This is a genomic window from Flavobacterium sp. ASV13 (assembly GCF_000745775.1).
Lineage (GTDB): Bacteria > Bacteroidota > Bacteroidia > Flavobacteriales > Flavobacteriaceae > Flavobacterium.
This window is the reverse complement of the sequence record NZ_JQJY01000003.1, coordinates 692,058-749,728: the sequence shown is the minus strand read 5'-3', so window position 1 is coordinate 749,728 and position 57,671 is coordinate 692,058. Positions and strand designations below refer to the sequence as shown.

The 57,671-nt window shown below is 33.5% G+C and carries 56 protein-coding genes and 1 tRNA gene (2 of these 57 cut by a window edge); 27 read left to right on the top strand and 30 right to left on the bottom strand.

The genetic code is table 11. The features are described 5' to 3' along the window. The 3 genes from GQ47_RS10550 to GQ47_RS10540 form a co-directional block, all read left to right on the top strand. Positions 1-348, top strand: partial view of a GNAT family N-acetyltransferase gene (locus tag GQ47_RS10550; protein WP_035648032.1) — the 3' portion only. The gene continues 186 nt to the left of window position 1, outside the view; 348 of the gene's 534 nt are visible here — the last part of the coding sequence; its start codon lies beyond the left edge, outside the window; it ends in the stop codon at positions 346-348. A gap of 10 nt (positions 349-358) precedes the next feature. After that, the gene (mltG, locus tag GQ47_RS10545) at positions 359-1,399 is read left to right on the top strand and encodes an endolytic transglycosylase MltG (RefSeq protein WP_035648031.1); all 1,041 of its coding nucleotides are present in this window, start codon (positions 359-361) and stop codon (positions 1,397-1,399) included. A 533-nt stretch (positions 1,400-1,932) separates the two neighbouring features. Further along, complete coding sequence (locus GQ47_RS10540) at positions 1,933-2,574, top strand: hypothetical protein (RefSeq protein ID WP_035648030.1); 642 nt, start codon at positions 1,933-1,935, stop codon at positions 2,572-2,574. A gap of 53 nt (positions 2,575-2,627) precedes the next feature. On the opposite strand, the gene scpA is transcribed toward GQ47_RS10540, so the two are convergent. The 10 genes from scpA to dnaA all read right to left on the bottom strand — a co-directional run bounded on the left by scpA (position 2,628) and on the right by dnaA (position 12,880). Continuing rightward, on the bottom strand, positions 2,628-4,763 hold the full coding sequence (gene scpA, locus GQ47_RS10535; RefSeq protein ID WP_035648028.1) for a methylmalonyl-CoA mutase: 2,136 nt from the start codon (positions 4,761-4,763) through the stop codon (positions 2,628-2,630). A 46-nt stretch (positions 4,764-4,809) separates the two neighbouring features. Then, positions 4,810-6,171: a methylmalonyl-CoA mutase subunit beta gene (locus GQ47_RS10530; RefSeq protein WP_035648025.1), complete on the bottom strand. Its 1,362-nt coding sequence runs from the start codon at positions 6,169-6,171 to the stop codon at positions 4,810-4,812. 12 nt (positions 6,172-6,183) lie between these two features. Next, positions 6,184-6,516: an FtsB family cell division protein gene (locus GQ47_RS10525; protein ID WP_035648023.1), complete on the bottom strand. Its 333-nt coding sequence runs from the start codon at positions 6,514-6,516 to the stop codon at positions 6,184-6,186. Positions 6,517-6,659: 143 nt separating this feature from the next. Continuing rightward, complete coding sequence (gene udk / locus GQ47_RS10520; RefSeq protein ID WP_008467967.1) at positions 6,660-7,268, bottom strand: uridine kinase; 609 nt, start codon at positions 7,266-7,268, stop codon at positions 6,660-6,662. 274 nt (positions 7,269-7,542) lie between these two features. Next, the gene (locus tag GQ47_RS10515) at positions 7,543-8,424 is read right to left on the bottom strand and encodes an SDR family oxidoreductase (protein ID WP_035648022.1); all 882 of its coding nucleotides are present in this window, start codon (positions 8,422-8,424) and stop codon (positions 7,543-7,545) included. Between the two features lie 74 nt (positions 8,425-8,498). Beyond that, positions 8,499-9,626, bottom strand: coding sequence for a methionine aminotransferase (locus tag GQ47_RS10510; RefSeq protein ID WP_035648019.1), 1,128 nt, complete (start codon positions 9,624-9,626; stop codon positions 8,499-8,501). A gap of 45 nt (positions 9,627-9,671) precedes the next feature. Continuing rightward, the gene (locus GQ47_RS10505) at positions 9,672-10,175 is read right to left on the bottom strand and encodes an energy transducer TonB (protein ID WP_051951477.1); all 504 of its coding nucleotides are present in this window, start codon (positions 10,173-10,175) and stop codon (positions 9,672-9,674) included. A 20-nt stretch (positions 10,176-10,195) separates the two neighbouring features. Next, on the bottom strand, positions 10,196-10,909 hold the full coding sequence (locus GQ47_RS10500) for an SAM-dependent methyltransferase (protein WP_035648017.1): 714 nt from the start codon (positions 10,907-10,909) through the stop codon (positions 10,196-10,198). Between the two features lie 67 nt (positions 10,910-10,976). Next, positions 10,977-11,444 (bottom strand): low molecular weight protein-tyrosine-phosphatase, encoded by a 468-nt coding sequence (locus GQ47_RS10495; RefSeq protein WP_035648015.1) that lies wholly within the window; start codon positions 11,442-11,444, stop codon positions 10,977-10,979. Between the two features lie 8 nt (positions 11,445-11,452). Continuing rightward, positions 11,453-12,880: a chromosomal replication initiator protein DnaA gene (gene dnaA / locus GQ47_RS10490; protein ID WP_035648012.1), complete on the bottom strand. Its 1,428-nt coding sequence runs from the start codon at positions 12,878-12,880 to the stop codon at positions 11,453-11,455. 186 nt (positions 12,881-13,066) lie between these two features. Between dnaA and GQ47_RS10485 the strand changes: the two genes are divergently transcribed. Beyond that, positions 13,067-13,471, top strand: coding sequence for an acyl-CoA thioesterase (locus tag GQ47_RS10485; protein ID WP_026727949.1), 405 nt, complete (start codon positions 13,067-13,069; stop codon positions 13,469-13,471). 31 nt (positions 13,472-13,502) lie between these two features. On the opposite strand, the gene GQ47_RS10480 is transcribed toward GQ47_RS10485, so the two are convergent. From GQ47_RS10480 to ribD, 3 genes are read right to left on the bottom strand one after another with little or no spacing between them, the layout of a single operon-like run. Further along, positions 13,503-14,135, bottom strand: coding sequence for an IMPACT family protein (locus tag GQ47_RS10480; RefSeq protein ID WP_035648010.1), 633 nt, complete (start codon positions 14,133-14,135; stop codon positions 13,503-13,505). Between the two features lie 11 nt (positions 14,136-14,146). After that, entirely contained in the window at positions 14,147-14,749 is a 603-nt protein-coding gene (locus tag GQ47_RS10475) for an HAD-IA family hydrolase (protein WP_035648007.1), read from the bottom strand. After that, positions 14,742-15,791, bottom strand: a complete 1,050-nt coding sequence (gene ribD, locus GQ47_RS10470) for a bifunctional diaminohydroxyphosphoribosylaminopyrimidine deaminase/5-amino-6-(5-phosphoribosylamino)uracil reductase RibD (RefSeq protein ID WP_035648006.1) — start codon at positions 15,789-15,791, stop codon at positions 14,742-14,744. The genes GQ47_RS10475 and ribD overlap by 8 nt, the downstream gene beginning before the upstream one ends. A gap of 109 nt (positions 15,792-15,900) precedes the next feature. Here ribD and GQ47_RS10465 point away from each other — a divergent pair, with 109 nt between their 5' ends. Next, positions 15,901-16,386 carry a GNAT family N-acetyltransferase gene (locus GQ47_RS10465; RefSeq protein WP_035648004.1) on the top strand — a complete coding sequence of 162 codons (486 nt, stop codon included), beginning with the start codon at positions 15,901-15,903 and terminating at the stop codon, positions 16,384-16,386. Positions 16,387-16,470: 84 nt separating this feature from the next. Then, a complete protein-coding gene (gene prmC / locus GQ47_RS10460) occupies positions 16,471-17,319 on the top strand; it encodes a peptide chain release factor N(5)-glutamine methyltransferase (RefSeq protein ID WP_035648002.1) in 849 nt (282 codons plus the stop codon). A 54-nt stretch (positions 17,320-17,373) separates the two neighbouring features. Here the strand turns inward: prmC and GQ47_RS10455 are convergent, their stop codons facing one another. Continuing rightward, positions 17,374-18,618, bottom strand: coding sequence for an ABC transporter permease (locus tag GQ47_RS10455; RefSeq protein WP_035648001.1), 1,245 nt, complete (start codon positions 18,616-18,618; stop codon positions 17,374-17,376). Between the two features lie 200 nt (positions 18,619-18,818). Here GQ47_RS10455 and hisS point away from each other — a divergent pair, with 200 nt between their 5' ends. The 12 genes from hisS to GQ47_RS10395 all read left to right on the top strand — a co-directional run bounded on the left by hisS (position 18,819) and on the right by GQ47_RS10395 (position 29,472). Continuing rightward, positions 18,819-20,246: a histidine--tRNA ligase gene (gene hisS, locus GQ47_RS10450; RefSeq protein WP_035647999.1), complete on the top strand. Its 1,428-nt coding sequence runs from the start codon at positions 18,819-18,821 to the stop codon at positions 20,244-20,246. Between the two features lie 120 nt (positions 20,247-20,366). After that, positions 20,367-20,437 (top strand) — tRNA-Trp (locus GQ47_RS10445). Between the two features lie 308 nt (positions 20,438-20,745). Next, the gene (locus tag GQ47_RS10440) at positions 20,746-21,324 is read left to right on the top strand and encodes a nucleotide exchange factor GrpE (RefSeq protein ID WP_035647996.1); all 579 of its coding nucleotides are present in this window, start codon (positions 20,746-20,748) and stop codon (positions 21,322-21,324) included. A gap of 69 nt (positions 21,325-21,393) precedes the next feature. Then, a complete protein-coding gene (gene dnaJ, locus GQ47_RS10435; RefSeq protein ID WP_035647994.1) occupies positions 21,394-22,503 on the top strand; it encodes a molecular chaperone DnaJ in 1,110 nt (369 codons plus the stop codon). A 162-nt stretch (positions 22,504-22,665) separates the two neighbouring features. After that, a complete protein-coding gene (locus GQ47_RS10430; RefSeq protein WP_035647992.1) occupies positions 22,666-23,595 on the top strand; it encodes an ABC transporter ATP-binding protein in 930 nt (309 codons plus the stop codon). A gap of 77 nt (positions 23,596-23,672) precedes the next feature. Continuing rightward, on the top strand, positions 23,673-24,989 hold the full coding sequence (locus GQ47_RS10425; RefSeq protein WP_035647990.1) for an ABC transporter permease: 1,317 nt from the start codon (positions 23,673-23,675) through the stop codon (positions 24,987-24,989). Positions 24,990-25,094: 105 nt separating this feature from the next. Further along, entirely contained in the window at positions 25,095-26,258 is a 1,164-nt protein-coding gene (locus GQ47_RS10420) for a sigma-54-dependent transcriptional regulator (protein ID WP_035647988.1), read from the top strand. A 50-nt stretch (positions 26,259-26,308) separates the two neighbouring features. After that, positions 26,309-26,974 carry a DEAD/DEAH box helicase gene (locus tag GQ47_RS10415; protein WP_035647986.1) on the top strand — a complete coding sequence of 222 codons (666 nt, stop codon included), beginning with the start codon at positions 26,309-26,311 and terminating at the stop codon, positions 26,972-26,974. Between the two features lie 22 nt (positions 26,975-26,996). Then, the gene (locus tag GQ47_RS10410) at positions 26,997-27,806 is read left to right on the top strand and encodes an alpha/beta hydrolase (protein WP_035647985.1); all 810 of its coding nucleotides are present in this window, start codon (positions 26,997-26,999) and stop codon (positions 27,804-27,806) included. A gap of 14 nt (positions 27,807-27,820) precedes the next feature. After that, positions 27,821-28,039, top strand: a complete 219-nt coding sequence (locus GQ47_RS10405) for a putative signal transducing protein (protein WP_035647983.1) — start codon at positions 27,821-27,823, stop codon at positions 28,037-28,039. 94 nt (positions 28,040-28,133) lie between these two features. Next, on the top strand, positions 28,134-28,937 hold the full coding sequence (locus GQ47_RS10400; protein ID WP_035647981.1) for a Cof-type HAD-IIB family hydrolase: 804 nt from the start codon (positions 28,134-28,136) through the stop codon (positions 28,935-28,937). Positions 28,938-28,944: 7 nt separating this feature from the next. Then, positions 28,945-29,472 (top strand): GNAT family N-acetyltransferase, encoded by a 528-nt coding sequence (locus GQ47_RS10395; protein WP_035647979.1) that lies wholly within the window; start codon positions 28,945-28,947, stop codon positions 29,470-29,472. A 75-nt stretch (positions 29,473-29,547) separates the two neighbouring features. Here GQ47_RS10395 and GQ47_RS10390 read toward each other — a convergent pair whose 3' ends face one another. Continuing rightward, entirely contained in the window at positions 29,548-30,072 is a 525-nt protein-coding gene (locus GQ47_RS10390) for a hypothetical protein (protein WP_035648200.1), read from the bottom strand. A 485-nt stretch (positions 30,073-30,557) separates the two neighbouring features. On the opposite strand from GQ47_RS10390, the gene mtaB reads away from it, so the two are divergent. Next, positions 30,558-31,892, top strand: coding sequence for a tRNA (N(6)-L-threonylcarbamoyladenosine(37)-C(2))-methylthiotransferase MtaB (mtaB, locus tag GQ47_RS10385; RefSeq protein WP_035647977.1), 1,335 nt, complete (start codon positions 30,558-30,560; stop codon positions 31,890-31,892). Between the two features lie 91 nt (positions 31,893-31,983). Here mtaB and GQ47_RS10380 read toward each other — a convergent pair whose 3' ends face one another. From GQ47_RS10380 to GQ47_RS10345, 8 genes are all read right to left on the bottom strand, one after another. Further along, on the bottom strand, positions 31,984-32,493 hold the full coding sequence (locus tag GQ47_RS10380; RefSeq protein WP_035648198.1) for a hypothetical protein: 510 nt from the start codon (positions 32,491-32,493) through the stop codon (positions 31,984-31,986). Between the two features lie 107 nt (positions 32,494-32,600). Next, positions 32,601-33,317 (bottom strand): 3-ketoacyl-ACP reductase, encoded by a 717-nt coding sequence (locus tag GQ47_RS10375; RefSeq protein WP_035647975.1) that lies wholly within the window; start codon positions 33,315-33,317, stop codon positions 32,601-32,603. Between the two features lie 111 nt (positions 33,318-33,428). Beyond that, a complete protein-coding gene (locus GQ47_RS10370; protein ID WP_035647972.1) occupies positions 33,429-34,016 on the bottom strand; it encodes an LURP-one-related/scramblase family protein in 588 nt (195 codons plus the stop codon). 51 nt (positions 34,017-34,067) lie between these two features. Then, the gene (locus tag GQ47_RS10365; RefSeq protein ID WP_035647969.1) at positions 34,068-36,239 is read right to left on the bottom strand and encodes a VWA domain-containing protein; all 2,172 of its coding nucleotides are present in this window, start codon (positions 36,237-36,239) and stop codon (positions 34,068-34,070) included. A 71-nt stretch (positions 36,240-36,310) separates the two neighbouring features. Next, entirely contained in the window at positions 36,311-37,273 is a 963-nt protein-coding gene (locus GQ47_RS10360; RefSeq protein WP_035647967.1) for a hypothetical protein, read from the bottom strand. A 2-nt stretch (positions 37,274-37,275) separates the two neighbouring features. Beyond that, entirely contained in the window at positions 37,276-37,776 is a 501-nt protein-coding gene (locus GQ47_RS10355; protein ID WP_035647964.1) for an RNA polymerase sigma factor, read from the bottom strand. Between the two features lie 167 nt (positions 37,777-37,943). Then, positions 37,944-38,621: a CPBP family intramembrane glutamic endopeptidase gene (locus tag GQ47_RS22865; RefSeq protein WP_081909340.1), complete on the bottom strand. Its 678-nt coding sequence runs from the start codon at positions 38,619-38,621 to the stop codon at positions 37,944-37,946. Positions 38,622-38,803: 182 nt separating this feature from the next. Then, positions 38,804-39,640, bottom strand: coding sequence for a DUF6929 family protein (locus GQ47_RS10345; protein WP_035647962.1), 837 nt, complete (start codon positions 39,638-39,640; stop codon positions 38,804-38,806). A 216-nt stretch (positions 39,641-39,856) separates the two neighbouring features. Between GQ47_RS10345 and GQ47_RS10340 the strand changes: the two genes are divergently transcribed. From GQ47_RS10340 to GQ47_RS10330, 3 genes are all read left to right on the top strand, one after another. Beyond that, entirely contained in the window at positions 39,857-40,738 is an 882-nt protein-coding gene (locus GQ47_RS10340) for a PPK2 family polyphosphate kinase (protein WP_035647960.1), read from the top strand. Between the two features lie 191 nt (positions 40,739-40,929). Continuing rightward, positions 40,930-42,381: a PhoX family protein gene (locus GQ47_RS10335; protein WP_051951472.1), complete on the top strand. Its 1,452-nt coding sequence runs from the start codon at positions 40,930-40,932 to the stop codon at positions 42,379-42,381. A gap of 98 nt (positions 42,382-42,479) precedes the next feature. Continuing rightward, entirely contained in the window at positions 42,480-44,255 is a 1,776-nt protein-coding gene (locus tag GQ47_RS10330; protein ID WP_035647958.1) for a cytochrome-c peroxidase, read from the top strand. Positions 44,256-44,446: 191 nt separating this feature from the next. Here the strand turns inward: GQ47_RS10330 and GQ47_RS10325 are convergent, their stop codons facing one another. Beyond that, the gene (locus GQ47_RS10325; RefSeq protein WP_035647955.1) at positions 44,447-44,965 is read right to left on the bottom strand and encodes a hypothetical protein; all 519 of its coding nucleotides are present in this window, start codon (positions 44,963-44,965) and stop codon (positions 44,447-44,449) included. Positions 44,966-45,154: 189 nt separating this feature from the next. Here GQ47_RS10325 and GQ47_RS10320 point away from each other — a divergent pair, with 189 nt between their 5' ends. The 3 genes from GQ47_RS10320 (at position 45,155) to GQ47_RS10310 (ending at position 48,838) form a co-directional block, all read left to right on the top strand. After that, a complete protein-coding gene (locus GQ47_RS10320; RefSeq protein WP_035648195.1) occupies positions 45,155-46,540 on the top strand; it encodes an MATE family efflux transporter in 1,386 nt (461 codons plus the stop codon). Between the two features lie 81 nt (positions 46,541-46,621). Further along, entirely contained in the window at positions 46,622-46,849 is a 228-nt protein-coding gene (locus GQ47_RS10315) for a hypothetical protein (RefSeq protein ID WP_026984926.1), read from the top strand. Positions 46,850-46,906: 57 nt separating this feature from the next. Next, complete coding sequence (locus tag GQ47_RS10310) at positions 46,907-48,838, top strand: LTA synthase family protein (protein ID WP_035647952.1); 1,932 nt, start codon at positions 46,907-46,909, stop codon at positions 48,836-48,838. A 148-nt stretch (positions 48,839-48,986) separates the two neighbouring features. Here GQ47_RS10310 and meaB read toward each other — a convergent pair whose 3' ends face one another. The 3 genes from meaB to GQ47_RS10295 all read right to left on the bottom strand — a co-directional run bounded on the left by meaB (position 48,987) and on the right by GQ47_RS10295 (position 51,433). Continuing rightward, positions 48,987-50,081 (bottom strand): methylmalonyl Co-A mutase-associated GTPase MeaB, encoded by a 1,095-nt coding sequence (gene meaB / locus GQ47_RS10305; protein ID WP_035647949.1) that lies wholly within the window; start codon positions 50,079-50,081, stop codon positions 48,987-48,989. 245 nt (positions 50,082-50,326) lie between these two features. After that, on the bottom strand, positions 50,327-50,968 hold the full coding sequence (locus tag GQ47_RS10300) for an NAD(P)-dependent oxidoreductase (protein ID WP_035647946.1): 642 nt from the start codon (positions 50,966-50,968) through the stop codon (positions 50,327-50,329). Positions 50,969-51,025: 57 nt separating this feature from the next. After that, positions 51,026-51,433, bottom strand: a complete 408-nt coding sequence (locus GQ47_RS10295; protein ID WP_035647943.1) for an RrF2 family transcriptional regulator — start codon at positions 51,431-51,433, stop codon at positions 51,026-51,028. A 276-nt stretch (positions 51,434-51,709) separates the two neighbouring features. On the opposite strand from GQ47_RS10295, the gene GQ47_RS10290 reads away from it, so the two are divergent. Further along, a complete protein-coding gene (locus tag GQ47_RS10290; RefSeq protein ID WP_035647940.1) occupies positions 51,710-52,621 on the top strand; it encodes an AEC family transporter in 912 nt (303 codons plus the stop codon). Between the two features lie 112 nt (positions 52,622-52,733). Further along, positions 52,734-53,372: a peroxiredoxin gene (locus GQ47_RS10285; protein ID WP_035647937.1), complete on the top strand. Its 639-nt coding sequence runs from the start codon at positions 52,734-52,736 to the stop codon at positions 53,370-53,372. A 96-nt stretch (positions 53,373-53,468) separates the two neighbouring features. Here GQ47_RS10285 and GQ47_RS10280 read toward each other — a convergent pair whose 3' ends face one another. The 3 genes from GQ47_RS10280 to GQ47_RS10270 form a co-directional block, all read right to left on the bottom strand. Then, the gene (locus tag GQ47_RS10280; protein WP_035647934.1) at positions 53,469-55,721 is read right to left on the bottom strand and encodes a cation:proton antiporter domain-containing protein; all 2,253 of its coding nucleotides are present in this window, start codon (positions 55,719-55,721) and stop codon (positions 53,469-53,471) included. A 186-nt stretch (positions 55,722-55,907) separates the two neighbouring features. After that, the gene (gene purB, locus GQ47_RS10275) at positions 55,908-57,254 is read right to left on the bottom strand and encodes an adenylosuccinate lyase (protein WP_035647932.1); all 1,347 of its coding nucleotides are present in this window, start codon (positions 57,252-57,254) and stop codon (positions 55,908-55,910) included. A 79-nt stretch (positions 57,255-57,333) separates the two neighbouring features. Next, positions 57,334-57,671: the final stretch of an SIR2 family NAD-dependent protein deacylase gene (locus GQ47_RS10270; RefSeq protein WP_035647931.1), read on the bottom strand. Its footprint extends 352 nt past the window's final position; the window shows 338 of its 690 coding nt (coding positions 353-690); the start codon falls outside the window, past its right edge; the stop codon is at positions 57,334-57,336.

Here is a 57,671-nt window from a genome sequence, read left to right as displayed (position 1 = left end):
TTGCGTCTGGCAATTTGCCAAGACCAACATTTCCCAGCTATTGGATTAATCGATTTATTTGAGTTTGATCCAAAAAATAATAGAGCGGGGATTGGAATTGTGATTAAGAGTATAGAGAATAGAAATCAAAATATTGGTTCTGAGGCATTAGAGTTGCTGATTAAATATTCTTTTCATAATTTAAATTTGCATCAGCTTTATGCAAATATTAATGTAGGAAATGTAGCTAGTATAGCACTTTTTACTAAATTTGGTTTTGAGAAAATAGGAATTAAAAAAGATTGGATTTTGCTCGATAACCACTATCAAGACGAAGCAATTTTTCAATTAATTAACAAACAAATTTAAAATTTAAACTTTGAGCTTAAAAAAAATTATCACGATAGTAGCTGTAGCCGTAATTTCAGTTTTAATGATTTACGGATTTATTTTAATTAATAAAATTTTCAGCTCGAATACCAAATTTGAAAAAGAAGAACTTTACGTTTATGTGCCAACTGGTGCAAATTATACAGACGTAAAAAAAATATTAGAACCATATGTCAAAAACTTTGACAATTTTGAAATGGTTGCTAATAAAAGAAGTTATCCTGAAAATGTAAAATCAGGACGTTTTCTACTTAAAAAAGGAATGAATAACATTGATTTAGTTCGTGCAATGCGTTCTAATGTTCCGGTTAAATTGGCATTTAATAATCAAGAACGTCTGGAGAATTTTGCAGGAAGGGTAGGTTCTGAAATTGAAGCCGATAGTTTGTCTTTATTAAAAGCGATTAAAGATTCTACTTTCATGGCGCAGAATGGCTTCAATGAAGATAATGTTTTTGCAATGTTTATTCCTAATACATATGAAATTTACTGGAATACTTCGGCAGAGAAATTTCGTGATAAAATGATCAAGGAATATCATAATTTCTGGACTGATGAAAGAATAGCTAAAGCAAAAAAACAAGGACTTACACCAGTTCAAGCGACCATTTTGGCTTCAATTGTACATAAAGAGTCGGTAAAGAAAGATGAGAGACCTCGTATTGCAGGAGTTTATTTAAACCGTTTGCGTTTAGATATGCCACTTCAAGCTGATCCAACAGTTATCTATGCTTTGAAATTAAGAGATAATAATTTTGATCAGGTTATTAAAAGGGTTTTTTATAACGATTTGGTTATGAGATCTCCATATAATACTTATGTAAATACAGGGCTTCCTCCTGGACCAATCGCAATGCCTGATATTACAGCGCTTGATGCAGTTTTAAATCCTGAGAAAAACGATTATATTTATTTCTGTGCAAGTGTTGATCGCTTTGGTTATCATGAATTTGCTTCTACTTTAGCAGAACATAATGTAAATGCAAAAAAATATTCAGACTGGATTGCCAGCCAAGGTGTTACGAGATAAATACTGTTTTTGAAACATATAGAATGAACCGAAGTAAATTTTTACTTCGGTTTTTTTATTATTAAAATTTACTTAGTTATTTGAGAAATACACTTTTTTTATTTTAAAAGGAGCTTTAAAAAAGTTAACTCAAATTTGATGTTATAGAGATTTTGGAAACTATTTTTTAAAGTAAAAACCCCAAAAAGCACATTTTTTAAGTTTTTTACTACAAATTTATTTTAAATATTTTTCGTTTGAAATTATAGTTAGTCAAAAAAAGCGATATTTTTTGTAAGCTTTATCTTTGTTTTTTAACATATTTGATAAAAAAATGATAAAAATGACATTTTTTGAGATTTAATTTTTCCTGTTTTTGAGCACAATTCAACTTCAGCGAAAATGCTCTTAAACTGCATGATCAAAGGGCTTAAACAGGATTTTTAATTTTTTAAAATAACGTAAATTACTGATTTACAGTATTGTTTTGTATTTCTTATCTTTGCACTGTAGAAATTTCAAGAGGGTGACAGCGTCTTGAAGAAAAACAATTTATGATAAAGAAATGGTATTTTTATGCGAGTTTAGTCGTTATTATTACATTTTTAAGTTTGGGTTTTAAACCCTTCAATCTGGAAACCAAACGTTGGTTTCTCACCGAAAAATCAGATGGAGCAGAATACATTTTTCCATCACAAGAAAAGGATGATTATCCTAATTTAAACTTCCCATACACCGGAAATCATTTTATAGGTTTTAAAGAAGCAGTAGCTTTCAAAGAATCTCAAGGAAAATACCGCTTGGTTAATTCACTTGGTTACATGGGAAAATACCAGTTTGGTTCTGAAGCACTAAGAGCTATTGGTATTAAAAACAACAAAGCCTTTTTAAAGGATCCTGCATTACAAGAAAAAGCATTTATTGCTTTATTGTCCAAAAACAAATGGATTTTGCGTTATGAAATTCAAAAGTATGAGGGAAAAGTAATTAATGGTATTGAAATTACCGAATCTGGAATTTTAGCAGCAGCGCACCTTGGTGGAGCTGGCTCAGTGAAAAACTTCTTTAAAAACAAAGGAGCTAGGCATTTTAGAGATGCTTACGGAACTTCATTAAAAAGCTATATGAAAGACTTTGGAGGTTATGATCTCTCTTATATTGAAGCAGATAGCAATGCGACAATAAACAAGATCTAAAAAAAGCATAAAAAATCCCGAATCAATCAATTCGGGATTTTTTTATATTTAAATTAGTCAATTAAGATTTCTAGAATTTGAATTGCTGCTTCACTTATTTTGGTTCCTGGACCAAAAATGGCAGCTGCACCAGCATCAAATAAATATTGATAGTCCTGCGCCGGAATTACACCGCCAACAATTACCATAATATCTTCACGGCCATGTTTTTTTAATTCTTCAATTACTTGCGGAACTAATGTTTTATGACCAGCAGCAAGTGATGAAACGCCTAAAATATGAACATCATTTTCGACAGCTTGTTTTGCTGCTTCAGCCGGAGTCTGAAACAACGGACCTATATCTACATCAAAACCAACATCAGCATAACCGGTTGCTACCACTTTTGCGCCTCGATCGTGACCATCTTGTCCCATTTTGGCAATCATAATTCTTGGGCGTCTTCCTTCTTGTTTTGCAAAAGCATCAGCTAGTTGTTTTGCCTTTTCAAAATTCTCGTCGTTTTTTATTGCTGCACTATACACACCGCTAAAGGATTTAATTTGTGCTTTGAATCGTCCAAAAACACTTTCTAGAGCATCGCTTATTTCGCCTAAAGTTGCTCTTTCACGCGCAGCTTCGGTCGCAATTTCTAATAAGTTTCCTTGTCCAGTTTTAGCACAATGAATTAATTTTTCCAGTGATTGATTTACTTTTTCAGTATTTCTTTTTGCTTTAATATCTTCTAATCGCTCTATTTGCTGTTTACGAACCATTTGGTTGTCAACATCTAAAATATGAAGTGGATCTTCTTTTTCTAATCTAAATTTATTGACACCAACTATAATATCCTGCCCGCTGTCAATTCTTGCTTGTTTTCTCGCTGCAGCTTCTTCAATTCGAAGTTTCGGGATTCCGGCTTCGATTGCTTTTGTCATTCCGCCTAATTCTTCAACTTCTTCAATTAATTTCCAGGTACTTTCTAAAATCTCATTTGTCAATGATTCAACATAATAGCTGCCTCCCCAAGGATCGACAGTTTTGGTGATTTTAGTTTCTTCTTGCAAATAAATCTGTGTATTACGTGCAATTCTTGCTGAAAAGTCAGTTGGAAGCGCAATTGCTTCATCTAAAGCATTAGTATGAAGAGATTGTGTTCCTCCAAAAGCTGCAGCAGTAGCTTCAATGCAAGTTCTTGCCACATTATTAAATGGATCTTGCTCTGTTAAACTCCATCCGCTAGTTTGGCAATGCGTTCTAAGTGCCAGCGATTTGTCACTTTTCGGATTAAATTGCTGTAATAATTTTGCCCAAATCATTCGGCCAGCTCTCATTTTAGCAATTTCCATAAAATGATTCATTCCAATAGCCCAAAAGAAAGATAGACGAGGAGCAAACTCATCAATTGTCATACCGGTGGATAATCCTGTTCGAATATATTCTAAACCATCAGCTAAAGTATAAGCCAATTCAATATCAGCCGTTGCTCCGGCTTCCTGCATATGATATCCAGAAATAGAAATAGAATTGAATTTTGGCATTTTTTTGCTTGTAAATTCAAAAATATCAGCAATAATCTTCATTGAAGGGGTTGGTGGATAAATATAAGTATTACGCACCATAAATTCTTTCAAAATATCATTTTGGATAGTTCCCGAAAGTTTTTTGAGTTCAACTCCTTGTTCTTCAGCGGCCACAATGTAAAAAGCCATTATAGGTAAAACGGCGCCGTTCATGGTCATTGAAACTGACATTTCGTCTAGCGGAATTTGGTCAAACAATACTTTCATGTCTTCTACAGAATCGATGGCAACACCTGCTTTTCCAACATCACCAACAACACGTTCATGATCAGAATCGTAACCGCGATGCGTAGGCAAATCAAAAGCGATTGAAAGTCCTTTTTGACCCGCAGCAAGATTTCGTCTGTAAAAGGCGTTACTTTCTTCTGCTGTTGAAAATCCGGCATATTGACGAATTGTCCAAGGACGTCTGACATACATTGTTGCATACGGCCCGCGTAAATTAGGCGTAAAACCAGCTCCGAAATCAAGAAATTCAAAATTCTCTATATCTTTTTCAGTATAGTTTTTTTTGATTTGGATTCCTTCGGCTGTAGTAAAGTTATTAGTCAAATCTTCAGACTTTTGAATTTCGACTTTTGACTTTTGACTTTGAAGATTAATATGTTTAAGGTCTTTTCTTATCATGGAGACACTTTTCTTTGGTGTGAATATTAATTACGTTTAAAAAGAATTACTCAAGTTCTAGCCTTTCCTGTTCCAGTTTCTCGGCTAATCTTTTTTCTATAATAGGTGTAATTAATGTTTTTCTAGGTTTGATTTTTACAAAAGGAAACAATTCTAAATCATGTTTCATTTTGTCTTCCTTGTTAGGATATTTATTGGTCCCTAATAAAACTTCTTTTTTAGAATCAAATAATTCCTGTTCTTTAGTAGCGCTTTCCTGAATTTTCTTTTTGATTGTTCCGTCGTTCAAAAGTTTTAAGAAACCTCCATCAGCTTCGATTTCTTTGAATAATTTAAGGCTTTTCTCTGCTAATTGCATCGTTAAACTTTCAATGTAGTAACTCCCATCTGCCGGATTATTTACTTGGTCAAAATAACTTTCATGTTTTAAGACTAATAACTGATTTCGGGCAATTCGATCTCCAAATTCGTTGTCTTTATGATATAAAGCATCATAAGGTAAATTAGCAACCGCATCGGCTCCGCCTAAAATTGCCGACATGCATTCGGTTGTAGTTCGAAGCATATTGACATTATAATCGTAAATAGTTTTATTTCGTTTGGTTGGTGTAACTAGAAAATGACAATCTAAATCAGGATTGTATTCAGTTGCAATTAATTTGAAAAGCATTCGTAAAGCACGAAGTTTTGCAATTTCAAAAAAGTAATTTGTTCCAACTGATATTTGAAAAACAATTGTTTTACTTGAATTTGGTAAACGATTTAAATATTCATTTGCATGTGCTAAACTATATGCAATCTGTTGTGTGATATTTGCTCCAGCATTTTGATACAAACCTAAATCTACACTTAAAAAGGAGAGATTGGTTTGATTTGAAATATTTTCAAGCGTTTCAAAATTACTTTTATCTGATGTTGTAAACCAGTTTCCGTCTCGCGCTAATTGTCCAATCGGATCTAAATTGCAGTAAAAAATTGCCTTTTTTTGAACAGAAATCTCATCCAGTTTTTTTACGAAATCGATTGAGAGAAAAGTCAAATTAAAGTAAACGATTTTGTTCTCTAAAGGAAGATTTTCCAATAAAGAAACAATATCAGTATTTTCGTTTTGAATAGTAAAACGCAAACTTTCTGCACCTCTTTCAAGCGTGTTGTTTGCTCTTTTGATTGATTTTTCTACATCGTGAACAAAAATATTCTGGCAGATTTTAAAATCAGAAGCATATGTCTCAACCGCAGCCGATTTGGTAAATTCATCGTTGTGATAAAAAGGTTTCACCTGAATATCTTCCGGAGAATTCCAAATTACAGTTTCGTTATAATCTGCTCCATCTAATTCAAACTGGATTTTTTGTTTCCATTGTTTGGATGAAATCGGATTAAAATCGTCGAATAGGTTAGTAGCCATTAGTTTTTGTGATTATTCTTGTTCTTGAATTGTGTCTCCTTCAAAGTGAATGATGTAAATATCTTCGCTGTCTTTTTTCATAAAGTACTTTTCGCGAGCATATTTTTCTATTTGTTCAGGATTTTTAAGTTGTTTGATCTGTTCTTGATCTTTTTTTATTTCGTCCTGATAGTATTTTTTATTGTCCTGAAGTTCATTAATTTGTCCGTCCAGAAAACGATGGTCAAAATAGGAGTAATTGTCTAAAAATAACATCCAGACAATAAAAAACAGCAATACCCAAACATATTTGTTACCTAAATATTTGAACCATTTTTTGTCTTTGTATGGATTTTTAAATTTCATATAAGATTGTTTCTTTTGAATACGAGTGGTCTTTTTAGCCCCGATAGTAGTGAAAATCCTTTTGTGCCGGGGTTCGGCACAAAAGATTGTAACGGATAGCGGGAATAGCTCCTAATTATTATGGTTTAAAATTACAATAAAAATTATGAAATTCTCTGATTAATTACGGCACGAACTACATCAATTGCTACAGTGTTGTATTTGTCATTTGGGATAATAATATCTGCAAAAGCCTTTGACGGTTCTATAAATTGTTCATGCATAGGCTTTAAAGTAGTTTGATAACGATTTAAAACCTCGTCAATATCGCGTCCGCGTTCTGAAATATCTCTTTTTAAACGACGGATTAATCTTTCGTCAGAATCAGCATGAACAAAGATTTTAATGTCAAACATATCCCGAAGCTCAGGATTTGTTAAAATTAAAATTCCTTCAACAATCATTACTTTTCTTGGATGTGTTGAAACCGTATCATCAGTTCTGTTGTGCTGAATGAAAGAATATACAGGCTGATCGATTGTTTCGCCAGCTTTTAATGCCTTTAAATGTTTAACCAATAATTCAAAATCGATGGCGCGCGGATGATCAAAGTTGATTAATGCTCTTTCGTCAAAAGATAAATTATCGGTTTGTTTGTAATACGAATCCTGAGAAATTACGCCAACTTCAGTGTCTGGTAATTCGTTCATGATTTGGTGTACTACCGTTGTTTTTCCACTTCCTGTTCCTCCTGCAAGTCCAATAATGAGCATAAAATTTTTGTTTGATATTTGTTTGGCAAAATTAATAATTTACCTGAATTGTTAAACATTTAAAATCATTTAACCATTTAAGTAATATAAATAAATTTAAGATGCAATATATTTAAGCAGAATCTTACTTAACTGAACTTATATTACTTAAATGGTTAAATGATTATCATTTATATGGTGAAAAGCATAAAAAAAATCCCGAAAGTAAACCTTCGGGATTTAGTGCAATCAGTATAGTTTTTAAAAATATTCTGAATTTAGTAAGCACTTGTAATTATTTATCCTTTTTTGCTTTAATCATCATTTCAAGCTGATCCCAAAGTTCTTCCGGAATTGCTTCTAATAAGTTGAATTGTCCAGCACCTTTTAGCCATTCGCCTCCGTCGATTGTAATTACATCTCCGTTCACGTAAGCTGAAAAGTCAGATACTAAATAAGCAGCTAAATTCGCTAATTCCTGATGATCTCCAACACGTTTCAATGGTACTTTTTTAGCCATATCGAATTTTTCGGCAAGATCTCCCGGTAATAATCTGTCCCAAGCACCTTTTGTTGGGAATGGTCCCGGCGCAATTGCATTAGAACGAATTCCGTATTTCGCCCATTCTACAGCAAGACTTCTTGTCATGGCTAAAACTCCTGCTTTTGCAGTTGCACTTGGCACAACATATGCTGAACCTGTCCAAGCATAAGTTGTTACAATATTTAAAATTGTTGCCGATGTTTGTTTAGTATCAATCCAATGTTTTCCAAAAGCCAGCGTACAGTTTTTAGATCCTTTAAGTACAATATCGATAACAGTATCAAATGCATTTGCTGATAAACGTTCAGTTGGTGAAATGAAATTTCCTGCTGCATTGTTTAAAAGAACATCCACTTTTCCGAAAACTTTTAAAGTTTCCTGAAGCATATTTTCTACTTCTTCATAATGGCGTACGTCGCACTGAAGCGGTAAACACTTTCCGCCAGTTTCGCTTTCCAATTCTGAAGCTGTTGTTTTTAATTTTTCTAAATCTCTTGAAGTAATCGCTACCTGAGCGCCTAATTCTAAGAAATATTTTGTCATTGCTTTTCCTAAACCGCTTCCGCCTCCAGTAACTACAATGACTTTGCCTTTTAAGGCATCATCGCGCAACATTTTATCTGTATAGCTCATACTTTTCTTTTTTTACAATATTAATTAAAAAAATAGGATGCGCGCATAATATTGTTATAAAATTTTGATAAACTTTATATTTGACAAAGTTTTTTTGCGGCAGATTCAAGAGTAAAATTATCCTTTGCGAAACAGAAACGAATCAATTTCTGATCTTTATGATCGGAATAAAAAGTAGAAATTGGAATTGCTGCAACGCCATGATTGATGATTAAATTTTTGCAGAAAGTAACATCGTCTTCATCTGAAATATTGGCGTAAGAGGCAACTTGAAAATAGGTTCCTTCACAAGGTTTTAATTCAAAACGGCTGTTTTGAAGCAGTTTTTGGAAATAATCTCTTTTTTCCTGATAGAATTTTCCAAGCAAATTAACATCAACAACATCCAAATATTCGCTAATGGCAAATTGTGAAATACTGTTGACACTAAAAACCAAAAACTGATGCACTTTTTTGATTTCTTTCATTAAATATTCAGGTGCAATGGTGTAGCCAATTTTCCAGCCTGTAATATGAAATGATTTTCCGAAAGAGGAAACCATTATGCATCGATCGATAAGGAAGCTTTTTGTGTGTGCCGAAATATGTTTTTCTTCAAAAGTGATGTATTCATAAACTTCGTCAGATAAAACAATAATGTCAGGATATTTCTCAAGTAGATTTTTTAATTGGGTAAAATCATTTTCATTTAAAATTTTTCCTGTCGGATTATGTGGATTGTTTATAATAATCATCTTGCTTTTTGAAGAACAGACTTTTTCGATTGTTTGCCAATTTGGTGTATAATCATCGTTTAAAGCCACTCGAACAGGTTTTGCTTTGCAAAGTAAAACCGGAGATTCATAAGAATCATAACTCGGATCGAGAATAATTACTTCATCATTTTCTTTTACCAAAGCCAAAATTGTAGTAAAAATTCCTTGAGTTGCTCCAGCCGTAACTAAAAGTTCTGTGTCTGGATTGATTGTTCTGTTATAAGAACTCTGAGTTAATTCCGCAATTTTATTCATCAACGGTGGATAACCTGCCATTGGTGTGTATTGATGCACATTTTCCTTTGATAATTGTGCAACAATATCCGTTAACCTTTCGTCGACAGGAAAATTTGGAAATCCCTGCGAAAGATTTATTGCATTGTATTCGGTTGCCATTTTGGACATTACCGTAAAAATGCTTGTCGTTATGTTTGGAAGTTTACTCATGATAAAGTTTGATTTGGGGAAAACTTGTGAGTGAATTCAATAAGCTTAATTTATTATCATTGGAATCGAGTACAAAACTCTAACAATTTTATCGTTTTGTTTTCCTGGACTCCATTTTGGAAATAGTTTTAAAACTCTTATAGCTTCCGCACTTGTTTCGTGCCCAAGGTCTCTTAAAATTTTAATATCGCTTAATGATCCGTCTTTTTCAATAATAAATGTAGCATAAATTTTTCCTTTTAAATCTTCTTCTGGACTTTTAAAATTTTGTTTTATAAAGGCGTTCATAGCTTCGTAACCTCCAGGGAATTCAGGTTTAACTTCTATTCCAGCGGTGTTGTAAACTGCATTATCGTCTTTTTGAGTAATATAAGTAGGTTTGTCATCTACCGTTAAATCTGCATCAGAGTAATTACGAGTATTAACTTTAATAATAGGCGTTTCTGTGCTTTTTGCTGTAGATGTTTTTGTCTTAGATTGCTGTTTTGTGTTTTGAGAAAATGCATTTTGTACAAAACAAATCAAAACAAGGAGAATAAATTTTTTCATAAGGTGGTTTTAGAGTTAGTTTACATTTTATGAATAATAAAAATCGTAGGACGTTTATCAATATCAATTTTTAATTTTTTCCAATCCGAAACTTTCAAGGTTTTGATGAATTCTGTTGGCAAAGTGATATCTGTCGCGATACATAAATGTGTCGACGGATTTAAAATTTGCAAAAGATCTTCAATCAATTTATTGTTTCTGTATGGCGTTTCAATAAAAATCTGCGATTGATTCTTGTCTTGAGATAATCTTTCAAAATGTCTCAATGCCGATTTTTTTTCGTCTTTATCAATTGGTAAATAACCATTAAAAGTAAAACTTTGGCCGTTCATTCCAGAAGCCATCATCGCTAATAAAATAGAAGAAGGACCAACCAACGGAACAACCTGAATTCCTTTTTCGTGCGCCAGTTTTACAATTACAGCACCTGGATCAGCAACGCCTGGACAACCAGCTTCGCTCATTAACCCCATATTTTTTCCTTCCAATAAAGGCTTTATGAAATCTAAATGTTCGCTTGATTCGGTACGTTTGTTCAAAGTAAAAAGAACTAATTCGGATTGTTTTTTCTCGGGATAAACTGCTTTAATTGATTTTCTGGCAGTTTTATCATTTTCAACAATATAATGATCTATAAGTTCGATACTTCTTTTTACTGTCTGAGGTAAAACATCCATTGGATCGCTTTCGCCCATTGTAGTTGGAATTAAATATAGTTTTCCTAGAAGTTTCATTTTGTGATATTTTAAATTAAAAAAGAAAATGTACCTCAATTACCTTGAAAATAATTGAAATACAAATTTATGAGTGCTTTTCGATAAGTTTTTTAGCGATTATGTCTGCGGCTTCATCCAGCATTTGGTAAACATTGTCAAAACCATTTACTGCTCCATAATATGGGTCTGGAACATCGACATTTTCATCTGGAAATAATTCGTTCAGAATTAGATTGACTTTGTTTCTGTGTTCAGGAGTTTTGGCAAGATGAATGACATCGCGGTAATTCGAATTATCCATTACGTAGATATAATCGAATTCATCAAAATCTGAAGATTTGAATTGTCTTCCTTTTTGATTGTCAATACTAAGTCCGTTTTTTTGAGCAACAGCAATCGAGCGTTTGTCGGGCGCATGGCCTACATGCCAGGATCCAGTTCCAGCTGAATCAACTATAAAATTGTCTTTGGGTAATTTTGATGCCAGAATACCTTCGGCTAAAGGAGATCTGCAAATATTTCCCAAACAAACCATTAAAACTTTTACTGGCATGATTCGCGTTATAGCGTTAGTTTTTTGTTGATGTCTTCGACAAATTTTTTGAATTGTTTGTCTGTAGAAACTAAATTGTCAACAGTTTTACAAGCGTGTAAAACGGTAGCGTGGTCGCGATCTCCAATTTGTGAACCAATATTTGCCAAAGAAGCTTTAGTGAATTTCTTTGCAAAAAACATAGCTAATTGTCTCGCTTGCACAACATGCCTTTTTCTGGTTTTTGATTGAAGCGTTTCAATATCCAATTGGAAATAATCAGATACAATTTTTTGAATATAATCGATAGAGATTTCTCTCTTTACGTTTTTAACAAATTTCTCTACAACGCTTTTTGCCAATTCGATCGTAACTTCTTTTTTGTTGAAAGAAGATTGAGCGATCAACGAAATAATTGCACCTTCAAGCTCACGAACATTGGTTTTGATATTTCGGGCAACATATTCTAAAATGTCTTCTGGCATATCAACACCATCGCGGTATAAAATGTTTTTTAAGATCGAAATACGAGTTTCGTAATCTGGTTGATGTAATTCAGCAGATAATCCCCATTTAAAACGAGATAACAAACGTTGTTCGATATCCTGCATGTCAACAGGAGCTTTATCTGAAGTTAAAATTACCTGTTTTCCGTTTTGGTGCAAGTAATTAAAAATGTGGAAGAAAACGTCCTGAGTTCCAGATTTTCCTGATAAGAACTGAACGTCATCAATAATCAAAACGTCGATTAACTGATAAAAATGAATGAAATCATTACGATTATTCTTTTTAACAGAATCAATATATTGTTGTGTGAAAATTTCGGCAGAAATATATAAAACCGTTTTTTCAGGATATTTATCTTTTACTTCAACACCAATAGCGTGTGCTAAGTGTGTTTTTCCTAAACCAACTCCACCAAAAATCAATAACGGATTAAATGAAGTTCCTCCAGGTTTATTGGCCACAGCCATACCTGCAGAACGCGCCAAACGGTTTGAGTCTCCTTCAAGGAAATTATCAAAACTATAATTTGGATTTAACTGAGATTCAATTTTTAAGTTTCTGATTCCCGGAATTACAAAAGGATTTTTAAGTTCTGGATTTAAGTTTTTAAACGGAGCATCAACCTCTTGCGGTTTCATTGGTACTCTGCTGGAACTTGGCAGCTGCTCGGTAAACGGCTGTTTGTTTCCATAAGTGTTTTCCATTTTAATTTTATAGAGTAACTTTGCGTTTTTTCCTAGTTCTTTGGTAAGCGCAACTTTCAATAATTTAACGTAGTGTTCCTCTAGCCATTCGTAGAAGAATTTACTTGGTACCTGAATATATAATGCGTTGTCGGTTAGCTCAACTGATTTGATTGGTTCGAACCAAGTTTTGTAAGCTTGATCTTGAATATTGTCTTTTATAAAGGACAAACAGTTTTCCCATACCGATTGAGCAGTTTTAGTCATAGATTCAGATAAGTTTTTTATTATTGATAAAGATTCTCCTAATAAAAATGGAGCAAAATTTTTCCGTATTTCGGGATAACAAATATGTGAACAAATTTCTGTAAAAAAAAATATTTTGGGTCTAATTTTATAAAAAAAAAGTTGTAAGTGAACTTTAGGAATTTAATTTTTTTTAATCTATAAATAATGAAAAATCATCAAACGCAAGTGCGTGTTCGTTACTCAGAAACTGACCAAATGGGAGTTGTTTATCACGGAAATTATGTGCCCTATTTTGAGATTGGACGCGTGGAATGGCTTAGAAATAAAGGGATTTCGTATGCTAGCATGGAAGAAAGCGGTATTGGGCTTCCGATTGTTTCGATGCAAATTAATTATAAAAAATCAGCGCGATATGATGAACTTCTTACAATTCATACAACCTTCAAAAGTCAGTCATCTGTTAAGATTGAATTTGACTGCGCCATCTATAATGAGGCAAATGAGTTATTAACAACTGCAGTATTTATTTTAGTATTTATTTCGTTAAAAACGGGTCGTCCAACAGCACCTCCGGATTATATTTTAGAATTGTTTAAAACGTTGGAATAATTGTTAAAATGAGGTGTGTTTTAATATTAATTTACACAATTTTAATATCAATTTCAAACATTAAATCAAAAATGTCGAATACTGATTCGGCATTTTTTTTGCGTGTTTTTGTGATTATTTTCCCAATTGGGAGTCCGGAATCTTCATCGACTTCCATTTCCTGAGAGGTAATTTCAAGTTTCTTTTCTTTGATAACCCGCATTACTTTATTCATATTTTTATAATCAAAAGAGATTAAAAAATGGACGTCAATTGTTTTTTCGACAATTTCACAAACTTCAAGCGTCATTTGTGCTGTAGTTCGATAAGCCGAAATCAAACCTCCGACACCTAATTTTACTCCGCCAAAAATACGAACTACAACGACAAGAATATTTGTCAGCCCAAAAGACTGAATTTGTCCATAGATAGGAGCGCCCGCGGTATTGCTGGGTTCACCGTCGTCATTTGCCCGGTAAGATATTTTTGGAGCGATTCCTAATTGATATGCATAGCAAAAATGAACAGCGTGTGGATGAAGTTTTTTTAAGTCTTCAATAATAGGTTTTACTTCGTCTTCGCTTTCAATAGGGAATGCGTAGCCAAAGAATTTGCTTCCTTTTTCTTTAAAAAGCACTTCTTCAGATTCAAATGCAATAGTTTGATAAGTATCGTTGTATTCCAAAAGTAATTTTTCTAAAGTAAATTTTTATCCAATAATTGAATCACATCTTCCTGTCCAACTTGCAAATTCCAAACTTTAAGTCCTAAAGCAGCGGCAGCGTCTGTGTTTTCTTTTTTGTCGTCAACAAATAACGTTTGCTCTGGAATTAAATTATGTTCGTCAATTAAGTGCTGATAAGAATTTGCATTGGGTTTACGTTTTCTAATTTCAAACGAAAAATGAACTTTTTCAAAACAATTGTAGAAATCAGTATAAAAAGGTTTGCCTACAGTTTTTTCAAAAGTGGCAATGTGAATGGCATCAGTATTGCTCAAAAGAAACAAACGGTATTTTTTTGAAAGCTCTTTTAAAAACTCTAATCGATAAACTGGGAAATCGGCTAAAACAGCATTCCAGGCTTCCAGAATTTCTTCAATAGAAGCATTTGGAAGTTCTTTCTGAAATCCGCCTACAAAATCATCGTACGAAACATCTCCGGTTTCAAACAATAAATTCAAACTATCCATTTCTGAACTCCATTCGGTCATTCCTAATTTTTTCAATCCAGAAATAGTTCCTTGCTTGTTTAAATTGATGAAAATATCGCCAAAGTCAAAAATTATGGTATCAATCATGGTTTCTAATGTATAGTAATTCGTCGTTTTGAATAGTTGTTTTTAAAATATTGCTTTTCTGAATTATTGGTGCTTTTACACCTTTTTCAAAAATAGTTGTTCCAATAAAAATGCGAGCTTCATCCCATAAATCTGAATCTACAAATGATTGTAAAGTTTGTCTTCCGCCTTCAATAATAACAGATTGAATTTGATGCTGATATAAAACGTCCAAAATCTGAGAAATTGCATTTTCATTAAAATCAATTTTCTCAAAAATGGTGTTTTCGGTAGAAATATTGTTTTCTGATTTAGAAAATACAATCGTTTTTACACTGTCATCAAAAACAAAACTGTCTTTTGAAATTCGGTCATTCTGATCTAAAACCACTCGTATGGGATTATTTCCTGACCAATCTCGCGTGTTTAATTTCGGATTATCATCAATAACCGTTTGCGTTCCTACTAAAATCGCCTGTTCTTCGCTTCGCCATTTATGAACTAATTGCCTCGAATATTGATTCGTAATCCAAATTGGTTTGCGCTCTTGGTCGATTTCTTTTTCGGGTGCTAAAAATCCGTCTTGACTTTCGGCCCATTTCAATATTATATAAGGTCTCTTTTTTTGATGAAAAGTAAAAAAGCGTTTATTGAGTTCGTTACATCCTTCTTCTAAAACACCAACCGTAACATTTACGCCGTTTTCAATTAATCTCTTAATTCCTCTTCCTGCCACTTTTTCATTTGGATCGACGGTTCCAACAACGACATTCGGGATTTTATTTGCAATAATTAAATTACAACAAGGAGGTGTTTTTCCAAAGTGGCTGCAAGGCTCGAGGCTTACATAAATAGTAGCTTTTTTTAACAGCGATTTGTCTTTTACAGATTGTACGGCATTAACTTCGGCATGCGGTTCGCCCGCTTTTTTGTGCCAACCTTCGCCAATTATTTTGCCTTCATGAACAATTACGCTTCCCACCATCGGATTTGGATAAGTGGTTCCAAAACCGTTTTGAGCAAGTTCAATGCAGCGTTTTATGTATTTTTCATGTGTATTCACGGTGCAAAAATAATCATTTTTGACTTTAATCCCGATAGTTAACAGTATAGTTGAGAAACTATCGGAAAAGTATTTTTACTTTTGTAGATATATTACCGAATAACGAAACATGAAAGATTACATAATCCGAGCAATTAAAAAAGAAGATAACAAGGCAGTAGCGCAATTAATACGTTCTGTTTTTGATGAAATGGAAATCCCAAAAGTAGGGACAGCTTACGCAGATCCATATCTTGATTTGATGTTTGAAGAATACAATAAACCGAAATCTGTTTATTTTGTAGTTGAAAGTGAAGAAGAAATAGTAGGTTGTTGCGGGATTGCGCCTTTAGAAAATGGTGCTTCAGAAATTTGCGAACTGCAAAAAATGTATTTTTCGCCTAAAACACGAGGTTTAGGGATTGGTAGTGAAATGATGGAGAAATGTCTACTGGAAGCGAGAAATTTTGGATTTGAAAAATGTTATATTGAAACGATGCCTTTTATGCATGCAGCTCAAAAATTATATAAAAAATCAGGTTTTGAATATTTAGATGCTCCGTTAGGATGTACTGGGCACAGTTCTTGCCCGGTTTGGATGTTGAAAGTTTTGTAAAATCTTGTAACAAATTAGATTTTCCAATACTTATTTGAAAGAAAAATCGGCTTTTGCTGAATAAAAATTACTCAGAGATCAGAAATGAAAATTAAACAATACCGCACTCAGTTTATAAAAGAATTATCGCCTTTATATGATGCATACGAAGCGGAGAGTTTTTTCTATTTAATTCTAGAAGACAAACATAAATTGCGCCAGATTGATTTGGCTTTAAATCATGAACTGAATTTTTCTGAAAAGGATTTTGTGGTTTGGGACTCACTATTGGATGACTTAAAAAACGAAGTTCCGATTCAGTATTTGCTGGGAAAAACCAGTTTTTATGGTTTGGATTTTGAAGTGAATGAAAATGTCCTGATTCCGAGACCAGAAACCGAAGAATTAGTAGAATGGATTATTAATGAGAACAAAGGTAATTCCAAAGAAATTAAAATTTTAGATATCGGGACGGGAAGCGGTTGCATTGCAATTTCGCTGGCTAAAAATATTCCAAATGCAAAAGTTTACGCAATTGACGTTTCTAAAAAAGCGTTAGAAACAGCAAAAAGAAATGCCATAAACAATAATGTCGAGGTAACTTTTATGCTCAAGAATGTTTTAGAATTAGAGATATTGAAATCAGATTATGATATCATTGTGTCAAATCCGCCTTATGTTCGGAATTTAGAAAAGGTTGAAATCAAAAAGAATGTTTTGGATTTTGAACCACATCTGGCTCTGTTTGTTGATGATAACGATGCATTGATTTTTTACAGAAAGATTGCTGAATTAGCTAAAAAAAATCTTTTAGAAAAAGGACAATTGTATTTTGAAATCAATCAGTATTTAGGAAAAGAAATGAATGATTTATTGGAAAAAATGAATTTCAAAAATATCGAACTCAGAAAAGATATTTATGATAATGACCGAATGATTAAAGGGAATATTTGAGTTTTCAGTCTCAGTTTTTAGGAAGTAACAACTGCGACTGAAAACTATGACTAATTATTCGTAACGCAGCGCTTCAATTGGATCTAATTTAGAAGCTTTAATTGCAGGATATAAACCAGAAACTATTGCAACAGTAAAACTAGTTGCAAAGGCTGCAAAAATAGCGCCCCACGGAATAACAAATGCAAAATTCATTGCCGTTGCAATGGCAAAGCCAAGCAAAATCCCAATTATAATTCCGACCAATCCGCCAATTTGTCCAATCAATAATGTTTCGATAAAAAACTGAGTAGAAATAGTTGTTTTTGTTGCGCCCAAAGCTTTACGAACACCAATTTCGCGAGTACGTTCTGTAACAGAAACAATCATAATATTCATTAAAGCGATTGATGAACCTAGAATTGTTATAATCGAAATAATCCAAGATGCCCAGCCTAAATATTGTGTAATTCCAAGAATTCTATTTATCAAATCATCACTTCGGCCCATTCCAAAATTGTTATCGCGAACAGGATTTAATTTGCGAACTCGTCGCATAACACTCGTTGCATTGTCAATTGCAGGATCTAAAAGTTCTTTTTTAGAAACCATGACGCTAATGGTGTAATTGATATTTGGTGCTGTAAATAAAGAACGCGCAACTTGAATTGGAATCAAAACACGCAAATCCTGACTATTTCCAAAAGTTGATCCTTTTTCTTTTAAAACACCAATTACTTTAAAACGTGCGCCTCTTATCGAAATGATTTTGTCAATTGGATTAACATCTTTCAATAATCCTTTTTCAAAATCAGAACCTACAATGCAGGAATAAGTATTGTTATCAATATCAAATTGATTGAAAGAACGGCCTAATGTAGTTTCAAGACCAGAATTGGAAATAAAATGTTCATCAACTCCGAGGATTTTTATTTCCGGATCTGTTTTTTCGCCTAAAAATTTAACTTCAGCTTTTGATGTTGCAGTAAAAGAAAGAGAAGTTTCAGTAAACGGATATTTGTATTTATTTTTAAAAGCAACGGCTTCAGGATATGAAATAATCGGATTTATGATTTCGCGCTCTTTTCCGCCGCGGTTCTTAAGGTTGTTTTCGTATTGATTGATGTTGAATGTATTGGCACCCATTGAAGCAAAATTGGTCGAAACGGTGTGTTCGAGCGCTGTTACAACGGTCAAAATCCCAACCAAAGCGGTAATTCCGATAGCAATAATTAATACGGTAAGAATGGTTCGAAGAATTTGTGTTTTGATGGAACCAAAAGCAATTCGGATATTTTCTTTAAATAATTTTAGCATCATGACCAATTTGTCACGAAAATACGGTTTTTGTTACAAGTTTGTTTTCGAAGTGTTATTATTTATTTTAAAAAGTAAGATATTTGCAAACGATTTGTGATTTTGAACAAAACCCGAATCAATAAGAAATTAATGTCAAGAGTTTTTCAGATAAAAATTAGAAATAATCTAAATCAGGAAACCTAAAATCTAAAATTAAAAAAATGGCTTCAAAACCAAGCATTCCGCAAGGAACCAGAGATTTTTCACCTGCAGAGGTGTCAAAACGTCAATATATTATTCAGACGATAAAAGCTAATTTTGAGAAATTTGGTTTTCAGCCAATCGAAACGCCTTCGTTTGAAAATTCAGATACTTTGATGGGGAAATATGGAGAAGAAGGTGATCGTTTGATTTTTAAAATTCTGAATTCAGGAAATTTTTTCTTCAATAAAAATAAAATCGAATTACCAGAATCTTTAGAGGAGCTTCAAACTAATTCTGCTGAAACAATAAGTTTAGATCAAAGAATTGAATTGAATAAATTTACCGGAAGAATTTCAGAAAAAGCGTTGCGTTATGATTTGACAGTTCCATTTGCGAGATATGTTGTACAGCACCAAAACGAAATTGAATTTCCATTTAAAAGATACCAAATCCAACCGGTTTGGAGAGCAGATCGCCCGCAAAAAGGACGTTACAGAGAATTTTTTCAATGTGATGCCGATGTTGTTGGTTCAAAATCATTATGGCAGGAAGTGGAATTGGTTCAATTATACGATACCGTTTTTACGTCTTTAGGTTTAGAAGGCGTAACTATTAAAATTAATAACAGAAAAATATTATCAGGAATTGCTGAAGTTATAGGTGCTTCAGATAAATTAATCGATTTTACTGTTGCTCTTGATAAATTAGATAAAATCGGAGAAGACGGCGTTAAAAAAGAAATGATTGAAAAAGGAATTTCTGAAGAAGCGTTGGTAAAAGTTCAGCCACTTTTCAGTTTCAGTGGAACTTTTGCAGATAAAATTAATCAACTCTCTGAATTATTATCTTCATCTGAAGAAGGTATGAAAGGTGTTGAGGAATTGAAGTTTATTTGTGACAATGTTGCTGATTTAGGACTTTCGACTGCAATTTTGGATTTAGATGTGACTTTGGCTCGTGGTTTAAATTATTACACTGGAGCAATTTTTGAAGTTGCAGCTCCAAAAACAGTTTCAATAGGATCTATCGGCGGTGGCGGAAGATACGACGATTTGACGGGAATTTTTGGATTGAAAAATATGAGCGGTGTCGGAATTTCATTTGGATTAGATAGAATTTATTTGGTTTTAGAAGAATTGCAATTGTTTCCTGAAACTGTTGCAGCGACTTCAAAAGCAATCTTTATCAATTATGGTGATAAAGAAGCTTTATATGCTTCAAAAGCAATTCAGAAATTAAGACAAGAAAATATAAAAGTGGAATTGTATCCTGACAATGTAAAAGTTGGAAAACAATTTCAGTATGCAGATAAACGTTTGATTCCGTTTGCAGTAATTGCGGGAGATCAGGAAATTGCGTCAAATACTTATGCACTTAAAAATTTAGTGTCAGGCGAGCAGGTTTCTGTAGATTTCGAAGGATTGAAAAATGCTTTGTTGGGTTAACTGTCTGTAGGAAAGGTTTTTGCTTTGGAATGCGCAGATTTAAAGGATTTTCTTTTAAAATCTCTGCCTGAAATAGTTGCCAGAGAAGAAAAAAAACTTTTAATTTGCCGACCTTAAGTTACGGGCGTAGTTCAAGGGTAGAATAGCGGTCTCCAAAACCGTTGATGGGGGTTCGAATCCCTCCGCCCGTGCAAAAAAATCAAATTAAAGCATAAAAAAAAGCTTCGTCTCTATAAGGCGAAGCTTTTTTTAATATAAGGTAAATTTGAATTAATAATTATTTTTGAGGCCTAAGCCAACCCTTAAATTCAATTTTGGTGTAATAATTTACGTTTTAACGACCTCAAAGATAAAACAAACTATAACGTAATAGTCTTAAAATTATAATAAAATTTTTATGTACTGCTTTCCTATTTTAAGCAGCTCATTTTTAATAAAGTGACAATTTGACATTTTAAAATATTTGGCAGTACTTTTGCAATCACAAAAAAGAATAAAAATGAAGTTTAAGAATATTTTTAAAAATAAAAGTAATATGACTACGGAAAATACAGAATTCGATCAGGAATTAGATGATGTAACGTTAGAGAACAATGCCAACGGAGAGCAGTTAATTGTTGAAGAATTAAGTGTTGAGGAGCAATTAGCTAAAGACTTGGCTCACGAAAAAGATAAGTTTTTGAGATTATTTGCTGAATTTGAAAATTACAAAAAAAGAACTTCAAAAGAGCGTCTTGAATTGTTTAAAACAGCAAACCAAGAGGTTTTATTGGCGATGCTTCCAGTTTTAGACGATTTTGACAGAGCTGCAGTAGAAATCAACAAATCTGAAGACGAAAACCTTAAAAAAGGTGTTGAGTTGATTCACGAAAAATTCAAAAATACTTTAGTTTCTAAAGGTTTAGAGCAAGTTGAAATTCAGGCAGGAGATGCTTTCAATGCTGATGTTGCAGAGGCAATTACTCAAATTCCGGCTCCATCTGACAAATTGAAAGGTAAAATTGTTGATGTTATTGAAAAAGGATACAAATTAGGAGACAAAATTATTCGTTTCCCTAAAGTTGTAGTTGGAAACTAAAAAGCAAATAAAAATTTTAAGTCCATTTTTGGATTTTGGAATTTTAGAATTTGGAATTTAAACCTAATTATGAAAAAAGATTTTTACGAAATACTTGGCATTTCAAAAAATGCTGATGCTGCCGAAATAAAAAAAGCATATAGAAAAAGTGCGCTTAAATATCACCCTGATAAAAATCCAGGCGACAAAGAGGCAGAAGAAAACTTCAAATTGGCAGCTGAAGCTTATGAAGTTTTGAGTGATCCGCAGAAAAAAGCGAAATACGATCAATATGGTCATCAGGCATTTGATGGCGCTGGCGGATTTGGCGGCGGCCATGGTGGTATGAATATGGATGACATTTTCAGCCAGTTTGGTGATATTTTTGGTGGCGGATTTGGCGGTTTCGGAGGCGGAGGCGGAGGTCCTCGCCGTGCTAAAGGAAGTAATCTTCGAATTAAAGTTAAATTGACTTTAGAGGAAATTGCAAATGGAGTTGAGAAAAAAGTAAAAGTAAAACGTAAAGTTCAGGCTAAAGGTGTAACGTATAAAACTTGTACGACTTGTAACGGTCAGGGGCAAGTAATGCGTGTAACCAATACTATTTTAGGAAGAATGCAATCTGCGTCAACTTGTCCTACTTGTGGTGGTTCTGGCCAGATTTTAGATAAAAAACCTGCTGAGGCCGATGCTCAAGGTATGGTTCAGGAAGATGAAACAGTGTCAATCAAAATTCCTGCGGGAGTTGTTGATGGAATGCAGTTGAAAGTTTCTAACAAAGGTAACGATGCGCCAGGAAACAGTATTCCGGGTGATTTAATTGTTGCTATTGAAGAAGTTGAACACGAATTCCTGAAACGTGAAGGCGAAAACGTTCACTTCGATTTATACATCAGTTTCCCTGAAGCAGTTTTGGGGGCTTCAAAAGATATTGAAGCAATCAACGGAAAAGTTCGTATTAAGTTGGAAGAAGGAATCCAATCTGGAAAAATCTTAAGATTAAAAGGAAAAGGAATCCCAAGTTTAAATGGTTACGGAAGTGGAGATTTACTTGTTCACGTAAACGTTTGGACCCCAAAAACTTTAAATAAAGAACAAAAACAATTCTTTGAAAATGCTTTAAACGACGAGCATTTTGCTCCAAGCCCAGAAAAATCAGAGAAATCATTCTTTGAAAAAGTAAAAGATATGTTCTCATAATCAGGACTTTTTCAAATTGTTTAAATAAATAGAAAAACCCATTCTAACATAATTTTAGGATGGGTTTTTTATGTAATAGTAGTAAGATTCGCTTCTAATTATTTACTTTTACAGTCGCTTAGTCATAATGGCATAAGCAACGCAGAAAATCTCAAAAACAGCATGAGCAACTTACTCGAAGTATATAAGGTCGTAAAACAATATGGCGATTATGTAGCGCTTAACGAAGTTTCATTAAATGTGCCAAAAGGCAGTATATATGGGCTTTTAGGTCCGAATGGAGCTGGAAAAACTTCTCTTATCAGAATCATAAATCAAATCACATTGCCTGATAGCGGTGAGGTAATTTTGGATGGAGAAAAACTTCAGCCGAAACATGTTCAGACAATTGGATATCTTCCGGAAGAAAGAGGATTGTACAGTTCTATGAAAGTAGGTGAGCAATGTTTGTATTTGGCACAAATGAAAGGACTTTCTAAAGCCGAAGCTAAAAAACAATTGGATTATTGGTTTGATCGTTTGGGAATTCAGGGTTGGTGGAACAAGAAAATCCAAGAGCTTTCTAAAGGAATGGCACAAAAAATTCAATTTGTTGTTTGTGTTCTGCATAAACCGAAATTGTTGATTCTAGATGAACCTTTTTCAGGATTTGATCCTGTAAATGCCAATGTTATTAAAGATGAAATTTTGGCATTAAAAGAACAAGGTTCAACTATTATTTTCTCGACGCACAGAATGGAAAGCGTTGAAGAACTTTGCGAAAACATTGCTTTAATTCACAAATCAAATAAACTGATAGAAGGAAAAGTGGTCGATGTTAAACGCCAGTTTAGAACGAACAGTTTTGAAGTTGGAATCCTGACGAGCAATGTTGAAGGCTTGATGTATGATATTACGCAAAAATTTACCGTTTCGCCGGCTAATTTCAAATCATTAAATGATGATTTAAAATTAAATATTCAAATAGGAAATGCTTCACCAAATGAGCTTTTGAATATACTTACGCAACGCGGACAAGTGACACATTTTGTAGAAAAAATTCCAAGTATAAACGATATTTTTATTCAGACTGTAACAGAAAACAAAGTTTAGATTTCGGGTTTTAGATTTCAGAATTAAACCTGAAATTTAAAAATCTAAAGTCAACAATCTAAAATCTAAAATTATTTATGAGCATCATCTCACTGATTATAAAAAGAGAATTTATTGCCAAAGTCCGCAATAAATCTTTTGTTGTCATGACTTTTTTGAGTCCGCTTTTATTTGTTGCGATAGCCATTTTTATTGGTTATCTGAGTTCAATGAAAGCCGAAACAAAAAGAATTGCTATTCATGATGAAACCGGACTTTTTGCCAATGATTTTGTAAAACAAAACAAAAAAAACGGAGAATATAAATATCTGAATTTGTCTGAAATTGATGTAAAGGCTTTAAAAGATAGCATTACAAAAGAAAATTTCAGCGGATTAATTGTCATTCCAAAAACAAATAAAACAAAAGATTTAGAACGTAAAATTGAATTTATTTCGAATAATAGTCCAAGTATTTCTTTTATAGAAAGTATGCAGAAAATCATCGGAACAAAAATTACAAAGCTAAATCTTGAAGAAGCAAAATTAGATACACTGGCAATTCAAAAAGCACAGTCAGAAGTTAATATTCATTTGGTAAAAGCTTCAGGAGAAGAGAGTTTAAAAGGTTTAAATGAAATCAAAATAGCAATTGGTGGCGCATTTGGTTATTTGATTATGATGTTCATTATCATCTACGGAAATATGGTAATGCGAAGCGTAATCGAAGAAAAAACAAACCGAATTATCGAAATCATTATTTCATCAGTAAAACCATTTCAGTTAATGATTGGTAAAATTGTCGGAACTTCATTGGCAGGAATTCTGCAATTTATGATTTGGGCGATAATTGGTTTAGGATTGATGTTTGCTGCATCGGCATTTTTTGGTGTAAATGTTGGTCCAACAGCCAGAATTTCTCCAGAAATGATGCAATCTGCACAACATCAATTATCAGGTTCTGCACAAATGTATATTGCTGAATTATGGAATCTGCCAATTGCGAGTATCATTATTGGATTCGTAATTTATTTTATTGGAGGATATTTTCTTTATAGCTCATTTTACGCGGCAATTGGAGCAGCAGTTGATAATCAAACTGATTCTCAGCAATTTCTGCTTCCAATTCTAATGCCTCTGATTTTGAGTGTTTATATCGGATTTTTTACAGTTGTAAACGATCCGCACGGAACCGTGGCAGTTGTATTTTCAATGATTCCACTTACGTCACCAATTGTCATGTTAATGCGTATTCCGTTTGGCGTGCCGTGGTGGCAAATCGCAATTTCGGTATCATTATTGTTTGCTACATTTTTCCTTGTTGTTTGGTTCGCTGCAAAAATTTACCGTGTAGGTATTTTAATGTACGGCAAAAAACCAACATGGAAGGAATTGTATAAGTGGCTTAAATATTAATTTTTAAAGTTGCTAAGGCACTAAGGTTCTAAGATGCTAAGATTTTAGCTTCTTGCAGAAAAACCTTAGTACCTTAGCAACTCAGAACCTTAGAACCTCAAAAAAATGAGTAAAATACTAATTGTAGAAGACGAAGCAGCGATCAGAAGAGTTTTGGTAAAAATATTATCAGAAGAAAATGATTCCTATCAGGTTGATGAAGCTGAAGATGGCGTTGCGGGACTTGAAAAAATAAAAAACAACGATTACGATTTGGTTTTGTGCGATATCAAAATGCCAAAAATGGACGGTGTTGAGGTTTTAGAAGAAGTAAAAAAGATAAAACCGGAAATTCCGATGGTCATGATTTCGGGTCACGGAGATATGGAAACGGCAATTCACACGATGCGTTTGGGGGCTTTTGATTATATTTCAAAACCGCCAGATTTGAATCGTTTATTGAATACGGTTCGTAATGCTTTGGACAAAAAACAATTAGTAGTTGAGAATAAAATCTTAAAGAAAAAAGTCAGCAAGAATTACGAGATGATTGGCGACAGCGAATCTATTAATCATATTAAAGTGATGATTGATAAAGTGGCGCCAACGGAAGCCAGAGTTCTAATTACGGGACCAAATGGAACTGGAAAAGAATTAGTAGCACATCAATTACATGAAAAAAGCGAACGTGCTAATTTTCCTTTAATTGAGGTAAACTGCGCTGCGATTCCGAGCGAATTGATTGAAAGTGAATTGTTTGGGCACGTAAAAGGTGCTTTTACATCGGCAGTGAAAGATCGTGCAGGAAAGTTTGAAGCGGCAGATAAAGGAACTATTTTCTTAGATGAAATTGGTGATATGAGTCTTTCGGCGCAAGCCAAAGTTTTAAGAGCGCTTCAGGAAAGTATGATTACCAGAGTTGGTGCTGATAAAGATATTAAAGTAGATGTTCGCGTAGTTGCGGCAACAAATAAAGATTTAAAAACAGAAATTGCCGAAGGTCGTTTCCGTGAGGATTTATACCATCGTCTTGCGGTTATTTTAATTAAAGTTCCGCCATTGAATGAAAGACGTGATGATATTCCTGCTTTGATTTCGCATTTTGCCGAAAAAATTGCTTCGGAACAAGGAAATGCTGTTAAAGGATTTTCGGCGCAAGCCATAAAATTATTGCAGGAATATGATTGGACAGGAAATATCCGTGAACTTCGAAATGTAATTGAAAGATTAATCATTTTGGGAGGAAGTGAAATTTCTGAAGGTGATGTTAAAATGTTCGCAAGCAAATAATGATTTAGTTTTCAATCTGAAATCTAATATCATAAATCTAAAATTTAGAAATGAAACTAAAAAAAATAAACGAGAAATTACAGGACGGACTTATTGAAAACGGTTTAACAGAAGCAAATGTTTTGCAAATGGAAACTTTTTCGACAATCAAAAGTGGGGCTGATGCCATTATTGTTTCTCCAGACGGAAGTGGAAAAACAACGACAATTGTTTTGAATGTAATTCAGCAATTGGCAGGAAAAACAGAAGAATCTCCACGTGCTTTGATTATTGTTGAAGATAAAGCAAAGGTTTTGGAAATGGTTGAGCTTTTTGAGAAATATGGAAAATACACCAATTTAGAAGTTTACGGTGTAAATGAAAAAGGCGATATGGATTATGATAAAAACTATATTTCTACCGGAATCGATGTTTTGATCGGAACTCCAACCAAATTAAATGATATGTTTAGTACGGCAGGTTATAATGTGAATCGTCTAAAAATGTTTATTTTGGATGATGCAGACCCAATTTTGAAATTACGCCACGAACCTAAAATTATGCGTATTTCGAATAGTATTACTAAAACACAGCGTTTAATTTTTACTGAAAACCTAACAGAACGTGTTGAAATTCTAGCCGATAAAATGCTTGTTGAGCCTTATTTGTTCGATATGGATGAAGAAGGCGAAGAAGAATTGGATGAAGAGGAAGACGACGTAGAAGAAGAGGAGTAAAAATCTTAGAATATTTCTGGAAATGATACATACACTTAAATTTTTGACAATTGCGCTATTGGCGTTTTTTGTTGTTATTTATGTAATTGTTGTTTCATACGTATATTTTAATCAAGTTGGAATGGTGTTTCAAAATGCTGCACTTCCAAAAGATTATAAATTTGATTATCAAAGCAATTTTGAAGAACTGAATATTAAATCATTTGATGGTGTAAACTTAAATGGTTTGTTGTTTAAGGCTGAAAATTCAAAAGGACTTGTGTTTTATCTTCATGGAAATGCTGGAACATTAGAGACCTGGGGAAAAATTGCGAAAATGTATACTAATTTAGGATATGATATTTTTATTCTGGATTACCGCAGTTTTGGAAAAAGTGAAGGTGAGATTGAGAATGAGGAGCAATTAAATAATGATGTTGCAGTTGTCTATAAAAAATTACGTCAAAAATATTCTGAAAATAAAATTATCGTTGCGGGTTATTCAATTGGTTCCGGATTAGCAGCAATTTTAGCTTCAGAAAATAATCCAAAAGCGTTAATACTGCAATCTCCTTATTTTAGTTTCACAGAATTGTCAGGAACCAAAGTTCGTTTTTTTCCTGATTTTATGAAGAAGTTTCATTTAGAAACGTATCAATTTTTACCAAAAGTTAAAGCGCCGATTTATATTTTTCATGGTTTGGATGATCAGCTAATTCCGGTTGAAAATTCAATTCGCTTAAATAAAATTTTAGGTAATAAAGGGCATTTTTATCCTTTAAAAGGACAAGAGCATATCGGAATGAATGAAAATGAAAGTTTTCAGGAAGAATTAAAAATAATTTTACAATAAAAAAATAGAATGTTATGGGATTAATGAAGGTGTTTTCAGGAAGTGAAGTATTAGCAATTGCTTTACAGGAAAGATTAGAAGAAGCGGGAGTAGAAACAGTAAAAAAAGATAATATCCAGTCGGCTCGTTTAGGAGGTTTTGGCGGAACAGATTTGGCAGTTGAGGTTTTTATTCAGGAAACCGATTTTGCAAAAGCAAATCCCGTTATCGAAGATTTTAGAATGAGTCTATAAAAGTTTTCAGTATTCAGTCGCAGTATTCAGTTTTCCGTTCTAAACTGTGACTGCAAACTGCGACTGAATACTCAAAACTGAAAACTAAAAAAAAATGCAATACAAAATGCTAGTGCTCGACATGGATGATACCTTGTTGACAGACGATCATAGAATTTCAGATTTAAATAAAAAAGTATTATTAGAAGCTCAGGCAAAAGGAGTTTATGTGGTTTTAGCCTCTGGCCGCCCAACTTCTGCAATGACGACTTATGCAAAAGAATTGGAATTAGATATTAATGATTCTTATATGATTTCGTTTAATGGAGCAATTATCAGTCGTGTAAAAGATGATCTTGTTTTATTTGAACAGAAATTAACTGTTGAACAAATTCACGATTTGTATGATTACAGCGTGAAAATGAATACACATATCATTACGTATTTAGATGACGAAATTATAAGCGAAACCGATTCTGAATTTATAGAAATCGAAAAAGAAATTACAGGCATGCCTCATCTTTTGGTTTCTAGTTTTAAGGATTATGTAGATAGACCTGCTGTAAAATGTATTCTGTTGAAAGAACCGTCTGAATTGAAAGAACTAGAAGAAGATTTGAAAGCTAAAATGCCACATTTAAGTGTTTCAATGTCAAAACCTTTCTTTCTGGAAGCAGCACAGCAAGGAATTGATAAAGCGGCAAGTTTGCGATTTTTGGCAGAGAAATTAAGAATTCTTCAAGAAGAAATTATTGCTGTAGGAAATGCAGGAAATGATTTGACAATGATAGAATATGCCGGTCTTGGTGTTTGGGTTGATAATGTAACGCCTGAATTACGTGACAGAGCAGATTTGATCGTAGCTTCAAATAATGATGATGGAGTTGCTGAGGTGGTTCAAAAGTATATTTTAAACTAAATTAAAAATGAAAAATCCAATCGAAACAGAACGTTTGCTATTAAGAGAATTACTTCTTTCTGACGCTGACGGAATGTTTGAATTGGATTCAAATCCAAAAGTTCATCTCTTTTTAGGAAATAATCCAGTAAAAAAGCTCGAAGAGAGTATTGAATATATTCATTTTGCTCAAAAACAATACAAAGATTTTGGGATTGGACGCTGGGCGGTAATTCTTAAGGAAACCAATGAGTTTTTGGGTTGGTCTGGAATAAAATTCATCACAGATGAAATTAACGGGCATAAAAACTTTTATGAAATTGGTTATCGTTTCATAGAAAAATATTGGGGAAAAGGTTATGCGACCGAAGCAGGAAAAGCTTTTGTAGATTATGCTTTTAATGAAATGAAAGTAGATGCGCTGTATGCATATGCAGACGCAGGGAATGAAAACTCAAGAAAAATTCTCGAAAAATTAGGCTTACAGTATGTAAACTCTTTTGAATATGAAGGAGAAACTGAAGTCTGGTATGAAATGAAAAATCCAAACCTATAATTAAGAAATGCGTTCCAAATCTTTGTAAATTTATAAGGTTTGCAAAGATTTGGAAAACGTCGTTTCTTGATTTATTTATTTTTTAGCTACAGAAACAAAATATTTATTTCCGTCACCCATTGTTAATTTTACACGTTCGTCGCAAAGATCGATTGCATAAGCAGCACTTTCGTAACAGCTGCAAGTAGTGTTTTTGTCTTTAGACATTTCAGTTTTGCAATTGTTGTTTTTGAAAGTTGCTAATTGTGGTGTGTACAAACTTACTAAGTCTGTAGAAGCCGTAACAAGGGAAATAATGCTTGCAGAATTATTATTTGTGATTCTGTAAACAATTCTGTCTGTGTAATTTACTTCATTTACGGTTACTTTACGAATATAAGTGTAGGCAGTAGATTCTGCACCAGGTTCTTTTACTTCAAATTTAAAACCAACGGCACGAATGGCAACATCAAATTGTTGCTGAGAGTTTAAACTTGCCCAAGTCGTTAAAGTACTGATAGATGGAAATGGATTTGTTGCTGGAGCAGCAGCATTAGTTTGCGCTTGGGAACTAAAAATGGCTAAGAACATCAAGCAGATTGTGGGTAAAAATGCTTTCATAAAGTGTGGTATTTGTAAATTTATTTTGCCTACTCTCTTTGGTTTTCGGCTTTCCCATTTCATTTTGTAACACAAAACAACAACATAACGATTGAAATTCAAAATTGTTATGTCCGATTTATTATTAAATTAATCAATACTTTTTATCATTTCCAAATCTTGCTAAATTTCGATTGAAGATTTAGCTCTAGTAAATGTAAGATTTTTTCAATTTAAATCGAAAAAAAATGTATTTAATCGATGAAATTTGCACTTAATCGATGTTTTTGTCATTTAATTCTTATTGAATTGTATAACGTAAAGTTCGAAAAAAATATTGTTTTACAAAATTTTTGCAATCATTAAGTGTATTTTATTTTTAATAAAACCCTAATTTACGCAAATTGTTGAAACGAAGTCGATTATTGAATTTTCTTTTACAAATATTGTTTGTAAATTTGCACCCTTAAATTTTTTGACAACGATTTCATTAATTTAAGAAAATTATGGAAAATAGAAAGAAAGTTGCCTTTTATACGCTGGGTTGTAAACTGAATTTTTCAGAGACTTCTACAATCGCCAGAAATTTTAATGGCGAAGGTTTTGACCGCGTCGATTTTGAAGAAGTTGCCGATATTTATGTAATAAATACCTGTTCGGTAACTGAAAATGCTGATAAACAGTTTAAGCAGGTTGTCAAGAAAGCAATGAAACTTAATGAAAAAGCATTTGTTGCTGCTGTTGGTTGTTATGCACAATTAAAACCTGAAGAATTAGCCGCTGTTGATGGAGTTGATTTGGTTTTGGGTGCGACCGAGAAATTTAAAATCACCGATTATATTCATGATTTAAGCAAAAACGATATGGGTGAAGTTCACTCGTGCGAAATTGCTGAAGCCGATTTTTATGTTGGAAGTTATTCCATTGGAGATCGTACACGTGCTTTCTTAAAAGTTCAGGATGGTTGCGATTATAAATGTACGTATTGTACAATTCCGTTAGCACGAGGAATTTCTAGAAGTGATGCTTTAGAAAATGTCTTAAAAAATGCCAAAGAAATCTCGTCTCAAAATATTCGCGAAATTGTTTTAACGGGTGTAAACATTGGAGATTATGGTAAAGGAGAATTCGGGAATAAAAAACATGAACATACTTTTCTGGATTTAGTTCAGGCTTTAGATAAAGTGGAAGGAATCGAGCGTTTAAGAATTTCGTCAATTGAACCGAATTTATTGAAAAACGAAACAATTGAATTCGTTTCTAAAAGCCGCACTTTTGTGCCGCATTTTCATATTCCGCTTCAATCAGGAAGTAATGATATTTTGAAATTGATGAAACGCCGTTATTTACGTGAAGTTTATATTGATCGTGTGAGCAAAATTCGTGAGGTAATGCCTCATGCCTGCATTGGTGTTGATGTTATCGTTGGTTTTCCTGGAGAAACAGATGAACATTTTTTAGAAACGTATCATTTCTTAAATGAATTAGATATTTCATATTTACACGTATTTACCTATTCAGAAAGAGATAATACTGAAGCTGCAGAAATGGATGGCGTTGTACCTGCAAATGTTCGTGCAAAACGTAGTAAAATGCTTCGTGGATTATCGGTTAAAAAACGTCGTGCTTTTTACGAAAGTCAATTAGGAACGCAAAGAACGGTTCTTTTTGAAGGAGAAAACAAAGAAGGTTATATTCACGGTTTCACAGAAAATTACGTAAAAGTAAAAACACCTTGGAATCCAGAATTGGTAAATACTTTGCAAGAAATCAATTTAACTAAAATTGACGAAGATGGCAGTGTTCGTATGGAGTTTGTAAATAAATTGGCGGAAGCTTAAAAAGACATACATAAAGTTTTGTCATTTTGATTAAGTTAAAAATGATAATAAAAAAGCCCTTTAAAAAAGGGCTTTTTTATTGTATTATAATCTATTTTAAATCTTCAGAAACCACCAATTTCAAAGAATTAATATAATCCGTATCAAATTCTATAACTCTTATTTTTTCAGGATTGAAACTTAATTCACCTCCAAACTGACCTCTGATATCTAAAAAATCAATAAGAAGTTCTTCTTCTGAAAGAGAAAGCAATTTTCCTAAGTATGCCGATTTAGCCGATTTTTTAGCAATTTGAAAAATGCCATATTTGTTGCTGATAAAGTTTAAAATCGATTCCAAATCTCTAATTGGAATTATATCTTCAGAATTGATTTTTAAGCCTTTTAAACGAATCACTTTTTCAGTAAAAGCCAAATCATGATCACGATTAACCACCAAGATGTTTTTGTTTTTCAAAATCACAAAACCATCTAAAATAAAATCAACAGGATTGTTTCGAAGCAAAATCCAGTCATCCGAATAATCAATAAGAAATCCGGTAAAAATTTGCTTTTTATCTTCAAATTCTATTTCGACTAATTGTCTTAAATATTGTTCCATCATTTTTAATTTTATCAAATATCAATACTTAAATTCCAAATTCCAAGTTTGATCTAGATTGGGATTTGGAATTTGTCCCGATAGTTATCGGGATGGATTTTAATTTTTTAAGGATTAGTTGACCAGATAGCGCTGTTTTTGATAAATACTCTGCGGTTTAATTTAAGCTGAGCGATTAACAATTCAGCAATATCTTCAGATTGCATTACTTTTTCAGGATTTCCATCGGTTAAATTTAAGTCTATTGCCAAATCTGTTGCAACTGTACTTGGTGTAAGAGCCGAAACTCTAATGTTATGTTTTCTCATTTCCTGCATCAAAGAATCTGTTAATCCTAAAACAGCAAATTTAGAGGCACTGTAAGCACTTGTCAATGGGTTTCCGTTCAAACCTGCAGTTGATGAAATATTGATGATATCTCCCGTTTGTCTTTCAATCATGTTTGGAATAACTGCACGAGTCGTGTAGTACGTTCCCATTAAATTCACCTGAATTATTTTTTCCCAATCGCATGGTTCCAATTCTAAGAATTTTCCAAAAGAAGCAATTCCGGCATTATTAATTAAAATGTCAATGTTTTTGAATTCTGCCAAAGCTTTTTCAACCGCAGAATTTATCGAATTCATATCTGAAACATCGGCTGCCAAAGCTAGAGATTTTACGCCCAAATTATTAGTTTGATCTGCAAGCTGATCTACGTCGGCCTGAGTTCTGGCAATTAAAATTACATTTACACCTTCTTTCGCTAATGCAATTGCAATTGCTTTTCCAATTCCTTTTCCTGCCCCGGTAATTAAGGCAGTTTTATTTTTTAAGTCTGTCATGATAGTATTTTTAGAAATGCAGAAAGCATCATTTGAGTTACACAAAAATACAGTTTTTGCTTCCTAAAATGATGCTTTCAATGCTTTCTTAATCTAAGTTTAACACCTTTTTTATTCTTTCAGAACCATGTCAATGCACATAACGGCTCCTAAGATTAATTGTCTCAGCGGACTATCAGCTGCAACAGTATTTTCAATTTGTAAAACATAATTATCGGCGCTGGTAAAAAACTCTTTTCCTAATCCGGCCCATTTTTTACTTACCTGAGCTAGTTGTTTGTTTTCATGAGAAAATTTAAAATCCCAGCCCGTCCATTTTCCCTGAAGTGTTGCCACAGGTTTTTCATTTTTGTCTAAAATTTCAAATCTTCCACCAAACGAGAAGAATTTTTGTTTGAAAGTTCCAATCAGTCTGTCTTTTTCGTCTAAGACTTCAACAGTCGATCTGAAAATAGCAATTCCTCTTTTTACAGTAATTAATTTTTCACCAGAAGCCGTTGTGATTTCAACATTAAATGGCGTTGCTCTTTTGTAATCGGTGAAACGTAATATTTTGGTAAAAAAGCCCAAATTATTTTCACGGCAATTCATGATAATTTGATTCGTCTCGGGATTATAAATGTCGTAATTATTTGAGGCTTTGAACATTCCGATATGTTCTTTTACTAAAAATAGATTTTGGCTTAAAATTGGGTTCATATGCGTGTAAAATTGATTTTAAAATGAAGCCCAAATGTAATATAATTTTTATTAATTAAATTGTTTGGCACCTTCGACAAGACGAATAAATTCAGCTTTATAACCTTCGCCATCATTTGAATTTCCTTGTTTTGCCAATTTCACAATTTCTTCAGAAGATTTGTTGGTAATTAATTTTGAATCTCTCAATTTCAATCCGAACCACGCTACGGCAGAACTAAATTTCATATCGTCACTCGCTTTCTCCAAAACAACCGATTTATTCTCAATTATCTGAACCATTTCAATACTTTTATCGCCGTCAGGTTTTTTGTAACGGAATTTTATAGTTGCCAATTCATTGCTGTAATTGTTTGAACTTGGTTCTGTTTTTGTGTATTTCAAATCATCTGGCTGTTCAGCTAAATAATCACTTTTTACACCTGCCGGAATAATTTCATATAAAGCGGTAACAGTATGATTGCTTCCTAATTCGCCCGCATCAATAGCATCATTTTTAAAATCTTCCGGGCGAAGTTTTCTGTTTTCATAACCAATCAAACGATACGCCTGAACTTGTTTTGGGTTGAATTCAATCTGGATTTTTACATCTTTCGCGATAGCAAACATCGAACCTTTAAATTCTTTCCCTAAAAAGCGATTTGCTTCCTGAATGTTATCGATATAGGCATAATTTCCGTTTCCTTTATCCGCTAAAATTTCCATTTTACTGTCTTTGTAATTTCCCATTCCGTAGCCTAAACAAGTTAGGAAAACGCCTGTTTTTCTTTTGTCTTCGATTAATTTTTCCATATCCGAATTAGAAGCACTTCCAACATTAAAATCACCATCTGTTGCCAAAATCACACGATTATTTCCACCTTTAATGAAATTTTCTGTTGCTGTTTTATAAGCCAATTCGATTCCTGCGCCACCAGCAGTACTTCCGCCAGATTGTAAGTTATCTAATGCATTGATAATTGTTGTTTTCTCGTCTCCAGAAGTTGGAGGTAAAACCATTCCTGCGGCTCCTGCATAAACTACAATAGATACTTTGTCTTTTGCTCGCAATTCGTTTACCAAAATTTTCATCGATTGTTTTAATAAAGGCAATTTGTTCATATCGCCCATTGAACCTGAAACATCAATCAGGAAAACAAGATTTGAAGCTGGTAAATCATTGGTTGGAATATTTTTTCCTTGTAAACCAATTTTCAAGATTTTATTATTTGAATTCCAAGGCGAATCGCTTACTTCTGTATTGATAGAAAACGGATGTTCATTTTTTGGCTGTGGATAAGTATATTTAAAGAAATTAACCATTTCTTCTACACGAACAGCATCTTTCGGAACTTGTTGTCCGTTGTTTAAAAAGCGTCTGATATTAGTATAAGAAGCATTATCAACATCTATTGAAAAAGTAGAAAGCGGAGCAGTTTTTGGACTTTCAAAAGAATTTTCTACAAAAGAATCATAATCTTCCTGAGTTGGTTCAGTTGGAATTGGGATAATATTTAATTTTTTATCCAATTCTTTTTCTGAAAGGTTTTTATACATTTCATTTTTTGTCGAAATCACGACAACGCCATTTGAAGCCTTGCTTCCGTAAATAGAAGTTGCTGCTTCGTCTTTCAGCACTTTTAAATCTTTAATATCGTTCGGATTGATTTTTGCCATTTGATTGGCTTTTGCAGGAACTCCGTCGATAATATACATTGGTTCATTTTTTGGAGAAATAGTTGCATTTCCACGAATCACAGTTGTTGAACTTGGGCTTGCAACATATCCAACACTGTTTTGAATCTGAACTCCAGCAACTTTTCCTTTAAGTGCCTTTGAAGCTTCTCTTTTTTCTTTTCTTCTTTCCGCTCTCTCATAGCTTCTTGCACTGTAATCTGAAGTGCTCTCACTTGTGCCGTAGCCAACAACTACAACTTCTTGAAGACTTGAAGATTCTGGAAAAAGTTTTATGTTGATGATATTTGAATTTTGAACTTTTTGACTTTGTTTTTTGTATCCAATGAAGGTAAAAACCAGCATGTCTCCTGTTTTAGCTTGAATGCTATATTTTCCATCGAAATCAGTTGTGGCAATTGCTTTAGAAGCCTGATTAAAAATGTTTACTCCTGGAAGAGCCAGTTTGGTTTCATCTGTAATGATTCCAGTAATAGTTCTTTCTTGCGCCATGCTTACGAAACATATAAGCATAGCAATGGCTGATGAAATAAGTTTTAGACTTTTCATAATAATAAGTTTTAAGAATTAATGTTTTGATTTTGCTTTGTCAAAGCTGCAGACTTTGACAAAGCTTAAGATTATTTTTTCAGAGTTGGTTTTCCTGTTTTTGTGGTAATTATTACAACTCCTTTTTTCCCTTTTTCGCCATATTTTTCAGTAGCTTCAAGGTCTTGTAAAATGGTTATTGTTTTGATGTCCTGCTGATTTAACGGCGCATATGGACTTGTTGGATTTTTTCCGAATAAATCATTTTCCGAATAATATATCCCGTCAATAATGTAAAGTGGTTCGTCCAGAATTACTAGTGATTCGACATTTTCAGGTTGTACATTAGGAAGTTCTGCCTGCATCATTTTATCTCTTTTTGCATCATCGCTGTGCGCCATTGCGTTTCCGTTCATAATAATTAAAGGAGCACTTTTTTTAGCTTTTGACGCTTGTTTGTCAGCAAAAGCAACTTTTGCAGATTCTCTTTCAGGATAACTTGAATAACCCATTTGTGGCGTCACTTCTTTTTTAGAAACGATGTTGTCACTTTCTTCGTCAGCGCTTTCTTCATTTGCTGCTACAATTACTTCTTGGGTTCCAGGACTTATTGGCAATGCTAATTCTTCTGTAGTGCCAGAACCCGTTGTTTCCTGAATTGCAACGCTTTGTTTATGTTTTATCTGATTTTGTAAAATTGCCGCACCTTCTTCTTTTGGAACTAATTGTGAATCTGATGAAACTGGCGCACTACTTTTTTCTGCCGAATTGTTTTTAGTTGTTTGATTTTGTGTATCATTGGTTACAACTTGATCTGTACTTTCTAAAGTTGCTTTTTTATCTGTTTTCAGAAATTGATAACCTAATGAGATTACTAACAAAAGTGAAGCTGCAACTGCAATTTTTTTCCAAAGAGAAATTGTTTTTTTATCTTCTTTTTTGTCGAGTTTTTGTTCAACGCGCGACCAGACTTTTTCCATTCCCGGAAAATCTTTTGCGGGAGCATTTTCTGCCGCTTCTTTAAATCTATCGAATATTTTATCTTGATTGTCCATGACTATTTTGCTTTTTGATAATACAATTTATTAACCAGATCTTTTAATTTGGTTTTGGCCGCATTCAATTGTGATTTTGAGGTGCCTTCAGAAATATTTAGCATTGCTGCTATTTCTTTGTGACCGAAACCTTCAATAACGAAAAGGTTGAAAACCGTTTTGCATCCATCCGGAATATGGTTTAATAAATTGAGTAAATCTTCCTCTTCTAACTCGCTCATTTCTTCTGTAAAAGGTTGCGAAAGCACTTTTACATCATCAAGATACATATTGAAATTAGTGTTCTTCCTGATGGTTGCCAAACAGTGATTAACGGTAATTTTTCTGGCCCAGGCTTCAAAAGCTTTGTCTTCTTTGAGCTGGTCTAATTTGGTAAATACGGTATAGAAAGCGTCGGCCAGAGCTTCTTCAATTTCTTCTTCTTTCTTGAGGTATCGTTTGCAAACGCGATACAATTTTGGAGCCATATGCTCATAAACCTGACGCTGGGCATCGCGGTTCATTTTTTTGCAGTTAGAAATTAGCGTTTCGTTTATCACAATGTTGGTCTTTATTTATAAAGAGAGCGAAATAGATAAAAAGGTTGGGACGAAGATGAAATAAATATAAAAATAATTTAAATTGTGTTGTAAACGGCTGTTTTTGTGGGTTTTATTTTTAGTTGGTTTTTTTATGTTTTTGCCATCAAAAGAAAAAGATCCCATAAAAAATGACAGATTATCAGAATTTTAATGTTTCTGTATTTTTCATACTGAATCGCAAATACGAGTCCGATAACAATTGGACCAATTACATTCAGCAATGTTCCATAACCAATATGCAGCAATCCAAACAGAACACTGGAAATAATAATAGCCAGAATTTTGTTTTTAAAAAGCAGTTCTAGCCTTGGCATTAAATAACCTCTGAAAATTAATTCCTCGGTAATTCCGGCAGTGACGCAAGTAAAAAAAAGTAAAATGTAACTCTTTTTAAAAAGTGCCAAAGCTTTTTGTAATACCGCACTTTCGCCTGTAATTTTAAATAACATTATTAAAAGTCCAGTAAAATATACCGCAATGAATAATTTTACAAAGGTTTTGAATAATGCCATTGCGAAATCAGGAAAAGAATATTCGATTTCCGGCCAAAGCAAAAAAGGTTGTTTTTCTATTTTTAAAGAATATAAGAAGAGCAACAATAATGAAATCCAAATTGCAAATCTCGAGATGTAAAATTGAACTTCATGACTGATTCCTATATTTTTGAATAACAAGGAAAAATAAATAGCCATAACCGGAAGAAGTACAGAAAGTATAATGCTGATAATTAGAGTTGGTTTCTTGGAAGAATTTGAAATGTTTAGCATTTATTTTGGTTGTAGGTTTTGGGGATTTAGTTTTTAGCTTGGATTTCAACTTTTCACAATCTTGTCATTTCGACGAAGGAGAAATCACACTAGTTAATCGTCATAGATTGGTGATTTTGATTATGGAATTTCTAGTGTGATTTCTCCTTCGTCGAAATGACATAAAATGAGATTAAAAAAAATTACTTAACCGGCAAAGTCAATTTAAAAATCTTAGTTTCTAAAACATCCGTATCATTATCTTCACAAAGCAAAAACTCAATTTTGTTATTTTCTTTTTTATAGAAAGTCAAACCTTCAAACTTATTGATTGAAGTTATTTTTTGAGTGAAATCAATTTTCATGGTTTTGACATCGATTCTTCCGATGAAACTTCCCAGAATTTCGCCGTCGTCGTAAGTTGATTTTGTGTCTTCAGCAGTTGAAAGAAAATAGATTTTGTCTTCGACTAAAATCGCATCGGTAAAACTGGAACGAACACCTTTTATTTTTGGAAGTTTATAATTGACAGAAATCAAAGCAAATTCTTGATCCAGTTTTTTTGCATGAATCGTAAAAATCGTGTTTTTGTTTGAAATTCCGTTGCCTCGGTTGAATAAATACCAGTTTTCGCCATCGAAAATTGCGCCTTCCAAATTGAAATCTTCTGGTTTTATTTCGCCAAAACTTTGCATTAAACCGTATATATCGACTAAATTATTCTTCTGTAAAACCTTTTTGTTTTTAAGGTCAAACTCAATCATTTTGTTTCGGTTTTCGGTGGAGCCGGAACCAAAAACATAAAGCGTATCGTTATGATTTGTTAAGGATTCGAAATCTGGTTTTAAGTTTTTCGGAATATTTTGCGTCGGATTGTCAATTAAAGGATGTTGGTTTAATTGCTGATTCTGCATATTGTATTCGTAAAGAAATCCGCTGTTGTCGCCAATAATATAAAGTGCATCATTGTTATAAAATAATCCTGATGCTGAACCGATTCCGATGATTTGAAATAATATTTCTAATGTGAATTTTTCCATGAAATTAAAATGTTGTTTTGAAAACCAATGCCTAGCCCTGATAGCAATGGAAATACTTTGAAAAGAAATTGCATTTTTTCCTGACAGAACAAAGCGACCAACGGAAGCTCTTGTTATGGCTTTGGAAAAAAGCAATTTATTGAAAAGTATTGCAATGTATAGCAGGAATGTGCTACGTAAAAATAGTATATTTATGATATAAAAAAATCAAAATATATGAAATCAATAGATCCGAAAGATTTTAAAGTTACAGATAAAATAAAACTAAGCAAGATTCCGACTTTATTAAATATTGATGCCGATGATGATGAAAAAGAAGAAAAACTGGATAAGGTTCAGGCAAAGTTGAGCAATTTGCAAGATGTAATGTATGCGCATAATAAATACGGAGTTTTAATTTGTTTGCAGGGAATGGATACTTCGGGAAAAGATAGTTTGATCAGGGAAGTTTTTAAAGAATTTAATCCGCGAGGAGTTGTGGTGCATAGTTTTAAAACACCAAATTCAACCGAATTGGAACACGATTATTTATGGCGTCATTATGTTGCCTTGCCGGAAAAAGGAAAGTTTGCGATTTTTAACAGAACGCATTATGAAAATGTGTTAGTAACGCGTGTGCATCCAGAATATATTTTGGGTGAGAATTTGCCGGGAATTAATTCGGTTGAAGATATTACGCCCGCTTTTTGGGAAAACAGAATTGAACAGATCAATAATTTTGAAAAGCATATTTCGCAAAACGGAACTATTGTAATGAAGTTTTACATGCATTTGAGCAAAGAGGAGCAAAGAGAACGTTTGTTGCGCCGCTTGGAGGAAGAAAAACACCATTGGAAATTTTCGCCAGGCGATTTAAAGGAACGCGAACATTGGGATGAATACCAAAAGTATTACGAAGAGGCAATTAATAAAACATCAACAGATTATGCTCCTTGGTATATTGTTCCCGCTGATGATAAAGAAATGGCGCGATATATTGTAGCCAAAATTATTTGGGAAGAAATGCAAAAACATACTGATATTAAAGAACCAGAACTGGATGAAAAAATAAAAGCCAATTTTGAGGCTTATAAAGCACAGTTAAAAAAAGAGTCTTAAAGTAAGGCTCTTTTTTTGTTTAAATGTTACTGAAAGTTTATGAGAATTTTGTATTACTAATTTATTGTTAAATTTTTTAGCAACAAATGTGTTTTGTGCTAAAAGTCTTGTTTTTTTGATAATATAGAAGTCATTTTTAGTTAAAATGCTAGGATTTACTTTGTAAAAAAATAAAAAACCAATTTTAGCTTATGAAACGAATCATTCTACCTTTAATTATTTTAGGGTCGGTACTTACATCATGTAATAACGATTCTAAAGATGAAACCGAACCAACAAGTGTTGTCTTGAAAGACCAGTCTGTAACGCCAAGTTTATTGAAAGCGCAGGCAGGATTTGAAAATTTAAAAATTTATTCTCTTTTTAGCTCAGATGATGTTTTTCCAGATAGCCCAAACTTTGTTTTTGGTGGTTCTGCGGATGGTTCTGGTTTATTGAAAAATACAGATGGAACTTTTACTTTTTTAGTAAATAACGAAGATAACTTTGCCGTTTCAAGAATTACGCTTGATAAAACATTCAAGCCTACAAAAGGAGAATATTTGTTGAATTCTAGCGGAGGAACCTGGAGATTATGCGGTGCAACTATGGCAACTCAGGCAGAACACGGTTTTGGGCCGGTTTATTTGACTTGTGGAGAATCTGGTGAAGAATCTCGTACACATGCATTAAACCCTTATGGAGATGTAGGTTCTGCATCTGTATCTAAAGAATTATCAGGTTTTGGACGTTTAAGTGCTGAGAATGCTTTGCCATTGCGTTCTAGCGCATACAGCGGTAAAACAGTTGTAGTAATTGGCGATGACGATTCTGGAACTTATGGAGGTCAGGTTTTTATGTATGTATCAAATACTGTTGGTGATTTAACAAATGGTTCTTTATACATGCTTAAAAGAAATGATGATAACCAAAGAGAGAAAGACATGGAAGTTAGCAAAACCTATCCAGTTTCTTTTGTAAAAATCGATAACCATACAACGCTTACTGGTGCACAAATTAATGCTGCAGTAAATACTTTAAAAGGAATAAAATTTGGACGAGTTGAGGATTTGGATTACCGTAAAGGTGGAAGCAGTGCAGATCGTGAATTGTACTTTAACGTAACCGGACAAGCAACAACCGGAACAAATGCTGATGGTTCAAGAACGAAATACGGAAGAGTTTACAGACTTAATCTTGATGCTGCTGACCCATTAAAAGGAACTTTGGAAGTTATTCTTGACGGAGACAATAGAAGCGGAATTGCAGGTAAATTCCAAAATCCAGATAATATCTGTGTAACTAAAAATTACGTTTATGTTCAGGAAGATGCAAACGGATATGGTGACGAAACTCACGATGCTTACATCTATCAATACAACATTGCTACAAAAGATTTAAAAGTTGTAGTTGAATTAGATCACCGTCGTACTGCAACAGATGCTGCAAAATATAATGTTGGTGGAACTTCTAAATTTGGAGATTGGGAATACGGTGCTTTGATCGATGTTTCGGAGCAAGTTGGTATTGCTGATACTTTTATGTTAAGCGTTCAGCCACATACTTGGACAGGTGCAAAATACAAAGGAGTTGATGGCGGAACTAACCGTCCGAATGAACAACAAGCAAGTCAAATTGTAGTTATTAAAGGTTTAGCGAGATAAATTTTTTAAGTCATTATAAAACAGTAATCCACTATCTCGATTTTGAGGTAGTGGTTTCTGTTTTTCTAAATATTCTTCTTTTTAATTCTCATAAAATCATGAAAAAAATATATTGTTTGTTGTTTGTGATGGCTTTTGTTTCCTGTCAAAAAAAGAGCAAACATCAAGAAATAAATGAATTATTTCAGAAAGATATTACTTCATTAATTGAAAAAGTTGCAAAGCTGAAATATTCAGTGCAGGAAGATTCGACTGAAGTACAAATTCAGAGGCAGTTCCTGGAAGCGCACGAAAGTTATAAAAAGGTCGAAATGATAAGTGAGTATTATTCGCCAGCAGTTTCGAAATCAATTAACGGTCCGGCAATACCTGAATTTGAAGAAAATGATAAAGTGACCGTTCAGCCCGAAGGATTTCAGGTTATCGAAGAATTGGTTTTTCCGAAATACAACAAAGCCAATAAAAAAGAATTAATTCAGGAATTGGGTGTTTTATCTGCAAATTTAATTCGGCTGGAAAAAGTTTCAAGTTCCAATGAATTGACTGATGCTCATGTTTTTGATGCCATGCGATTAGAAGTGTACCGAATTATAACTTTAGGAATAACAGGTTTTGATTCGCCAGTCGTTTTGAATTCACTTCCCGAAGCGTTAGTATCTTTAGAAACAATTGAAAAATATTATCGTATTTATCTTCAGAATCAGTCGGTTTCAAATTCCAAACAAGTACTTCAGGTTTTAGAAAAAGGAAAAAAATATCTAAAAGCAAATACCAATTTTAATGCTTTTGATCGTGCTTATTTTATCAATGAAATTTTAAATCCGTTAAGCAGAGGACTTTTTAAAACGCAATCTGAATTAGGAATTTCGTTAATGAAGGAACAGCGCGGATTAAAAGTTACAGCTCAGACGTTATTTGATAAAGATGCCTTTGATCCAGAAGCTTTCTCTGGTTTTCCCGATTACAAAACAACACCAGAAAAAATTGAATTAGGGAAAAAGTTATTCAATGATCCCATTTTATCTGGAAACAACACACGTTCTTGTGCTTCATGCCATCATGCAGATAAAGCATTTACTGACGGATTGGAAAGAGCAGTTTCATTAGACGGAAAATCAATGATTCAGCGTAATACGCCAACACTTTCAAACATCGCTTTTCAGCGCGTATTTTTCGCAGATTCGAGAGTGAGTTATCTCGAAGATCAAGCCGTTGCGGTTATTAAAAATGAAAACGAAATGCATGGCTCTTTGGAAAAATCGGCTTTGGCGATTCAGAAAAATGTTCAATATGTGCAGTCTTTCAAAAAGGCTTTTCCAAAAGGAGAAATAAATGAATTTGCAATAAAAAATGCTTTAGGATCTTATATACGTTCGTTAAGTAAATACGATTCTAAATTTGATCGTTATATGCAAAACAAAACAAATTTTACAGCTGATGAAAAAGCAGGTTTCAATTTATTTGCCGGAAAAGCCAAATGTGCTACATGTCATTTTATTCCGCTAACAAATGGTACCGTGCCGCCAAATTTTGACCGATCTGAAAGTGAAATTTTAGGTGTTCCTGATAAAAATAAAAAACTTGATGGTGACTTAGGCAAATTTGTTATAACGCAGGCGGCGATTCATAAACATTCTTTTAAAACGCCAACAATCAGAAATATTGAACTCACAGCGCCGTACATGCACAATGGTGTTTATAAAACTTTAGAAGAAGTTATCGATTTTTATAATGAAGGCGGAGGTTTAGGAAAAGGTTTTGATGTTCCAAATCAGACATTGCCAGAAGATAAATTGAACTTATCTGATCAAGAGAAAAAACAATTGATTGCTTTTATGAAAACACTGACGGATAAAAAATATTCTAGTAATTAGATAATGTGCCAATTTGATAATTTGATAATTTTTCAATGTTAAATTTATAAGAAACCCGACAGTTCCGAAGCTTCGAGACTGTCGGGTTTCTTTTTTTAGGAAATTTGAAAGCATATAAAACACCAAACCCGGCAGACTGTGCAATCTGCCGGGTTCATACCAAAAACAAAAAATAAATTAAACCTTAACTTTTATAAGTCAAAACCATAAGCAACACGCAATGCTACCTGATTGGTTCTGAAATCATGATAATCTTCGTAACGTACGCTCAAATCAATGTATTTGTTTGCGTATCCAATTCCTGGTGCCCATAAAAAAGTGGTTTGATCATAACCGTTTGTTACTGCAAAACCGGCACCGATTTCACCTAAAACATAAAATTGATCTTCCCAAACAAAGGCTTTAAAACCTGCTTTTGCAGGAATAAATCCAAGATCTTTTACGTTATTTCCAAGTTCATCTTTTCCCATAAATAAATTGGTAAATCCCGTTGTTAGTGTCAGCGATGTTCTTTTTGACAAATCATATTGTAAACGAACATCTCCGCCAAGTGACCAGTCGTAATCGTTATCTGTTGGAATTCCTCCGTTGATCCCGAATCCTAATCTAAATCCCTGATCGTAATTTGTTGCTGCGCTGTCTTGTGCGAAGGCAGTGTTGGCGAATAAAAATGCAAAAGCAGCTAGGCATAACATTTGTACTTTTCTCATGGCTTATATATTTGAATTATTAATAATGTAAAAGTATAATCAAGGGCTTTGGAGCTTGTTATATAATTTTTAAAAATCGTTACATAATATTAGGGTGTGCTTAATTTTGCCTTAAAAATGGGATATCTTTTTATTGATAGGATAGAATTCCAAGCTTCTGACTATCTTTGCCGACAAAATAAAATAGAAGTGAATTTAAAGCAGTACACAAAAGAGTTTTCGTATAATTTAAAACTGGCATACCCTGTAATTTTGGGAATGGTCGGGCATACTTTAATAGGTATGGTCGATAATATTATGGTAGGTAAAATTGGAGCTACTGAATTAGCAGCAGTTTCATTAGGAAATACGATGATTTTTGTGGCAATGTCAATAGGAATTGGTTTTTCGACAGCCATTACGCCAATTGTAGCCGAAGGTGATGCCGAGAAAAATGATGTCAAAATTCGTTCTGCATTTCATCATGGTTTATTTTTATGCGCCATCTTAGGATTGTTTCTTTTTGGGATAATTGTTTTGGCAAAGCCAATAATGGAAATGCTGGATCAACCTGCTGATGTAATTAAATTGGCAAAACCTTATTTAGATTGGGTTGCTTTTTCACTAATTCCTTTAATAGTTTACCAAGGTTATAAGCAATTTGCCGACGGATTGTCACTTACAAAATATTCGATGTATGCAATGGTTATGGCTAATGTGCTTCACGTTGGAATCAATTATATGTTGATTTACGGAATTTGGATTTTTCCTAAAATGGGAATTATTGGTGCCGCTCTTGGAACTGTAATTTCAAGAATATTTCTCGTAATGTTTATGCATATCATGCTTTCCAGACGAAATGACTTAAAACGTTTTTTCAAGGATTTCAGTTTTAGCGAAATAAAAAAAGCAACCATAAAAAAAATAATCAGTATTGGTTTTCCATCTGCAATGCAAATGCTTTTTGAAGTAGTTTTATTTTCTGCTTCAGTTTGGCTTTGTGGTAATATTGGAAAAACAAGCCAGGCAGCCAATCAAATTGCTTTGAGCCTGGCGTCGATGACTTTTATGTTTGCCATGGGGTTAAGTGTGACTTCGATGATCAGAGTTAGTAACCAAAGAGGTTTAATGGATTATAAAAAACTGGTTGTTGTAGCAAGATCTATTTTCCTTTTGGCAATTATACTCGAAACTGTTTTTGCAATTTTGTTTATCGCTTTTCACGAATATCTGCCATACATCTTTTTAAATATGGAAAATACCGGACAGGTTCTGGATAATAGCGAAGTAATAAGCATTGCATCAAAATTGCTTTTAATTGCCGCGGTTTTTCAAATTTCTGACGGAATTCAGGTTGTGGTCCTTGGGGCTTTGCGTGGTTTGCAGGATGTAAAAATCCCTATGTACATCACTTTTATGGCCTATTGGGTTATTGGTTTTCCAATTTCATATTATTTAGGAGAACATACAGAACTGAAAGCGCAGGGAGTTTGGATTGGACTTCTGGCGGGTTTAACAACAGCAGCAATTTTTCTGTACATTCGCTTCCACTACTTAACAAAGAGATTAATCATTAATTCAGATTCAAATAATTAAATTTGATAAAAGATAAATCACAGATTGTATTTTTTTTATAAATCTGTAAAAAATAATAACAAATACTAAAAAATAAATATAATGGAATTACCTAAATTTTTACTTGGAGACAATACTGATTTTCCGGATGATATTTTCATCATTCATCTAGATTATCCTCGATTTATTATCAATTTAAAAGATGATGAGGTTGAATTTTTAGAAGAAGCTGAGGATCTTGATGAAGCTGAATTAAATGCCGAAATGGAAGGCTTGATCGAGAAAGCAAATGATTTTTACGACAGAGAAATTAATCGTTACGAAGAGTAGTAGAGACGCACCGCAGTGCGTCTTAAATTGTGCAACTGTCTAAAATAAAATCGTTCAATGAAAAAATTAAGTTACTTAAAACCCATTTTTAACTTTATAGCAATCGGATTGCTGATTACTACTTTAAGCCGTCTTGTTTTATTTTTTATTTTTAAAGATAGAGTAGTCGAAACGCCAAATTTCTGGTATATTTTCCCAATCGGTCTGCGAATGGATATGATATTGCTTTGTTATTTATCATTTCTTCCGGCTGCCCTTATTACTTTTATTCCAAATAAAGGAATAAAGTTCACCAACAAATTTTTGGTATTTTATAATTTCTTGTTTCTCTTTCTGATACTTTTTGTTGAATTGGCTTCACCTGATTTTGTAAAACAATACGATACACGTCCGAATAAAATTTTCTTAGATTATCTAATCTACCCGAAAGAGGTTGTTGGAATGCTTTTGAAAAGTTATCTAACTTCAATTATTGTTTCTTTCCTGATTTTGGGAGCCGTGCTTTATTTTGCTATTAAAAAAGGGAAAAAATATTTTCATACTTCAAGTACAGATTATAAATTCAAATTGATGGTTTTTCCATTATTGGCTTTTTTATTGTTTTTTGGTGCGCGTTCAAGTCTAACTTCAAAACGACCAATTAATGCCAGTAATGCTGTTTTTTCTACCGATCAGTTAACAAATACTTTAGGTTTAAATTCTTTTTACACTGTTGCTTTTGCTGCTTATTCGATTAAAAATGAAGCAAACACGAAAATGTACGGTAAAATGGATGAAGCCGAAGCAATTGCTCGTGTGAAAAAATACATGATTGCAGGTCCAAACGATTTTACCGATGCTGAAATTCCGTTTCTTCACGTACAACAACCAGATTCAGTGAGACAAAAACCCTATAATTTGGTGATTTTTCTTCAGGAAAGTTTAGGTGCTGAATATGTTGGAATTTTAGGAGGAAAGCCTTTGACTCCAGAATTTGATAAGTTGTCAAAAGAAGGAACATTATTCACCAATTTGTACTGCACAGGAACCAGAAGCGTGCGTGGAATTGAAGCAGTTGTAACAGGGTTTTTACCTTCGCCTTCTGAAAGTGTTGTCAGACTTGGAAATTCTCAACAAGGATTTTTTACACTTGCCGATGCTTTAAAACAAAAAGGATATGACACGAGTTTCATTTATGGTGGAATGGCCAATTTTGACAATATGGCTTCGTTTTTCAACGGAAATGGTTTCAGTGATATCGTAGATCAAACGGATTTTGAATCAGACGGAAATAAATATGCTTTCAAAGGAACTTGGGGCTATTCTGATGAAGATTTGGTTACTAAAGCGAATCAATATTTCAAGTCAAAAGGAAACAAACCATTTTTCTCTTTGATGTTCTCAACTTCAAATCACGAACCTTTTGAATATCCTGCAGGAAGAATAAAACCTTACGATAAAAAACCGGCAACGGTTAATAATGCCATGAAATATGCCGATTTTTCAATTGGAAAATTCTTCGAAATGGCTAAAAAAGAAGCGTATTTTAAAAACACAATTTTCATCGTAATTGCGGATCATAATACAAGAACGTACGGAAAAAATTTAGTGCCAATTAATAAATTCCATATTCCGGCATTTATTATGGGACCTGGAGTTGCAAAAGGAGCAGTTTATGACAGATTAGCTAGTCAGATTGATATTCCGCCTACATTATTAGGTTATTTAGGAATTCCGTTTGAAACGCCAATGGTTGGAAGAAACCTGACTAAGTTAGGTCAAAAAGTACAAGGAAGATCAATTATGCAGTTTAATGATATCAATGCATTTAGAGTAGAAAATCAGGTTGTAATCATGCAACCAAATTTGAAACCGCTACAATTTGAAATCAAAAACGACACCACTTTAATTCCTGTAAAGTTAAATGAAGATTTAGCAAAAGATGCTTTAGCACACGTAATTACAGCAGGAAATTTATATAAAGAAAGTAAATATAAACTTAGGCGCTAAGATTCTAAGATGCTAAGGTTCTAAGTTTTTAATTTAGTGACTTATTTTGCTTGTCACTTTGAGCGAAGTCGAAATGCTTTGTATATTCTCGATTTAGCTCTATGACGATATCGAGAAAAAAAACTTAGAACCTTAGTATCTTAGTCACTTAGCGGCTTTTAGAAAAATAAAATTTTAATAACTCAGAAGCAGCTGCAAAAGGTGAAATTTCATCATTTTGCACTGCTTTTTTATTTTGTTCTAAAAGCGAAATAATTTCTGGTTGATTATAGAAATGTGATTTTAATTGTTCATTGATGGTTTCCATCATCCAAAACTGATTTTGTTCATGTCGTTTTTCCTGAAAGAATCCCGTTTCCTTAGTCATTTCAAAATAATCAGAAATAGTATTCCAGATTTCCGAAATACCTTCTTTTGTAATTGCACTGCAAGTGGTAACTTTTGGTTGCCAGTTTGATTTTTTTGGTGGAAATAAATGCAAAGCACGATTGAATTCTAATTTTGCCTGATTGGCTTTTTTGATATTATCTCCATCGGCTTTATTGATTACGATGGCGTCAGCCATTTCCATAATACCGCGTTTGATACCCTGAAGTTCGTCACCAGCACCGGAAATTTTTAACAAAAGAAAAAAGTCAACCATACTGTGAACTGCAGTTTCGCTTTGCCCAACACCAACAGTTTCGATAATTATGGTGTCAAAACCTGCTGCTTCGCATAAAATGATTGCTTCACGGGTTTTGCGCGCCACACCGCCTAGATTTTCTCCAGAAGCACTCGGTCTGATAAAAGCATTTTCATCTTTTACCAATTCCTCCATTCTGGTTTTATCGCCCAAAATACTTCCGTGCGAAATTGAACTGCTTGGATCAACTGCCAAAACAGCCACTTTTTTTCCTAATTGCGTAAGATAGGTCCCAAAAGCTTCGATAAAAGTACTTTTTCCAACTCCGGGAACACCCGTAATTCCAATTCGAACCGATTTATTGGCGTGAGACAAACAGCCATTTATAATTTGGTTTGCTTTTTCTGCATGTTCAGAATTGGTGCTTTCTATAAGTGTAATTGCACGGCTTAGAGAAGTTCTGTTTCCTGAAAGTATTCCTGAAATTAATTCTTCAGCAGTTGGTTGTTGTCTGCGTTTGTTTTTAATTAGATTTATAGCTGAAACATTGGTGATTTCAGGAGATGAAATTCCAGCTTTTTCAGTTAAACTGCTCGACTGTTTCTTTAAACTTGACAAAATACTTTTTTAGTATTGTAAAAGTACTGAAAACAAAAACAGTTTCAAAAAGTTAGTTTGCCACGAATTTACGAATTTCTTTCAACTTTTTTTTGTCATCCTGAGCGAAGTCGGAGGATACGCTAGATACTCCACAATCAAAATTGAAAATTTTTGTCGAGCTAAATTCGTGTCCTTCGACTTCATTCAGGATGATATAGAGAATTTATAAAAAAGAATTCGTGAATTCGTGGCGAAAAAAAAAATTAGTAACCTGCAGTAAATCGAACTTGGTGATGTTTTGCATTTTCAGTTTCATCAGCAATAGCAACTGCTAAATCTTCTACAGATAAAATACTTCTTTGCTCGTCGTTGAAAACTGGATTTTCTAAACCTAAACGGTATTTTCCAGTTCTTCCTGTTGTAATTCCCTGATGCATTTCAAGAGCAGGACTAAAAAATGCCCAATCTAATTCTTTTTCCTCTTTAATAACATTCAGATAATCTCTTGCAGCAGAAGCTGCTGTATAATATTCTTTCGGGAACTCTGGAGTATCAACTGCCTGCACGCCTGGCGCTACATATAAACTTCCGGCTCCTCCAATTGTGATAAAACGTTTTACACCTGATTTTTTTGCAGCTTCTTGAATCGATTTTGATCCGTTTTCGAAATCAGAGGCATAGTTTGGATTTGTCCAACCTGGATTATAAGCGTTAATGATAACATCATGTCCTTTTAAAATTTCTGCTAAAGCATCAGCATTAAAAATATCTGCGGCAACCCAAGTTGCGTTGGCAGTATCTTTTGGAGTTCTTGCAATTGCTGTAATTTCATGTTTTCTGTCTGACAATTCGTTTAAAATTGCTGAGCCAACAAATCCTGTTGCTCCAATAAGTGCGATTTTCATAATATATAAATTTATTTAGTAATAAAAATTGTTACAGTTTAAAATAAAAAAATACTTTTAAAACTGATTCGAAAAATCTTCTAATGAAATTTTTTCCAGTTGCGCACTAACTTTTTGATTCATTTCTTTATATAAAGCATCCAAATTCTGATTGATTTTTTTTCCAACAGGACAATCAGGGTTTGGCTGATTTTTTGCATAACCTAAGCCAATAGTTTCAAAAGTCATTTCGAAAATTTCTTTTAGAGTCAGTTTAGCAGCGTCTACTGACAGTTTTGTACCGCCATTTTTGCCTTCTTTGCTTTCTACAATATGATGTGCTTTTAGGTTTGCAATTTCTTTTCGAACCAAAACAGGGTTGAGGTTCATGCTTCCTGCAATATATTCCGATGATAAATAATCATTTGGAAATTTATTGAGCAAAGTAAGAATGTGAATCGTTATAGCAAATTTACCTGAAAGCATACTGTAATAAAATATGTTACAAATATAGTGAGTTTTTCAATACGAAAATAAATTTTAACTAACTTTTTGGTATTTAGTAGTTAGTGAATAGTAATTAGTGAAAAGTAATTAGTGAAAAGTGATTAGTGAAAAGTGATTAGCGAATTACTCTTGTCAAAGTGTTATAAGTGTAACAAAAGTAAATAAGTAGTTGCTATTCGTTCGAAAAGCTAATTACTAATCACTTTTCACTAATCACTAAAATATAAATAACTATTTTTGTCTCGATCTTATGATATGAACAACTTTCTTCTAATATTTTTATTTCTTTCGTTGGGCTTGATTTTACAACACGTAAAACAGTTTCCTACTCATATTTATAAGACACTTAATAAGATTGTCATCTATTTTTGTCTTCCTGCAATTACTTTATATCATATTCCAAAAATAAAATGGAGTAGTGAATTGCTATTTCCAATAGGAGCCGGGTGGATTACTTATATCTTGGCTTTTATTTTTTTTCATTTTTTAGGAAGAAAAAATGGTTGGTCGAATAAACTGATTGGATGTTTGATTTTAACCGCAGGGTTAAGCAACAGTTCTTTTCTTGGATATCCAATTATTGAAGCTTTATTTGGGAAAAAAGGCTTGGAAACTGCCGTTTTGGTAGATCAGCCAGGAACTTTTGTAGTAGTTTCAACACTTGGTGTTTTTACAGCGGCATTTTATTCTAAAGGAAGTCCTAATGCTTTAGGGATTTTTAAAAAGATTATTTTGTTTCCGCCTTTTTTAATGTTTGTTTTGGCGTGCCTGATGAATATTTTTGATTATAATTTAAATGAAAATTTTCAAGCGGTATTGCTGAAAATTGGAAGTTTGGTGACGCCTTTGGCTTTGCTTTCTGTTGGTTTGCAATTGACTTTTGATCGAAAAAGCCAGCATTGGAAATTTTTACGACTTGGACTTTTCTTTAAATTGCTTTTAGTTCCTTTTATCATTTTTGTGCTGTATGTGTTTATTTTCAATCAGCATTCTGAGGTTATAAAAATTACTTTGATGGAAACTGCAATGGCGCCAATGATTACGGGCGCAATCTTAGCTTCAACTTACGGATTAAAACCAAAATTAAGCAGTATGATGATTGGTTTTGGAATCCCAATTTCCTTTGTAACTCTTGCTTTTTGGTATTTCATTCTTAGTTTTATTTAAGAATAAAATACTAATTATATAGAGAAAATAGAATTTTAACTTTTTTTAAGATTTTAGATGTTTTCTCTACGAATTTTTTAGTTAATTTTAGAGGAACTAAAAAATATAAATTATGTCAACATTAAGATTAGGCGATATAGCTCCAGATTTTCATGCAGAAACCACACAAGGACCAATCAATTTTCACGAATACTTGGGAGATTCATGGGGTGTTTTATTTTCGCATCCTGCCGATTTTACTCCGGTTTGTACCACTGAATTGGGAACAGTAGCAAACTATCTTCCGGAATTTACTAAAAGAAATACGAAAGTTATTGCTTTGAGTGTAGACGGCCTGGAATCACATAAAGAGTGGATTAAGGACATCAACGAAACTCAAAATACAGAAGTCAATTTTCCAATTATTGCCGATGAAGATAAAAGAATAGCAACTTTATATGATATGCTTCACCCAAATGCCAGCGATAAATTCACAGTACGTTCTGTTTTCGTAATTGGTGCCGATAAAAAAATCAAATTGACTTTGACTTATCCAGCTTCAACAGGAAGAAATTTTGACGAATTGCTTCGTGTTATTGACAGTTTGCAATTAACTGCAAATTATAGTGTTGCAACTCCTGCAAACTGGAAAGATGGTGAAGATGTTGTCATCGCACCAGCAATTCCGGACAGCGATATCCCTGCAAAATTTCCAAAAGGACACACACCAATTAAACCTTATTTAAGATTGACGCCACAGCCAAATAAGTAATTAAGGTTCTAAGATACTAAGGCGCTAAGATGCTAAGATTTTTATTTGAAAACTTAACAGCTTAGCGCCTTAATTATTTAAAAAAAACTTAGAACCTTAGCTCCTCAGAACCTTAGTCCCTTTGGTCAACTCATTCATTTTTTTCTTGTCGCCTACAACCCAAATGATATCATTCTGACTCAAAATAATATTCGATTCAGGATTTAGGATTCGGTTTCCATTTCGCTCAATTCCTACGACTAGGCCGCCAGTTTTTCCTCTAAATTGCCCAATGCTTTTTTGAATAAATTCTTCTTGAGAAACTTCTAACTGACGTAACACAATTTCAGATTCTTGGACCGCAGGCGGAGCTTCAATTTCATTTTGATCTAAATATTTGGCAAATTCTGTAACTTGAGCATCCGTACCGATTACGCAAATTTCGTCACCCGGAAACAAACGTTCATTTTTAGTTGGAATAGGAATTGTAATATCGCCTCGTTTTATTTCGGCAATATTAATTCCGAGTTGTTCTCGAATTTTTAATTCTTCTAAAGTTTTTCCTGCCAGGTTGGATTCTTTTCCAATATCAAAAAACGACATGTGACCGTCCCAAGGCATTAAATTGGCATAACGTCTGTCAATTTTTTTGTTTTCACGATCGTTCAAATTTTTCAGAAAGTGATTTTCGATTTTATGATATTGTTCGTTTAATTTTTTCGGGAATATTTGATATGCTCCAATAGCAATTATCAGCGCAACAAAAGCGACCAAAGGCGAGAAGAAAATATTCAATAAAAAGCCCACGAAAAACAAACCAAGACTCATTCTGATTAAAATCAGCATTAAAAGTGCTCCGCGATATTTTCGTTCTTCCCATAAAATTTCAACTTCATCCACTTTTACTCTTCGCAACGAAAGCGCCCATAAAAAAGGAGCAATAATCACCAATGTAATCAATGCGGCAAGCGTATTTCCAAATCGGGTATCAGCCACTAAAGGCGCAACAAATTTGGCAGACAATAAAATAATTGCGGTAATAATTATAGTATGAAGTATAATTTGTGTTACTGAAGCTCGTAATACAATTTGCCAGGTACTAACCGATTTAATCGCCTGCGCGTTTACACTATAACGATTAATGTTTTTGACCCATTTTTTTGGCATTTTTGATTCTAAAAACAAAGCAAAAGTTTCAGAATATTTAATTAAAAATGGAGTTGTAAACGTAGTAACTGCTGAAACTGCCACAATTATAGGATATAAAAAGTCGCTTGTCACTTTCAATGTCATTCCGAGCGTGGCGATGATAAATGAGAATTCTCCAATTTGTGCCAAACTCATTCCGGTTTGTACTGATTGTTTCAAAGGTTGTCCCGAGAGTAAAGCTCCAAATGCAGAACTGAATGCTTTTCCAAAAACAGTAACCAATGTGATGATCAAAACAGGAAGCGCATAATCAACTAAAGTTACCGGATTGATCAACATTCCGACTGACACGAAGAAAACAGCACCAAATAAGTCTTTTACTGGCTGAATTAAATGTTCGATTTTTTCCGCTTGAGTGGTTTCGGCAATAATAGAACCCATTATAAAAGCGCCTAAGGCTGGAGAAAAACCAACATTAGCAGCAAACATTACCATCATCAAACATAATGCAAGCGAAATAATAAGCAACATTTCGTCACTCAATAAATGTTTTGCTTTTTTTAAAATCGTCGGAATAATGAAGATTCCGCCTAAAAACCAAATGATTAAAAAGAAAATTAATTTTAAAACAGATTGCAATAAAGCAGTTCCGGAAACCTGATCGCTCACCGCAATTGTCGATAATAAAACAAGCATTAAAATCGCGACAATATCTTCTACAATTAAGGCGCCAAATACAATTCCTACGAATTTTTTCCCTTTAACTCCCAATTCATCAAATGCCCGAATAATAATAGTTGTAGAAGAAATTGAAAGCGTTGCACCAAGAAAAATACTGTCCATTTTTCCCCAACCCATCCATTGCCCCACCAGATAACCAATCAAGGTCATAAACATAATCTGGGTTATGGCGGTGATGGACGAAGTGCCACCAACTTTCATCAGTTTTTTAAAACTAAATTCGAGTCCTAAACTAAAAAGCAAAAAGATAACACCAATTTCGGCCCAAACTTCAACACTTTTCATATCTGTAATCGATGGGAAAAAGTCGAAATGATTTCCAGCCAAAAATCCCGCAATCAAATATCCTAAAACCAGTGGCTGTTTCATTTTTTTGAAAATTAGCACAGCAATTCCGGCGGTCATTAGGATTAATCCCAAGTCGCTGATTAAGGGTTGTAAATGGTGTGTAGTTTCGGCAGCGGCGTTTAAGGCAATCATATAGAAGTGGTATTTTAGTTTCAGGAGCTATTTCCAGCTTTACATTTTAAGCTTTTGCTCAAAAAAATATGTTTTTCAAGCAAAAGGCTTTTCATTCCAGTCTGGGCTAGTTTCCAATCAGATTTAAATAAAAAAAAGCTATCTCGATAAAGATAGCTTTTTTTGGGAAAATATTTTAGGTTTTCTTTAAATACCTGTGTAATTGCTAGGAGTTATCTGCATTAATTCTGCTCTAACGGCATCAGAAACTTCTAATGTTGCAATAAAATTATGAATCGCATTTTTGTCAATTGCTTCATTTGTTCTTGTCAAACCTTTCAATGCTTCGTAAGGATTTGGATATGCCTCGCGACGCAAAATCGTCTGAATAGCCTCAGCAACAACCGCCCAGTTTTTCTCTAAATCTTCAGCAAATTTACTTTCGTTTAAAAGTAGTTTATTCAAACCTTTTAGAGTCGCTTCAAAAGCAATAATGGTGTGTCCAACAGGAACACCAACATTTCTTAAAACGGTACTGTCAGTTAAATCACGCTGTAATCTTGAAATAGGTAATTTAGCAGCCAAATGTTCAAAAATAGCATTTGCAATTCCTAAGTTTCCTTCAGAATTTTCAAAATCAATTGGGTTTACTTTATGTGGCATTGCCGAAGATCCAATTTCTCCAGCTTTGATTTTTTGTTTAAAATAATCCATTGAAACATACGTCCAGATATCACGATCTAAATCGATAATGATATTGTTGATTCTTTTTAAACCATCAAAAAATGCTGCAAAATGATCGTAATGCTCGATTTGAGTTGTCGGGAATGAATGTTGTAATCCTAAGCTAGTTTCAACAAATTTAGTTCCGAATTGTTTCCAGTCAATTTGTGGATATGCAACATGATGTGCGTTAAAGTTTCCAGTTGCGCCACCAAATTTAGCTGCAAACGGAACATTGAACAACAAACGCATTTGCTCTTCTAAACGCTCAACAAAAACCAAAATCTCTTTTCCTAAACGAGTAGGAGATGCTGGTTGTCCGTGTGTACGCGCCAACATTGGAATGTCTTTCCATTCCACACTTAATTCTTTCAATTTAGAAATTAAAGAAATTAGTGAAGGCATATAAACTTGCTCAAAAGCTTCTTTTGTAGAAAGCGGAATAGCAGTATTATTAATATCCTGAGATGTTAATCCGAAGTGAATGAACTCTTTGTATTGAGATAAACCTAATTTTTCAAAAGCATCTTTGATAAAGTATTCAACCGCTTTTACGTCGTGGTTGGTTACTTTCTCCGTTTCTTTGATCCAAAGCGCATCTTCAGTAGAGAAATTTTTGTAGATGTTTCTTAAGCTGTCAAATAAACCTGAATCAATACCTTTTAGTTGAGGCAATGGAATTTCGCATAAAGCAATAAAATATTCCACTTCAACCAAAACGCGGTATTTAATTAAGGCTTCTTCAGAGAAAAAAGGTGCTAAATTTTGAGTTTTATTTCTATATCTTCCATCAATTGGTGATATAGCATTCAATTCGTTTAGAGTAGTCATTGTTATGTTGTTTTTTCGAAAGGTGCAAATATAAGCAGAATTTAGCGATTAGAGGTAATTAAAACGCGCATTTATACATTCAAAATGAATTTAATCGCGCTCTTAAATCGGCAACTCCTTCTGATGCAAATTTGGCAATGGTTTCTACTTTATTTCGAATATTTGGAATCGCAATTGGTTTTGGGTCAATATAAAAAACCGGAGTTGTACTTGGAGCATAGGCAATCAGACCTGCTGCAGGATAAACTTGAAGCGAAGTTCCAATTACAGCAAAATAATCAGCTGTTTCTGTAATGTCGATTGCTTCTTCTAATGCCGGAACTTCTTCGCCAAACCAAACAATATGCGGTCTCAATTGATGTCCGTTTGTATCAAAATCGCCAGTGTTTAAATCTTCTGTCCAATCTAAAATTAGAT

Bases quoted from the DNA above. Each gene is read 5' to 3' on its own strand.
- GQ47_RS10295 (WP_035647943.1), bottom strand. From the start codon at position 51,433: ATGCTTTCAGGTAAATTTGCTATAACGATTCACATTCTTACTTTGCTC.
- GQ47_RS10285 (WP_035647937.1), top strand. From the start codon at position 52,734: ATGTCAACATTAAGATTAGGCGATATAGCTCCAGATTTTCATGCAGAA.
- hisS (WP_035647999.1), top strand. From the start codon at position 18,819: ATGGCTTCAAAACCAAGCATTCCGCAAGGAACCAGAGATTTTTCACCT.
- GQ47_RS10455 (WP_035648001.1), bottom strand. From the start codon at position 18,618: ATGATGCTAAAATTATTTAAAGAAAATATCCGAATTGCTTTTGGTTCC.
- GQ47_RS10495 (WP_035648015.1), bottom strand. From the start codon at position 11,444: ATGCCAGTAAAAGTTTTAATGGTTTGTTTGGGAAATATTTGCAGATCT.
- GQ47_RS10340 (WP_035647960.1), top strand. From the start codon at position 39,857: ATGAAATCAATAGATCCGAAAGATTTTAAAGTTACAGATAAAATAAAA.
- scpA (WP_035648028.1), bottom strand. From the start codon at position 4,763: ATGATAAGAAAAGACCTTAAACATATTAATCTTCAAAGTCAAAAGTCA.
- dnaJ (WP_035647994.1), top strand. From the start codon at position 21,394: ATGAAAAAAGATTTTTACGAAATACTTGGCATTTCAAAAAATGCTGAT.
- GQ47_RS10430 (WP_035647992.1), top strand. From the start codon at position 22,666: ATGAGCAACTTACTCGAAGTATATAAGGTCGTAAAACAATATGGCGAT.
- GQ47_RS10465 (WP_035648004.1), top strand. From the start codon at position 15,901: ATGAAAGATTACATAATCCGAGCAATTAAAAAAGAAGATAACAAGGCA.
- dnaA (WP_035648012.1), bottom strand. From the start codon at position 12,880: ATGACTAAAACTGCTCAATCGGTATGGGAAAACTGTTTGTCCTTTATA.
- GQ47_RS10375 (WP_035647975.1), bottom strand. From the start codon at position 33,317: ATGACAGACTTAAAAAATAAAACTGCCTTAATTACCGGGGCAGGAAAA.
- GQ47_RS10530 (WP_035648025.1), bottom strand. From the start codon at position 6,171: ATGGCTACTAACCTATTCGACGATTTTAATCCGATTTCATCCAAACAA.
- GQ47_RS10300 (WP_035647946.1), bottom strand. From the start codon at position 50,968: ATGAAAATCGCACTTATTGGAGCAACAGGATTTGTTGGCTCAGCAATT.
- GQ47_RS10425 (WP_035647990.1), top strand. From the start codon at position 23,673: ATGAGCATCATCTCACTGATTATAAAAAGAGAATTTATTGCCAAAGTC.
- GQ47_RS10325 (WP_035647955.1), bottom strand. From the start codon at position 44,965: ATGAGAAAAGTACAAATGTTATGCCTAGCTGCTTTTGCATTTTTATTC.
- GQ47_RS10355 (WP_035647964.1), bottom strand. From the start codon at position 37,776: ATGAACCGCGATGCCCAGCGTCAGGTTTATGAGCATATGGCTCCAAAA.
- GQ47_RS10315 (WP_026984926.1), top strand. From the start codon at position 46,622: ATGGAATTACCTAAATTTTTACTTGGAGACAATACTGATTTTCCGGAT.
- GQ47_RS10345 (WP_035647962.1), bottom strand. From the start codon at position 39,640: ATGGAAAAATTCACATTAGAAATATTATTTCAAATCATCGGAATCGGT.
- GQ47_RS10400 (WP_035647981.1), top strand. From the start codon at position 28,134: ATGCAATACAAAATGCTAGTGCTCGACATGGATGATACCTTGTTGACA.
- GQ47_RS10420 (WP_035647988.1), top strand. From the start codon at position 25,095: ATGAGTAAAATACTAATTGTAGAAGACGAAGCAGCGATCAGAAGAGTT.
- purB (WP_035647932.1), bottom strand. From the start codon at position 57,254: ATGACTACTCTAAACGAATTGAATGCTATATCACCAATTGATGGAAGA.
- GQ47_RS10515 (WP_035648022.1), bottom strand. From the start codon at position 8,424: ATGAGCTATACAGATAAAATGTTGCGCGATGATGCCTTAAAAGGCAAA.
- GQ47_RS10440 (WP_035647996.1), top strand. From the start codon at position 20,746: ATGAAGTTTAAGAATATTTTTAAAAATAAAAGTAATATGACTACGGAA.
- GQ47_RS10335 (WP_051951472.1), top strand. From the start codon at position 40,930: ATGAAACGAATCATTCTACCTTTAATTATTTTAGGGTCGGTACTTACA.
- GQ47_RS10390 (WP_035648200.1), bottom strand. From the start codon at position 30,072: ATGAAAGCATTTTTACCCACAATCTGCTTGATGTTCTTAGCCATTTTT.
- GQ47_RS10405 (WP_035647983.1), top strand. From the start codon at position 27,821: ATGGGATTAATGAAGGTGTTTTCAGGAAGTGAAGTATTAGCAATTGCT.
- GQ47_RS10485 (WP_026727949.1), top strand. From the start codon at position 13,067: ATGAAAAATCATCAAACGCAAGTGCGTGTTCGTTACTCAGAAACTGAC.
- GQ47_RS10330 (WP_035647958.1), top strand. From the start codon at position 42,480: ATGAAAAAAATATATTGTTTGTTGTTTGTGATGGCTTTTGTTTCCTGT.
- GQ47_RS10525 (WP_035648023.1), bottom strand. From the start codon at position 6,516: ATGAAATTTAAAAATCCATACAAAGACAAAAAATGGTTCAAATATTTA.
- GQ47_RS22865 (WP_081909340.1), bottom strand. From the start codon at position 38,621: ATGCTAAACATTTCAAATTCTTCCAAGAAACCAACTCTAATTATCAGC.
- GQ47_RS10370 (WP_035647972.1), bottom strand. From the start codon at position 34,016: ATGAACCCAATTTTAAGCCAAAATCTATTTTTAGTAAAAGAACATATC.
- GQ47_RS10380 (WP_035648198.1), bottom strand. From the start codon at position 32,493: ATGGAACAATATTTAAGACAATTAGTCGAAATAGAATTTGAAGATAAA.
- GQ47_RS10290 (WP_035647940.1), top strand. From the start codon at position 51,710: ATGAACAACTTTCTTCTAATATTTTTATTTCTTTCGTTGGGCTTGATT.
- GQ47_RS10475 (WP_035648007.1), bottom strand. From the start codon at position 14,749: ATGATTGATACCATAATTTTTGACTTTGGCGATATTTTCATCAATTTA.
- udk (WP_008467967.1), bottom strand. From the start codon at position 7,268: ATGCTCATTATTGGACTTGCAGGAGGAACAGGAAGTGGAAAAACAACG.
- GQ47_RS10505 (WP_051951477.1), bottom strand. From the start codon at position 10,175: ATGAAAAAATTTATTCTCCTTGTTTTGATTTGTTTTGTACAAAATGCA.
- GQ47_RS10280 (WP_035647934.1), bottom strand. From the start codon at position 55,721: ATGATTGCCTTAAACGCCGCTGCCGAAACTACACACCATTTACAACCC.
- GQ47_RS10310 (WP_035647952.1), top strand. From the start codon at position 46,907: ATGAAAAAATTAAGTTACTTAAAACCCATTTTTAACTTTATAGCAATC.
- GQ47_RS10360 (WP_035647967.1), bottom strand. From the start codon at position 37,273: ATGGACAATCAAGATAAAATATTCGATAGATTTAAAGAAGCGGCAGAA.
- GQ47_RS10415 (WP_035647986.1), top strand. From the start codon at position 26,309: ATGAAACTAAAAAAAATAAACGAGAAATTACAGGACGGACTTATTGAA.
- mtaB (WP_035647977.1), top strand. From the start codon at position 30,558: ATGGAAAATAGAAAGAAAGTTGCCTTTTATACGCTGGGTTGTAAACTG.
- GQ47_RS10410 (WP_035647985.1), top strand. From the start codon at position 26,997: ATGATACATACACTTAAATTTTTGACAATTGCGCTATTGGCGTTTTTT.
- prmC (WP_035648002.1), top strand. From the start codon at position 16,471: ATGAAAATTAAACAATACCGCACTCAGTTTATAAAAGAATTATCGCCT.
- GQ47_RS10365 (WP_035647969.1), bottom strand. From the start codon at position 36,239: ATGAAAAGTCTAAAACTTATTTCATCAGCCATTGCTATGCTTATATGT.
- GQ47_RS10510 (WP_035648019.1), bottom strand. From the start codon at position 9,626: ATGAGTAAACTTCCAAACATAACGACAAGCATTTTTACGGTAATGTCC.
- GQ47_RS10500 (WP_035648017.1), bottom strand. From the start codon at position 10,909: ATGAAACTTCTAGGAAAACTATATTTAATTCCAACTACAATGGGCGAA.
- GQ47_RS10540 (WP_035648030.1), top strand. From the start codon at position 1,933: ATGATAAAGAAATGGTATTTTTATGCGAGTTTAGTCGTTATTATTACA.
- GQ47_RS10395 (WP_035647979.1), top strand. From the start codon at position 28,945: ATGAAAAATCCAATCGAAACAGAACGTTTGCTATTAAGAGAATTACTT.